42 protein-coding genes and 1 tRNA gene (2 of these 43 cut by a window edge) are annotated in these 57,671 nt (G+C 64.6%); 31 read left to right on the top strand and 12 right to left on the bottom strand.

Annotation, left to right across the window (positions count from 1 at the left end):
- Both ahcY and AC5RWX_RS11900 read left to right on the top strand, forming a co-directional pair.
- Nucleotides 1-269: the final stretch of an adenosylhomocysteinase gene (gene ahcY, locus AC5RWX_RS11895; protein WP_493940883.1), read on the top strand. It extends 1,225 nt beyond the left edge of the window; only the last 269 of its 1,494 coding nucleotides appear in the window; its start codon lies off the left edge, out of view; its stop codon occupies nucleotides 267-269.
- A gap of 196 nt (nucleotides 270-465) precedes the next feature.
- Nucleotides 466-1,710 (top strand): L,D-transpeptidase, encoded by a 1,245-nt coding sequence (locus AC5RWX_RS11900; RefSeq protein WP_494078191.1) that lies wholly within the window; start codon nucleotides 466-468, stop codon nucleotides 1,708-1,710.
- A 69-nt stretch (nucleotides 1,711-1,779) separates the two neighbouring features.
- Here AC5RWX_RS11900 and AC5RWX_RS11905 read toward each other — a convergent pair whose 3' ends face one another.
- A complete protein-coding gene (locus AC5RWX_RS11905) occupies nucleotides 1,780-2,583 on the bottom strand; it encodes an RDD family protein (RefSeq protein WP_493940885.1) in 804 nt (267 codons plus the stop codon).
- A gap of 112 nt (nucleotides 2,584-2,695) precedes the next feature.
- Between AC5RWX_RS11905 and AC5RWX_RS11910 the strand changes: the two genes are divergently transcribed.
- Nucleotides 2,696-3,688 (top strand): stage II sporulation protein M, encoded by a 993-nt coding sequence (locus tag AC5RWX_RS11910; protein WP_494078190.1) that lies wholly within the window; start codon nucleotides 2,696-2,698, stop codon nucleotides 3,686-3,688.
- Nucleotides 3,689-3,789: 101 nt separating this feature from the next.
- Nucleotides 3,790-5,184 carry a TIGR01906 family membrane protein gene (locus tag AC5RWX_RS11915; protein ID WP_494078189.1) on the top strand — a complete coding sequence of 465 codons (1,395 nt, stop codon included), beginning with the start codon at nucleotides 3,790-3,792 and terminating at the stop codon, nucleotides 5,182-5,184.
- A gap of 228 nt (nucleotides 5,185-5,412) precedes the next feature.
- Here the strand turns inward: AC5RWX_RS11915 and AC5RWX_RS11920 are convergent, their stop codons facing one another.
- Nucleotides 5,413-7,224 carry an AMP-dependent synthetase/ligase gene (locus tag AC5RWX_RS11920; RefSeq protein WP_494078188.1) on the bottom strand — a complete coding sequence of 604 codons (1,812 nt, stop codon included), beginning with the start codon at nucleotides 7,222-7,224 and terminating at the stop codon, nucleotides 5,413-5,415.
- A gap of 42 nt (nucleotides 7,225-7,266) precedes the next feature.
- Entirely contained in the window at nucleotides 7,267-8,910 is a 1,644-nt protein-coding gene (locus tag AC5RWX_RS11925) for a dolichyl-phosphate-mannose--protein mannosyltransferase (protein WP_494078187.1), read from the bottom strand.
- Nucleotides 8,911-9,146: 236 nt separating this feature from the next.
- Between AC5RWX_RS11925 and rsmI the strand changes: the two genes are divergently transcribed.
- Together rsmI and AC5RWX_RS11935 are read left to right on the top strand one after the other, a co-directional pair.
- Nucleotides 9,147-10,031 (top strand): 16S rRNA (cytidine(1402)-2'-O)-methyltransferase, encoded by an 885-nt coding sequence (rsmI, locus tag AC5RWX_RS11930; RefSeq protein WP_494078186.1) that lies wholly within the window; start codon nucleotides 9,147-9,149, stop codon nucleotides 10,029-10,031.
- Nucleotides 10,032-10,247: 216 nt separating this feature from the next.
- Nucleotides 10,248-11,729: an NAD-dependent succinate-semialdehyde dehydrogenase gene (locus tag AC5RWX_RS11935; RefSeq protein ID WP_493940891.1), complete on the top strand. Its 1,482-nt coding sequence runs from the start codon at nucleotides 10,248-10,250 to the stop codon at nucleotides 11,727-11,729.
- On the opposite strand, the gene AC5RWX_RS11940 is transcribed toward AC5RWX_RS11935, so the two are convergent.
- From AC5RWX_RS11940 to AC5RWX_RS11950, 3 genes are read right to left on the bottom strand one after another with little or no spacing between them, the layout of a single operon-like run.
- Nucleotides 11,717-14,092 (bottom strand): transglutaminase TgpA family protein, encoded by a 2,376-nt coding sequence (locus AC5RWX_RS11940; RefSeq protein ID WP_494078236.1) that lies wholly within the window; start codon nucleotides 14,090-14,092, stop codon nucleotides 11,717-11,719. The two genes, AC5RWX_RS11935 and AC5RWX_RS11940, sit on opposite strands and share 13 nt — an antisense overlap.
- 5 nt (nucleotides 14,093-14,097) lie before the next feature.
- Entirely contained in the window at nucleotides 14,098-15,471 is a 1,374-nt protein-coding gene (locus tag AC5RWX_RS11945) for a DUF58 domain-containing protein (RefSeq protein WP_494078185.1), read from the bottom strand.
- A gap of 5 nt (nucleotides 15,472-15,476) precedes the next feature.
- The gene (locus AC5RWX_RS11950) at nucleotides 15,477-16,514 is read right to left on the bottom strand and encodes an AAA family ATPase (RefSeq protein ID WP_494078184.1); all 1,038 of its coding nucleotides are present in this window, start codon (nucleotides 16,512-16,514) and stop codon (nucleotides 15,477-15,479) included.
- Between the two features lie 140 nt (nucleotides 16,515-16,654).
- Here AC5RWX_RS11950 and AC5RWX_RS11955 point away from each other — a divergent pair, with 140 nt between their 5' ends.
- The 5 genes from AC5RWX_RS11955 (at nucleotide 16,655) to AC5RWX_RS11975 (ending at nucleotide 22,957) form a co-directional block, all read left to right on the top strand.
- Nucleotides 16,655-17,608, top strand: coding sequence for a TatD family hydrolase (locus tag AC5RWX_RS11955; RefSeq protein WP_494078183.1), 954 nt, complete (start codon nucleotides 16,655-16,657; stop codon nucleotides 17,606-17,608).
- A gap of 329 nt (nucleotides 17,609-17,937) precedes the next feature.
- Nucleotides 17,938-19,050, top strand: coding sequence for a resuscitation-promoting factor (locus tag AC5RWX_RS11960; protein WP_494078182.1), 1,113 nt, complete (start codon nucleotides 17,938-17,940; stop codon nucleotides 19,048-19,050).
- A 135-nt stretch (nucleotides 19,051-19,185) separates the two neighbouring features.
- Nucleotides 19,186-20,106, top strand: coding sequence for a 16S rRNA (adenine(1518)-N(6)/adenine(1519)-N(6))-dimethyltransferase RsmA (gene rsmA, locus AC5RWX_RS11965; RefSeq protein WP_494078181.1), 921 nt, complete (start codon nucleotides 19,186-19,188; stop codon nucleotides 20,104-20,106).
- A 12-nt stretch (nucleotides 20,107-20,118) separates the two neighbouring features.
- Nucleotides 20,119-21,054, top strand: a complete 936-nt coding sequence (locus AC5RWX_RS11970; RefSeq protein ID WP_494078180.1) for a 4-(cytidine 5'-diphospho)-2-C-methyl-D-erythritol kinase — start codon at nucleotides 20,119-20,121, stop codon at nucleotides 21,052-21,054.
- A 70-nt stretch (nucleotides 21,055-21,124) separates the two neighbouring features.
- On the top strand, nucleotides 21,125-22,957 hold the full coding sequence (locus AC5RWX_RS11975; RefSeq protein WP_494097471.1) for an ABC-F family ATP-binding cassette domain-containing protein: 1,833 nt from the start codon (nucleotides 21,125-21,127) through the stop codon (nucleotides 22,955-22,957).
- Between the two features lie 10 nt (nucleotides 22,958-22,967).
- On the opposite strand, the gene AC5RWX_RS11980 is transcribed toward AC5RWX_RS11975, so the two are convergent.
- Nucleotides 22,968-23,459, bottom strand: coding sequence for a MarR family winged helix-turn-helix transcriptional regulator (locus AC5RWX_RS11980; protein ID WP_493940899.1), 492 nt, complete (start codon nucleotides 23,457-23,459; stop codon nucleotides 22,968-22,970).
- Between the two features lie 127 nt (nucleotides 23,460-23,586).
- Here AC5RWX_RS11980 and AC5RWX_RS11985 point away from each other — a divergent pair, with 127 nt between their 5' ends.
- Entirely contained in the window at nucleotides 23,587-24,162 is a 576-nt protein-coding gene (locus AC5RWX_RS11985) for an NADPH-dependent FMN reductase (protein WP_493940900.1), read from the top strand.
- A 185-nt stretch (nucleotides 24,163-24,347) separates the two neighbouring features.
- Nucleotides 24,348-25,496: a cell division protein ZapE gene (gene zapE, locus AC5RWX_RS11990; RefSeq protein ID WP_493940901.1), complete on the top strand. Its 1,149-nt coding sequence runs from the start codon at nucleotides 24,348-24,350 to the stop codon at nucleotides 25,494-25,496.
- Here zapE and AC5RWX_RS11995 read toward each other — a convergent pair.
- A complete protein-coding gene (locus tag AC5RWX_RS11995) occupies nucleotides 25,416-26,399 on the bottom strand; it encodes a DMT family transporter (protein ID WP_493940902.1) in 984 nt (327 codons plus the stop codon). The two genes, zapE and AC5RWX_RS11995, sit on opposite strands and share 81 nt — an antisense overlap.
- A 315-nt stretch (nucleotides 26,400-26,714) precedes the next feature.
- Between AC5RWX_RS11995 and AC5RWX_RS12000 the strand changes: the two genes are divergently transcribed.
- Entirely contained in the window at nucleotides 26,715-28,439 is a 1,725-nt protein-coding gene (locus AC5RWX_RS12000; protein ID WP_494097472.1) for a sensor histidine kinase, read from the top strand.
- 84 nt (nucleotides 28,440-28,523) lie between these two features.
- Here AC5RWX_RS12000 and AC5RWX_RS12005 read toward each other — a convergent pair whose 3' ends face one another.
- Nucleotides 28,524-28,688, bottom strand: a complete 165-nt coding sequence (locus AC5RWX_RS12005; RefSeq protein ID WP_493942538.1) for a hypothetical protein — start codon at nucleotides 28,686-28,688, stop codon at nucleotides 28,524-28,526.
- Nucleotides 28,689-29,047: 359 nt separating this feature from the next.
- Between AC5RWX_RS12005 and AC5RWX_RS12010 the strand changes: the two genes are divergently transcribed.
- The 13 genes from AC5RWX_RS12010 to pth all read left to right on the top strand — a co-directional run bounded on the left by AC5RWX_RS12010 (nucleotide 29,048) and on the right by pth (nucleotide 47,591).
- Nucleotides 29,048-29,932 carry a hypothetical protein gene (locus AC5RWX_RS12010; protein ID WP_493942537.1) on the top strand — a complete coding sequence of 295 codons (885 nt, stop codon included), beginning with the start codon at nucleotides 29,048-29,050 and terminating at the stop codon, nucleotides 29,930-29,932.
- A gap of 224 nt (nucleotides 29,933-30,156) precedes the next feature.
- Nucleotides 30,157-30,543 carry a SpoIIAA family protein gene (locus AC5RWX_RS12015; protein ID WP_493957218.1) on the top strand — a complete coding sequence of 129 codons (387 nt, stop codon included), beginning with the start codon at nucleotides 30,157-30,159 and terminating at the stop codon, nucleotides 30,541-30,543.
- Nucleotides 30,533-32,122 (top strand): bifunctional diguanylate cyclase/phosphodiesterase, encoded by a 1,590-nt coding sequence (locus AC5RWX_RS12020; RefSeq protein ID WP_494097473.1) that lies wholly within the window; start codon nucleotides 30,533-30,535, stop codon nucleotides 32,120-32,122. The genes AC5RWX_RS12015 and AC5RWX_RS12020 overlap by 11 nt, the downstream gene beginning before the upstream one ends.
- 175 nt (nucleotides 32,123-32,297) lie before the next feature.
- Nucleotides 32,298-32,369: transfer RNA gene (locus AC5RWX_RS12025), tRNA-Gln, on the top strand.
- A 56-nt stretch (nucleotides 32,370-32,425) separates the two neighbouring features.
- Nucleotides 32,426-33,964: a bifunctional UDP-N-acetylglucosamine diphosphorylase/glucosamine-1-phosphate N-acetyltransferase GlmU gene (glmU, locus tag AC5RWX_RS12030; protein ID WP_494097474.1), complete on the top strand. Its 1,539-nt coding sequence runs from the start codon at nucleotides 32,426-32,428 to the stop codon at nucleotides 33,962-33,964.
- Nucleotides 33,961-34,941: a ribose-phosphate diphosphokinase gene (locus tag AC5RWX_RS12035; RefSeq protein ID WP_493944364.1), complete on the top strand. Its 981-nt coding sequence runs from the start codon at nucleotides 33,961-33,963 to the stop codon at nucleotides 34,939-34,941. Before glmU ends, AC5RWX_RS12035 begins: the two co-directional genes overlap by 4 nt.
- Nucleotides 34,942-35,986: 1,045 nt before the next feature.
- Complete coding sequence (gene ectB, locus AC5RWX_RS12040; protein WP_493940853.1) at nucleotides 35,987-37,315, top strand: diaminobutyrate--2-oxoglutarate transaminase; 1,329 nt, start codon at nucleotides 35,987-35,989, stop codon at nucleotides 37,313-37,315.
- 133 nt (nucleotides 37,316-37,448) lie between these two features.
- A complete protein-coding gene (locus tag AC5RWX_RS12045; protein WP_493940854.1) occupies nucleotides 37,449-38,927 on the top strand; it encodes an aspartate kinase in 1,479 nt (492 codons plus the stop codon).
- Nucleotides 38,928-39,130: 203 nt separating this feature from the next.
- Nucleotides 39,131-43,342, top strand: a complete 4,212-nt coding sequence (locus AC5RWX_RS12050) for a Pls/PosA family non-ribosomal peptide synthetase (RefSeq protein ID WP_494097475.1) — start codon at nucleotides 39,131-39,133, stop codon at nucleotides 43,340-43,342.
- A 21-nt stretch (nucleotides 43,343-43,363) separates the two neighbouring features.
- Nucleotides 43,364-44,611, top strand: coding sequence for a heparan-alpha-glucosaminide N-acetyltransferase domain-containing protein (locus tag AC5RWX_RS12055; RefSeq protein ID WP_494097476.1), 1,248 nt, complete (start codon nucleotides 43,364-43,366; stop codon nucleotides 44,609-44,611).
- 340 nt (nucleotides 44,612-44,951) lie between these two features.
- Complete coding sequence (locus tag AC5RWX_RS12060; RefSeq protein ID WP_494097477.1) at nucleotides 44,952-45,992, top strand: M20/M25/M40 family metallo-hydrolase; 1,041 nt, start codon at nucleotides 44,952-44,954, stop codon at nucleotides 45,990-45,992.
- A 296-nt stretch (nucleotides 45,993-46,288) separates the two neighbouring features.
- Nucleotides 46,289-46,885, top strand: a complete 597-nt coding sequence (locus tag AC5RWX_RS12065; protein WP_493940858.1) for a 50S ribosomal protein L25/general stress protein Ctc — start codon at nucleotides 46,289-46,291, stop codon at nucleotides 46,883-46,885.
- Nucleotides 46,886-46,997: 112 nt separating this feature from the next.
- Entirely contained in the window at nucleotides 46,998-47,591 is a 594-nt protein-coding gene (gene pth / locus AC5RWX_RS12070) for an aminoacyl-tRNA hydrolase (RefSeq protein WP_494097478.1), read from the top strand.
- A 356-nt stretch (nucleotides 47,592-47,947) separates the two neighbouring features.
- Here the strand turns inward: pth and AC5RWX_RS12075 are convergent, their stop codons facing one another.
- Nucleotides 47,948-49,591: a RecQ family ATP-dependent DNA helicase gene (locus AC5RWX_RS12075; RefSeq protein WP_494097479.1), complete on the bottom strand. Its 1,644-nt coding sequence runs from the start codon at nucleotides 49,589-49,591 to the stop codon at nucleotides 47,948-47,950.
- Nucleotides 49,592-50,167: 576 nt separating this feature from the next.
- On the opposite strand from AC5RWX_RS12075, the gene AC5RWX_RS12080 reads away from it, so the two are divergent.
- The 4 genes from AC5RWX_RS12080 to sufU all read left to right on the top strand — a co-directional run bounded on the left by AC5RWX_RS12080 (nucleotide 50,168) and on the right by sufU (nucleotide 57,087).
- Complete coding sequence (locus AC5RWX_RS12080) at nucleotides 50,168-52,474, top strand: LuxR C-terminal-related transcriptional regulator (protein ID WP_494097480.1); 2,307 nt, start codon at nucleotides 50,168-50,170, stop codon at nucleotides 52,472-52,474.
- Entirely contained in the window at nucleotides 52,471-55,038 is a 2,568-nt protein-coding gene (locus AC5RWX_RS12085; RefSeq protein ID WP_494097481.1) for a LuxR C-terminal-related transcriptional regulator, read from the top strand. Before AC5RWX_RS12080 ends, AC5RWX_RS12085 begins: the two co-directional genes overlap by 4 nt.
- Nucleotides 55,039-55,307: 269 nt before the next feature.
- Nucleotides 55,308-56,624 carry a cysteine desulfurase gene (locus AC5RWX_RS12090; protein WP_493944354.1) on the top strand — a complete coding sequence of 439 codons (1,317 nt, stop codon included), beginning with the start codon at nucleotides 55,308-55,310 and terminating at the stop codon, nucleotides 56,622-56,624.
- Between the two features lies 1 nt (nucleotide 56,625).
- The gene (sufU, locus tag AC5RWX_RS12095; protein WP_493944353.1) at nucleotides 56,626-57,087 is read left to right on the top strand and encodes a Fe-S cluster assembly sulfur transfer protein SufU; all 462 of its coding nucleotides are present in this window, start codon (nucleotides 56,626-56,628) and stop codon (nucleotides 57,085-57,087) included.
- Nucleotides 57,088-57,149: 62 nt separating this feature from the next.
- Here sufU and AC5RWX_RS12100 read toward each other — a convergent pair whose 3' ends face one another.
- Nucleotides 57,150-57,371: an SCO4848 family membrane protein gene (locus AC5RWX_RS12100; protein ID WP_493940864.1), complete on the bottom strand. Its 222-nt coding sequence runs from the start codon at nucleotides 57,369-57,371 to the stop codon at nucleotides 57,150-57,152.
- 16 nt (nucleotides 57,372-57,387) lie between these two features.
- Nucleotides 57,388-57,671, bottom strand: the 3' portion of a protein-coding gene (locus AC5RWX_RS12105; RefSeq protein ID WP_494097482.1) for a DUF2505 domain-containing protein. 217 nt of this gene lie beyond the right edge of the window; the window shows 284 of its 501 coding nt (coding positions 218-501); its start codon lies off the right edge, out of view; it ends in the stop codon at nucleotides 57,388-57,390.

The raw sequence follows: 57,671 nt of genomic DNA on the forward strand, positions 1-57,671 counted from the left end.
CCTTTGTTATGAGCAACTCCTTCGCCAACCAGACGATTGCACAGATTGAGCTGTTCACGAAGCACGGCAAGCCGGCTGAGGGATCGCCCACCGGGGAGCCCGAGTACGCGAACCAGGTCTACGTGCTGCCGAAGGTACTGGATGAGAAGGTCGCCCGGCTGCATCTAGACGCACTCGGCGTTGAACTCACCGAACTGAGCAAGGAACAGGCCGAGTACCTGGGCGTGGACGTGGCCGGCCCGTACAAGCCGGACCACTACCGCTACTGATCCCGCACTCACGACGACGGCGATGGGCACCTTGGGTGCCCATCGCCGCCGTCGTCTCCGGGATGGTTACCGATTTGTTGGACGGCCGCGCCGCGCAATGGCCGGGCGCGGGCCGCCTCGCGACCTACCATGGAAGCAGGGCCGCTGGGCCCGGGCGGCGCGCACCATGCCGTGAGGTCTCGAGTTTGGGTTGGGGATGACTGAGGAAAAAAAGAAGCGCAAGGGTTTGAAGATTGCGCTGCTGTGCATCATCGGCGTGCTGGTGGCTGCCGCGGCAGCCGTCACCGCAGCCACCGTGGCGTCGCCCACCTTTGCGTCGCAGCTCGGACGCATGCTGGCCGTTGCGCCCGCCGAACGCCCGGGATTCTCGGAACCGATCGCCAAGGCCATGTCGGTCGGTGTCTCCCCGAAGGACAAAGCCGTGGAGGTCAACCCGGCCACCGTCGCCACCATCACCGCCAAGAACGCCTCCATCAAAGACGTGCTGCTGGCACCTGCAAAGGGCGGGAAACCGGTTGCCGGCGAACTGTCCGCCGACGGCAGCGTCTGGAAAGCCACTGAACGGCTGGACTTTCTGACCAAGTACGACTTCAGCTACACGCTCGTGGACAGCGTTGGCGCCGAGACGGTCAAGCAACAGAGCTTCACGACGGTGCTGGCACCCAACCAGGCCGACGGCTGGATGTACCCGCTGGACGGACAGCACGTGGGCATCGCGCAGCCGCTGGAGTTCAACTTCAGCGAGCCCGTGCTGAACAAAAAGAACGTGGAGGAGGCCATCAAGATCACCACCTCCGCCGGACAAAAGGGCGAGTTCTACTGGTACTCGGACACCAAGGCCCGTTACCGGGCGGCAAAATACTGGGCACCCAACAGCACGGTCACCGTGGACATGAAGCTCTTCGGCGTGGAGTTCGGCAACAAGATGATCGGCATGAACGATGAGAAGATCACGGTCAACATCCTTGATGACCGCCGGGCCATCGTCGACAACAAGACCAAGACCATGAAGATCTATGTGGGCGGCCAGTTGACCCAGACTTTCCCGGTCACTCTGGGCGACCCCAATTGGCCGTCCAGCAAGGGAATCCACCCGATCATGGACATGCACAAGTCGCTGCCGTTCAACCCGCGCAGCATCGGGCTCAAGCCCGGTGACCCCGACTGGTACGAGCCGTTCAACGCCAAGTACGCCAGCAGGCTGAGCAACAGCGGCGAATTCGTCCACACCGCGCTGGACCCCTCGGCGCTGGGAGTCCGGAACATATCGCACGGCTGCGTGGGCATGTCCGAGGCCGGCGCACGGTACTTCTACGAAACGATGCGCACCGGCGACATCGTGGATATCCGCAACACCGACGGCGGATTCCTGGATCCGACGGACGGTTTCGGCGACTGGAACGTGGACTGGAAGACCTGGACTTCCCAGGACAAGAAGTAGCGGGTCCGGCGGTCCCGCGCCTGAGGGATGAGGCCGGCGTTTCTAGTCCGGGAGCGCTAATCCGGAGCGCTAGTCTTGGAACGGCAGCGCATGCAGCCGTTCGCCGCGCTGGACGGCCCGTTCGTGCTGCCGGGTCAGCCGGGAAAAGTCGCGTTCGCGCCGTTCGGCCATGACCGCCAGCAAGTAGAGTTCCGGCGGTGTCCCCGCCGGCGGCGGGGGAGAGACGTAGCCCGAGGCCTCATTGGCCAGGGCGGTGGCCAGCCTGGCGCGGGAGGCCGGGATCATCTTGGGCGCTTGGGACAGGAACTGCACGATCCTGCGGGCCAGCGGTTCCGGCAGCCGCCCCATATCCGCCAGCTTCACCCACGGCGCCAGCTGCGGAGGAATTTCCGGCAGGACCTTCGGCATCACCCCGACGCGCTCCCGCATGCTGTAGGTGCCGGCCAGGAGATCGCCCAGCCGTTTGGACCTGTCGTTGAACAGGGCCGCCATGAACGCCACCGAACCGAGCAGCAAGTACAGTTCGAAAACCGCCAGCAGCCCCCGGATGAACGCATGCCGGAAACGGATGGCGCCGCCGTCGTCACGGACAATGCGCAGCCCCATGACCCAGCGGCCGAGCGACTTGCCGCGGGTTAGCGTTTCGACCGCAATAGGGACGACCACCAGAAAGAACAACACCACCGTGATGCCCAGCGCTTGGGCGGCAGCGGCGTCGAAGCCGACATTCAGGGTTTCGGTCAGCAGCACAAGGGCGGCTATCAGCAGGACCACGTTGACCAGCACATCGATCATCGAACTCAGCGCCCGGACCCCGAATGACGCCGGCCGCAGCTCCAGCACTACCGCCTCGCCGGTGATGACGTTGCTCATCGGACCCCTTTCCCGGGCGGCCTGTGCCGCCTGGTTCCACTCTATCGATCCGGGCGCCGGCCGGCGGCCGTCCGGACCGCTGCCCCCGGGGCGCGCCGGATAGGCTATGGGTGTGGATATCGATGCCTTCACCGCGGTGCACCAGCACGACTGGAAGCGGCTGGACGAACTGAGCGCCAAGCGCAGGCTCACCGGCGCCGAGGCGGACGAACTGCTGGTGCTCTACCGGCGGACGTCGACCCACCTGTCGATGATCCGATCGGTGGCGGCTGAAGGCCAGCTGTCCGCGGCGCTCTCCACCCGGCTCTCCCGTGCCCGCACCCGCTTCACCGGGGCGCGCTCCCATTTCGCCCGGGACGTTGCCGAATTCTTTGTGCTGTCTTTGCCCGCCGCGTTCTACCGGCTGCGGTGGCTGACCGTGATCATCGGCGCCGTGTTCATTCTGGTCGCGTGGCTGTTCGGCGCCTGGGTCGCGGGGAACCCGGAGGTCATCAAGGCAATAGGTTCGGACGAGGACATCCGGAAGTACGTGGAAGAGGACTTCGTCAATTACTACTCGGAAAATCCCAATGCCTCCTTCACCGGGATGGTATGGACGAACAACGCCTGGATCGCTGCCCAGGCGGTGGCGTTCGGCGTCTCCGGGCTGTGGGTGCCGTACATCCTGTTCATGAACGCCCAGGGCGTCGGCATGGCCGGCGGCATGATGGCGGCCTACGATCGGTTGGACGTTTTCTTCGTCTACATCCTGCCCCACGGGTTGATGGAAATGACCGCGATCTTCATCGCCAGCGCGGCCGGCCTGCGGATCTTCTGGTCCTGGGTCTCGCCCGGGCGACTGACCCGCACGGCATCGCTGGCCCGGGAAGGCCGGTCGCTGATCACCGTTGCGCTGGGGCTGGTCCTGGTGCTCTTCATCTCCGGCCTGGTCGAGGGGTTTGTGACGCCGAGCCCGCTGCCGGACTGGCTGCGTCTGGGGATCGGCGTCCTGGTGCTGGCGGCTTACTGGGTTTACACGCTGGTGCTGGGCCGGCGGGCGTACCTGGCGGGGGAGCGCGGCGACCTCGGCCGGTTCGACGCCGGCGAGACCGCAGTCACCGCCTAGAAGCCGGGCAGGCCGCGCCCGGGGTGGCAACCGCGAAGCATCGCCGGCCAGCGGTAGTCTCATAATCAGAGAGGCCAGCGGTACAGAAAGAGGCGACGGACGTGGCAGTCGAACAGACGAATCCCGGCGGAGACGGACGCAGAGCCCGGACAGTGCCCGTGGAGGAAACCGGTGTTGAGCCGGAGCGGGCCCCCGCACCCCCGGTACCAGCTGCCAACGGCCGCTTTCGGGACGGAGCCAACCCCCTTCCCATGCGGCGGCCCAGCCGGCTGCCGGATCTGAGCGCCGTGCGGCAGGGCCGTGGGGCGGGGCCGGACGGCCCTGCTTCCGATACCGCCGCATCCGAACCAGCGCCGGTGGCTGCTGCGCAGCGCCCTGACCGAGGCGAACCGGATGCTACCCATGCCGACGGGGCGCCCAGCGGAGAGGCCCGGAGCTCTGGCTCAGACGCGGCAGGAATTGCGGCGGCCAGCGCAAGCGCGGCGGGTGCAGACACGGCCAGCCCAGGCACCACCACTATCAGCACCACCGGCACCGCCAGCCCGAACACCACGAATATCAGCACCACCGGCACGGCCAGCGAGGTGCCGGCCTCCCGGAAGCCGGTGCCGGCCGCACCACTGACGTCGCCCACCGAAGTGGCCTCGCCGGCCGGCGGCGAGGACGCGAACCCAGCGACCACCGCGCTCTCCGTCCGTCCGCCCCGTTCGGAAGTCATGCGCCGCACGACGGCACGCGAGGAGGCAGTGAACGCCAAGCCCGTGGCGGGGCGCATCCTGCAGGTGGTGCTCGCCGTGCTGTTTCCGTTGCTGTTGATCATCGGGGCCATCCGGCTGGTGGCCACGCCGCTCTTCCTCTGGGTCGAATACCACCGGCCCGGCTTCCCCGCCGACAGCTTCGGGTTCAGCACCGATGACCGGATGACGTACGGTTCCTATGCGGTGGACTACCTGCTCAACTTCGCCGGCCCGCGGTATCTGGGCGACTTGGCTGGTCCGAATGGCGGCAGCCTCTTCCTGGACTCTGAGGTCAGCCATATGGCCGACGTCAAAGGCGTCTTCCTTGCGACCATGATGGCCGGAGCGGCCATGCTGATCCTGGCCGTGGTGTGCGTGGTCTACTTGGCCCGCCGCTACCACGGCGGCGTCCGGCGCGGCTTGTTCGCCGGTTCGGCCGCAACGCTGATCCTGATCCTGGTGCTGGGCATCCTGGGAGCGCTCAACTGGCAGCAATTCTTCACTGACTTCCACCGGATCTTTTTCGCCGACGGTACCTGGACCTTCTACGTGGACGATACGCTGATCCGTCTCTTCCCCGCGCAGTTCTGGATGGACTCCGGAATCGTCATTGCCTTGCTGGTACTGATGGTCTCCTCGCTGGTGCTCGCACTGACCTGGCCCACGCGCGGACGCCGGAACCGCAGCGCGGCCGCTGTAGAAGAGCAGCGCCGCAGGCACGAGTTGCTGCTCGCCCGGGAGAAGGACCAGACGGCGTAAGGCTGCGGGCCCGGCCCCAGGCGGTCGCCCGGCACCACCAAGGCGGGGGTTTCCTTCGGGCAGCGTCCACGGAGGCTGCCCTCGAAGAGCTACCCCGCCCTCGCGAGCAAAGCACCGGACGGCAGGGCAACCAGCGGCACCAGGCTGGCCGGGGGCCCGGCAGGCCGGCGGCCCGGCGGCCCGGCAGGCCGGCGGCCCGGCAGGCCGGCGGCCCGGCAGGCCCGCCGGCTAGCTGTAGAGCCCGTCGATCTGCCCGGCGAAGTCCTCCAGCACCGTCATGCGCTTGAGCTTAAGCGACGGCGTCAGGTGTCCGGAAGCTTCGGTCAGGTCCTGCCGCAGCACGTCGAACTTCCGGATTTGTTCCGCCCGCGAGACTAGCCGATTGGCGTGGTTCACGGCCTGTTGCAGCTCGGCCCGCACAGCCGGATCCTCCGCAGCAGCAGCAAGGTCCATGGGGCTGCGGCCAGCCGCAGCAAGCCAGCCGGCGAGTCCCTCTTCGTCCAGGGAGACCAGCGCCCCGATGAAGGGACGGCCTTCCCCGACCACCACCGCCTGGGAGACCAGCAAGTGCTCGCGCAACGCGTCCTCCAGCGGACCCGGGGCCACATTCTTGCCGCCGGCTGTCACCAACAGGTCTTTCTTCCGCCCGGTGATGGTGAGGTAGCCGTCGTCGTCCAGAATGCCGAGGTCGCCCGTGCAGAAGAAGCCGTCGCGGAAGAATTCCGCATTGGCAGCCTCGTTGTTGTGGTATCCGCGGGTGATGCCGATTCCCTTGATCAGGACTTCGCCGTCGTCCGCAATCCTGATGGTGGTGCCAGGCAGCGGCAGGCCCACGGTGCCGATCCGGTTGGCTCGCGGCAGGTTGACCGCCGCCGGCGCGGTGGACTCGGTTAACCCGTAGCCTTCCAGCACCGGCACGCCGATGCCGGTGAAGAAATGTGCCAGCCTCGGATTCAGCGCCGAGGCCCCGGAGACGGTGTACTCCACCTGGCCGCCGAAGGCCGCCCGGAGCTTGCCGTAGACCAGTTTGTCGAACAGCGCGCGCTTGGCCTTCAGCGCCAGGCCGGGGCCGGGACCGGTGCCGCGGGCCTGCGCATCCCGTGCTTGGGAGTAGGCAACCGCCGCCTGCGCTGCCGCGTCGAAGATCCGGCCTTTGCCGCCGTCGTGAGCCTTCTGCCGGGCGGTGGCGTAGACCTTTTCGAAAACGCGGGGAACCACCAGCAAGAAGGTGGGCTGGTAGCTGGCCAGGTCCTCGATCAGCTCGGCCATGCTGGAGGTGTGGCCCATCTTCACTCCGCCGGCCAGGCAGATCACCTGCACCGCCCGGGCCAGGACGTGGGCCAGCGGCAGGAACATCAGCGACTTGGCATCCGGACGCTTCAGGATGTCCGGCAGGAACTCCACTGCGTTCACCGCCAGTTCGGCGAAGTTGCCGTGGGTGATGATGCAGCCGCGCGGCCGTCCGGTGGTGCCTGAGGTGTAGACCAACGAGGCCGCGTCCTGCATGCCGCGGGAGGTCCGGCGCAGCTCGAGTTCTTCGTCGGTGACTGCGGTTCCGGCTGCCTTCAGTTGGTCCAGTCCATCGGCGTTCCCATCCAGCTGCCAAACCGGCAGTTCGGCGGGCAGCCCGGACATGGCCTGCTGCACAACGGCCGCCTTGGCAGCATCCTCGGCGAACACCATTTTGGCCGCGGAATCCTGCAGTATCCACTGGACCTGGAGCGGGGAGGACGTCTCATAGATGGGGACGACGACGGCGCCGGCGAACCAGCCCGCCAGATCCACCAGCGTCCACTCGAAGCGGGTCTTTGACATCACCGCAATCGTGTCGCCGGCGTCAATGCCGGACGCCATGAGGCCCTTGGCCAGCGTTGTCACCTGGCCGAGGAGCTCGGCTGCCGAGACATCGGACCATGCGCCGTTGCGCTTGACGGCGTAGAGCGCCCGTTGCGGATCGCGCTGGTGCTGCGCCACCAGGATGTCCGTGATGTTTGACCCCGCCGGCATGGCTGCCAGGAGTTCCGTTACCGCTTCGCGCACGTCGTGCCCACTTTCTGCTTCCGTGAAATTGTTGTGCCTGCATCAAATCCAGCTTGGCATCCACATCCGCCAGCGCCACTGGCTGTAATCGATCAGCTCTGCGGTCCAAACCGGCAGAAAGAAGGCCGATACCAGGAGCGCTGCCGCCACAAAGAGCCCGACCACCAGCACACCCTGGCGCCGGCGCCAAGGCGGGTCCGTCGGCCTGCCCAGGGCCAACCCGAGCGAGTAGGTCAGCGCCAGCACCAGGAACGGCTGGAACGAGATGGCGTAGAAAAAGAAGGTAGTCCGCTCCGGGTAGAGGAACCACGGCAGGTAGCCGGCCGCGACTCCCGCGAGGATGGCACCCGCACGCCAGTCACGCCGGCCCGCCCAACAGAAGAGCAGCACCAGCAGCGAGGCCGCCGCGGCCCACCAGATCAGCGGATTGCCGACCACCGTGACGGCCTCCGAACAGCCGCCGGCCGCATGGCAAGCACCTTGACCGTTTTCTACGGAATGGTAGTAGAACGACGTCGGACGGCCCATGAAGAGCCAGGTCCAGGCGTTGGATTCGTACGGGTGCTCAGAATGCAACCCGTTGTGGAAGGTGTAGGCGCTGCGGTGGTACTCGGCCAGGGAGCGCAGCCAGTCCGGCAACCAGCCCCAGCGTTCGGAAGGGTTCGACGCCGCCCAGTTCCGGTCGTAGGCATTGTCCGAGCGCAGCCAGCCGGTCCAGGACACCAGGTACGTCAACGCCGCAACCGGGATCATGGTGAAGAACGCCGGGATGCCGTCGCGGATCACGCCGGCCGAGAACCATTCCTTGACGCCAGCGGTCCGACGCGCGCTGAGGTCCCAGAACACGCACATAAGACCGAACGCCGCGACGAACGCCAGCGCAGACCACTTTGTCCCCACAGCCAGGCCCAGGCAGACACCGGCGGCCAGCCGCCACGGCCGCCAGAGTACCCATGGGCCGTACAGCAGCCGCGAAGGGGGCGGCACCCCGGCGGGACCGGCGAGCCGAGCGATCTTCGCTGCCAGCCGGCGTCGTCCGTCGCTGCGGTCCAGCAGCAAGCAGCCGAACGCAGCGACCACCCAGAACATCAGGAAGATATCCAACAGCGATGTCCGGGAGTGGACCAGATGGTGGCCGTCAATGGCGGTCAGCAAGCCGGCGATGCCGCCCAGCGCCGTCGACTTGAACAGTGCCTGCGCGATCAGGGCGATGAGCAGGATCGACAAGGTTCCCGTCAGCGCGGCGCCGAACCGCCAGCCGAAGGCGTTGTCGGATCCAAAGAGCCACATTCCCGCCGCGATCATCCACTTTCCCACGGGCGGGTGCACCACATACTCGGGGGTATCCAACAGGACGTCCGGCTTGCCGGCGTTAAAGGAATCGTTGGCGTTGTCGGGCCAATCGCGTTCATAGCCGGACTGCAGGTAGGAGTAGGCGTCCTTGACGTAGTACGTTTCGTCGAACACCAGTGAACCTGGTTCGCCCAGACGGTAGAAGCGGAGCACGCCGCCAAGGACGGCGATGAGCAGGGGGAGCAGCCAGGCCCAGATGCCAAACTGTGCCGGAGCACCCAGCAGCCGGCGACTCAGCACTGCCTCGCTGAAGGCTCGGCTGGGCGATTCCAGCCAACGTCCGCGGCGGGCATCCGCAGCAGGTCCGGGCGTGGCTTGAGTCACCGCCCTCATGTTACCGGCCAGTAAGTCAATGGGTGCGCGGCGCCACCGTGAGGCTTGCCGGCCGCCCCAGAGCGGCCCTCGCTGCGGTGGGGCACATACCGACTCTATATAACCAGTCGGCTAAACAGGCCATGGGTGCCGGTGAACGAGAGACCGAACGGCTAGGCGGCACGGGTAGGGCCGATCGGCTCGCCCCGGTGCCCTTCTGGATTCCCGGCCGCCGGGCTGCGGGTAGGGTTGTCCATGTGAATGAGCGGGAGGCTGGCGGTCCGGCATCGGGACAGCCAGGGCAGATTGTGTTGGCGGGGACGCCGATCGGCAATGTTGGCGACGCGTCGCCGCGGCTGGTTGAACTGCTCCAGACCGCCGACGTGGTCGCAGCCGAAGACACACGCAGGCTGCATAAACTGCTGCAGCTCTTGGGCATCACCACAAGCGGCAGAATCATCAGCTACCACGAACACAATGAGGCCAGCCGCACTGCCGACCTGCTGGAACTGGTCCTGGCCGGCAGCACGCTGGTGATGGTGACCGACGCCGGTATGCCGGCCGTCTCCGATCCCGGCTTCCGTTTGGTCGAGGCTGCCGTGGAATCGGGGGTCCTGGTTACCGCGGTGCCCGGCCCCTCGGCTGTGCTCACGGCGCTGGCGCTGTCGGGCCTTCCCACCGACCGCTTCACCTTCGAAGGATTCCTGCCCCGGAAACAGGGGGAGCGCGCGGCGCGGCTGGCGGAGCTGGCAGGCGAACGCCGGACCATGGTGTTTTTCGAGGCGCCGCACCGGTTGGCGGCAATGCTGCGCGCCCTCGATGCCGGGTTCGGCCCGGAACGACGGGCAGCCGTCTGCAGGGAACTGACCAAGCTGCATGAAGAAGTGCTGCGCGGTCCAGTCCGCGAACTGCTCGAGTGGGCAGAAACAGAGGAAGTGCGCGGCGAGATCGCCGTCGTGGTGGCCGGAGCTCCGGAGGCAGCACCCGAACGGCCCGAAGACCACGTGCAGGATGTCAACGCCTTGGTCGCCCAAGGCGCCCGGCTAAAGGAGGCCGTAGCCGCGGTGGCCGCCGATGCCCGGATCAGCAAGCGGGAACTGTACTCAGCGGTGCTCGCGGCTCGCTCCGATACCGTCAGCTGAGCGCCCGCGGCAAGGGATGCCGCCGCCGTCATATAACGCCCCGGCGCTCGTTCGATGCAGGCGGTGCGGGGCAGCCATTGATATTGTCGATCTGCACAGTAGGGACCGTGGAACGTAGTGCACCTTCGCATTTACACCCGTGCAGCGGAAACCTACTGTGAAGGAAACCGGGCACTGCGCCCACGGACTCAATCCTGAACACTTGGAGGCACCGCCATGGCTGAAACCGCAGCCCGCGAAGCAGAACTGCTCGCCAAAGTACCCACCGGCCTGCTGATCAACGGCGAATGGCGCGACGCCTCCGACGGCGGCACCTTTGAGGTGGCGGATCCGGCCACCGGCAAGGTGCTGGCTACCCTGGCCTCCGCCACCAGCGAGGACGCGCTCGCCGCCCTCGACGCCGCCGACAAGGTGCAGGCTTCCTGGGCCCGCACCGCACCACGTGAGCGCGCCGAGATCCTGCGCCGCGGCTTCGAACTGGTGACCGAGCGGGCCGAGGACTTCGCCCTGCTAATGACCATGGAAATGGGCAAGCCGCTGGCCGAATCCCGCGGCGAAGTAGTTTACGGCGCCGAATTCCTTCGCTGGTTCTCCGAAGAGGCCGTCCGCGACTACGGCCGCTACCTGACCACGCCCGAAGGCAAGAACAAGATCCTGGTGCAGCGCAAGCCGGTCGGACCGTGCCTGCTGATTACGCCGTGGAACTTCCCGCTGGCCATGGCTACCCGCAAGGTCGGACCGGCCATCGCCGCCGGCTGCACGATGGTGCTGAAGCCGGCCAAGCTCACCCCGCTGACCAGCCAGCTCTTCGCCCAGACCATGATCGAAGCGGGCCTTCCGGCCGGTGTGCTGAACGTGGTTTCGTCGAAGAGCGCGTCCGGGATTTCCGGGCCGCTGATGCAGGACTCCCGCCTCCGCAAGGTTTCTTTCACAGGTTCCACTCCGGTTGGCAAGCAGCTGCTCAAGGACGCGGCCAACAACGTGCTGCGTACCTCCATGGAGCTTGGCGGCAACGCCCCGTTCATCGTGTTCGAGGATGCAGATTTGGACAAGGCCGTCGAGGGAGCCATGGCTGCCAAGATGCGCAACATGGGCGAGGCCTGCACCGCGGCCAACCGCTTCCTGGTCCAGGCTTCCGTGGCGGAGGAATTCACCACCAAGTTCGCCGACGCCATGAAGGCACTCAAGACGGGACGCGGCACCGAGGCTGACACCACGGTAGGCCCGCTGATCGACGGCGGCGCCCGCGACGACGTGCACGCCTTGGTCACCGCAGCAGTGGAAGCCGGCGCGTCCGTCAGCACCGGCGGCGCACCCGTGGAAGGCGACGGCTACTTCTACCAGCCGACCGTGCTGGCCAACGTTCCGAACGACGCCGAGATCCTGCGCAGCGAGATCTTCGGCCCGGTCGCCCCGGTGACCACGTTCGAAACCGAGGAGCAGGCCATCGCTCTGGCCAACGCCAGCGAGTACGGCCTGGCCTCCTACATCTACTCGCGCGACGTGAACCGCCTGTTCCGTGTCTCCGAGCAGATCGAATTCGGCCTGGTCGGCTACAACGCCGGCGTGATCTCCAACGCCGCCGCCCCGTTCGGCGGGGTGAAGCAGTCCGGCATGGGTCGTGAAGGCGGCGCCGAAGGTCTGGATGAGTACACCACCGTCCAGTACATCGGCATCGCGGATCCCTACGCCAAGTAGTTTCGGTCCAGCCGCCGGCCGTCCGCTCCGGACAGCCGGCGGCTGAACAGCGAGGCTGGCCAGAACAGTCCGGCCAGACGCCGCCGCCAACCGGCAAGCTCTTGCAGCCGTCCCTTGACGGTTTGCACATCCGCCCAGTGGGCCGCGTTGTCGCCGTCCGGCGACGGGGTCTCCGGAGCTGCGTACGCCGCCCGCTCGTAGCCCGCCCGCAGCCGGGTCAGGGCGGCGGAAGACGGGCCGGCGACCACCCCGTCGTCGTCAAGGCGCTGTTGGAAAGCCCGCGGAGTCTCCGTGGCCGAGGCCGGCCAGCCGAGGTCCTCCGCGCTATCCACGGCTTCAGCCCACGCGGCGGCGGCGGCCCTGCGCCCGGTTCCGCCGGCCGCCAGCGCCTCCCTGCGCCGAGTGGTACGACGGCGCCGCAGCACCAGCGGAGCCAGCAGGAAACCCAGCACCACCGCCGCGGCTGCCGACGACCACAGCTGGCGGGACCACACGTCGTCGTCCGCCGGAGCAGGCGAACTCGATTCGGCCGGCTCTTCAGCGGCGCCGGTGGCCGGCCGAGCCTGGTCTGTGGGCCGGAGAACGTCGTCCGCCGGTGCGGCCGAGCCAGGGGAGAATTCGGCCTGCGCATAGGCCGGCAGCACGCCGCGTGACGGAGTCGGTTCGAAAGAGACCCAGCCGATGCCGCTGAAGAAGAGCTCCGGCCATGCGTGGGCGTCCCGGGAGTCGATTTCGAACTCCTTGAGGTCCGCACCTGGGCCATCCTCGATAACCGTTCCGGTGGGGCGCCCGGGTGCGTAGCCGACCGCCATCCGGCTGGGGATGCCGGCGATCCGGGCCATGATGGCCATGGTTGCCGCGTAGTGGATGCAGTAGCCGGACTTCTCTTTCAAGAACGCCGCCACCACGTCAAATCCGCTCTGGTCGTAGCCGCCGTCGACGGGCGCCTGTTCCGAGTACACGAAGCCCGAGCCGCGCAGATACGTCTGGATGGCCATGGCCTGCTCGTACGGACTGTCCAGTCCGTCCAGCACCGTCGCGGTCGTCTTGGTAATGATGTCCGGCATGTTGCCGGGGAGCTCGGAGAAGACCGGATCAACGGCCCCGCTTCCGGCCGGCTCGGCGGCGCGCAGCACCTCCCGGGTTAGCCGCGGTCTGACGCTGCGCACTTCATAGTCCTGGTTCGCGGTGGTGGTGCCGGATTCTCCGCGGATGTTCAGCGTGTTGGCATCCCAGCTCCACTGGCCGCGGGCGCCGGTGACTTGCACCGGAGCATAGGGGGCCAGTAGCCACGGGCTGGTGAAGGATGCCGTGCTGATCAGCGTGGTGGTTACCTCGTCGGATGACATGAGGTCCTGCACGCCGGGCACGTCCAGTTCGTCGATGCCCGTTCGCTTGTTGCCCCCGAACGCGCTGGGGCTCCAGCGCGCACCGGTCAGGTTCTCCAGCGTGACCGAGCGCAGGTAAAGCGGCTCCTCCGCATCGGTGGCATAGGTCATCCGTCCGAAGGCGCCGGGCCGCCGGAGGTTGTCGCCCAGGCTGACCACCGGATTCAGTCCGGTCGGCGAACCCCAATTAAGCCGCGACCCCTCCGGAAACAGCCCGGACGAGAAGCCTGGGACGGCCAGCGGGAGCACCATCGCGGCCGCCAGCCCGGCGGCTGCGATGCCGGAGGCGCGGCGGAGCTGCTCCGACCGTGCCAGACGGCCCCTGCCCCCGCCATCGGCGGCCAACCACTGGGCGCATCCCAGCAGCAGCAGATACCCGGCGGCGGCAGCCAGGAAACCTGCCGCACCAATGCTGTTCGGTTTGATCATTGCCGGAACGGAGGCCAAACCGAGCAGGCCCAGACCGCTGATGGCAGGCATCTGCAGCGGGACGGCAAGGGTGTCCACCAGCAGGGCAATCAGTCCGACTCCCACGCAGGCCGCCAAGGCAATGCCGGGGTTGACCAGCACCGGAGCCACTTGCGAGACCACGGTGTCCCGGGCTTCCTCCAGCATGGGATCCAGGGCCGCGAAGGTGCCGGGTCCCGGGATGACGCCCAGGATGCTGGACGGCGCCAGGAACATGGCGTTCACCGACATCACCAACGCGGCCAGGCCCAGCAGCGCCCCGGTCAGCGGGGGCCAGTCCATCCGGCGGGCCAGGCCGGTGGCAGCCTCGGTGGAACATACGGTCACGGCGACCTGGAACAGCCAGCTCCAGCCGTCGAGGACACCGTGCAGGTTGGCGGCGGTGAGCAGGACTGCCACGGCGACGGCGGCGCTCATCAACCACGGCGCGAAGCCGGGGGAGGGGGGCCTGCTGCCACTGCGAGCGGATGGTCCGTGGCTGCGGCGGTCGGTGGGCCGGTCCAGCATGACGGTCACGGCGCCGCTCCTGTTCCCATTGGTTCGATGCGGTCGCGCAGGTCGAAGTGCGCCCAGGCGGCCGACACCGAAGCTTTGGGGCTGACCGCCACGGTCCGCCAGCCCCCGGCGCGCAGCAGGTCCATGGGCGCCCTCGCGTGTTGTGGCCGGTCGGTAACAATCAGGGCGAAGGCATGCGAGCCGAATTCGGCAGCAGGTGCCAGCAGGCGCGCTTCGTCGCTGCTGATCTCGCCGAGCACGGCGACGAGCGGTCCCTTGTATTTGTGCGCCGCCAGCTTGTCCATCAGCCGGTCCCCGAAGGCGGGCGCCGTTGGATGCCGCTCGGACTTGCGGTGGTCTTCAGCCAGGCCCAGCGCGGCCAGCCCTTCGGCCAAGTCCTGATAGCCCGCGGGTCCGTCGAATTCTTCCTGATTCGGCAACGGCGCGGACGGCGAGTCCAGGACGGCCGCCGCGGCGTGGATGTCGAGGAGCCGGACCGTGTAGTTGCGCTGCAGGAAGTCGTTGGCGGCCGAGGCGACAGCGGTGACTGCCCACTCAAAGGCCGGCGAGGTGTGCAGCAGGTCGCCGTGATGGCCGCCGCCATCGCCGAAGGAGGGCAGCAGGCCGTTGCCGAAGGCCGAAGCCCGCCGGTCCAGCACGATCGTCGCCTGCGGCGTGGTCACTGATTCTTCCTGGCGGACCATCAGCTCGCCGTGCCGGGCCGTCGCTGCCCAGTGGACCCGGCGCAGCGGATCGCCATAGCGGTATTCGCGGGTCATCACGTCGTCGTCGCTGGGATTGGCTTGCCGCCGGGTGCTTGCCGTGCCGTCGGAACCGCGTGCTCCGGTCAGCGCGGTGGCGGGCAGTTGCACCGGGGCCGGAGTGACCACCAAGGGACTGGTTTCGCCTAGATGGTGCCGGTGATTGGCCAGCCCGAAGGGATCGGTAAAATCGGCCGTGACAGGTCCGATGGCGAACAACCCGCGCTGGTTGGAGCGGATTTTGTATTCATAGATGCTGGCCCCGGATCGGGACGGGTGCCGCGCCGGGAACCGGAAAGACGGTGCTTTGCCGAAACGCAGCGGCAGCTGCTCCTCCATGTACACCAGTCCGGCCAACCCCCCGCTGCGCCGCACGGTCAACTCGATCTGCGCCACCACGCCGGTTTCGACGGAGGCGGGCCGGAACTTCCGCTCCACGGTGAACTGTGGTTTGAGCAGCACCATCGCCGCCGCCGCCAGCAGCGGCAGGCCGACCAGGAACACCCCGAGCGTGAGCAGGTCGCGGCGCCCCAGCACCTGCGCCAGCAGCAGCGCCAGCGTTCCGGCCGCCAAAAATCCCCAACCGCGCAGCGTGATGTACCGGGTGGGCAGCCAGCCGAAGGCGCCCATGGCCGTCAGGGGGATACGCGGCGGGATTCGCCGCCTACCGGGATTTTGGCGACCACCGATGCCACCACGCTGGCAGCGTCTTCGCCGGCCGTCACGGCTTTGCGGTCAAGGATCAGCCGGTGGGCCAGCACGGCTTCGGCGACGCTGGCCACATCATCGGGAAGGACGAAGTCGCGGCCGTTCAGGGCCGCCGTCGCCTTGGCCGCACGCAGCAACTGGAGCATGGCGCGCGGGCTTGCCCCCAGCCGCAAATGCGGATGCTCGCGGGTGGCCCGGCCGATGCCGACCGTGTATTCCTTCACTGCGGGCGAGACGTAGACATCGCGGACCGTGGCGACCATGCTGCGCACCTCGTCGACGGTGACGACGGGACGGACAGCCACCAGCGGTGAGACCGACTGATGCGTCTCCAACATGTCCATTTCCGCGCGCAGGTCCGGGTAGCCCATGGAAATCCGGGCCATGAACCGGTCGCGTTGGGCTTCCGGCAGCGGGTAGGTGCCTTCCATCTCGATCGGGTTCTGCGTGGCGATCACCATGAACGGCGTGTCCAACGGGTAGGAGGTTCCATCCACCGTGACTTGGTATTCCTCCATGCACTCAAGCAGCGCCGACTGTGTTTTGGCCGAGGCGCGGTTGATCTCGTCGCCGATGACGATGTTGGCGAATACAGGTCCCGGCCGGAATTCGAACCGGTGCTTGTCCTGGTTGTAGACCGAGACACCGGTGACGTCGGAGGGCAACAGGTCCGGCGTGAACTGGATCCGGTGCACGCTGCAGTCGATGGTCTTGGCCAGCGTTTTCGCCAGCATGGTCTTGCCGACGCCGGGCACGTCCTCCAGGAGCAGATGACCCTGGGCCAGCAGGACAGTCAACGCCAGCCGGGCCGCTTCGGACTTGCCGTCGATGACGGTCTCGATCGCAGCCCTGATCCGTCCGCAGGCGGCATGGAATTCGGCCAGCGCGAGCCCTTCACTCTGTCCCAGCCCAGCGCTGCCGGGGCGGATAGTCCCGGCCTCTGCTATGTCCTGCTGCGTATCCATCAAGTGCCTTCCGGTGTGACGGGGCCGGTTGTCTCAACCCTACTGGCTGCCTGTGTGATGCGGTAGACAATTGAAACGTTTGTTTGATACGCCTGTTGGGGGCAACGGGGCCGCAGCCCGGGCTTCAGTAGGCTGGCAGTATGGCCAATTTTCCAGCCGCCGTTGCCGGCGAAACGCCCCCCGCTTACACAGTAGACAGCTCAACGGCCCAGACGTCTGAGGTGCGCAGCCCCACCGAGGGCGACGGCCGTCGTCGAAATCTGAGCTATCCGCCGGCGCCTGAGCCGCTGCCGGTGCCGGTGATGGACAACCACACCCACCTGGACTTTCGCGACGGGCTGGTGTCGGTCACGATCGGGCAGGCGATGGACGCCGCCGAGGCGGTCGGCGTCGCGGGCGCGGTCCAAGTCGGCTGTGATCTGGAGTCGGCGCGCTTCACGCTGCAAGCTGTTCAGGCCGAGCCCCGGCTACTGGGCGCGGTGGCCATCCATCCCAATGACGTGCCCCCGCTGGCCGAAGCAGGCACCCTGGAGCAGGCCTTGGCGGAAATCGAGGAAATAGCCAGGCATCCGCGCATTCGGGCTATCGGAGAGACCGGCCTGGACTACTACCGGACGGAAGCCGGAGGCCGGGGAGCACAGCAGGAATCGTTCCGCCGCCACATCGACATGGCCAAACGGCTGGGCCTGGCCCTGCAGATCCACGACCGCGACGCACACGAGGACGTGGTGCGGGTGCTGCGCGAAGAGGGTGCACCGGAGAAGGTGGTGTTCCACTGCTTTTCCGGCGATGCAGCGCTGGCCCGAATCTGTAATGACAACGGTTGGCATATGTCCTTCGCCGGCACGGTCAGCTTCAAGAACGCCGACGGCCTGCGCCAGGCGCTGGCCACGGCCGAACCAGCGCTGGTGCTGGCCGAAACCGATGCGCCGTTCCTGACCCCGCACCCGTACCGCGGGCGTCCCAACGCCAGCTATCTGGTGCCCTACACGGTGCGCTCGATGGCGCGGGTGCTGGACAAGGACCTGGCGGCGTTATGCACGGAGGTGGCGCAAAACACGCAGCACGTCTATGGCTCGTGGCAAAGCGAATGACACGGCGGTATTTTTCCTAGCCAGCCCCGGGAAATGGGAAACAGCGGCCTCCGGCACCGGGGTCCGCGGCCCGGTGCCCCGGCTACCGCCAGGTAACCGGGCTTGTCGCCATGTCACGTTTCGATTACGGTAAGTAGCTAATGGCCGGGGTCGGGGAAGGCATCCGGACATTGCCACACCGGTAGCGGTTGCAGTTGGACGTTCCGTTCGTACGCCCAAACAGCCGCTGCAGGTGCTGCCTGCACTCGCATCGTGCCGTGGGAATCGGCGCGCTCTTGGCGTGTGTCTTCATGTCCCCGTGCCCGGAAGCTGCAACAGATTCGGGAACCGTGACAAACGCGCTGAAGAACCGCTGGGTGAAGATCGCCGGCCAGGTCGTCGTCATGACCGCACTGGTCCTTGGGCTGGTTGCTTTCGTGGGCAACAATAAGTCCGTGACCCTGACAGTGGACGGGCAGGCGAGCACCGTCTCCACGTTCGGCTCCACGGTGGCGGATGTACTCGCCGAATCCGAGGTCGTGGTGGGTGAACGCGACGACGTCTCACCGGCGGTCGGCGAGGAAATCTCGGACGGCGCCAACATCGAGGTAGTCACCGCCAAGCCGGTCAACGTGAACGTGGATGGCGACAGTTCCACGATCCACACGACGGCCGCAACCGTCCGGGAACTGCTGGACGAACTGGAAGTAACCGACGAGTCCGCCCTGTCGGCGCCGCTGACCGCCGAACTGGCCTCGGTGGGTGCGGTGACCATCTCAACCCCGAAGAATGTCACGATTGCCGTCGACGGCAAGACCCGCAAGGAAGTCACCACCGCGACGACGGTCGGCGACCTGCTGCGGGAACACAAGATCAAGGTCCGCAAGGACGACAAGCTCTCCGTGGCTGCCAAGGAGCCGGTCGAGGAGGGCACCAAGGTCAAGGTGACCCGGATTGACCGCGAGCGGGTCGAGGAGGCCGAGTCCATTCCGTTCGGTACGGAAGAGACGACCAACTCCTCGATGTTCGATGACGAAGAAAAGGTCACCCGGGACGGCAAGGCCGGCGAACGGGTGAAGGTCTACGAGATTGTGCTGACCGATGGCAACGAAACCAGCCGGAAGCTGGTCGGGGAAAAGGTCACCCGGGAGCCGGTCAGCCAGAAGATCACCGTCGGCACGAAGAAGCGCCCGGCCAAGGTCAACAACGCCAACGTAGGCGGCACCTGGCAGGCGCTGGCAGAATGCGAGTCCGGGGGCAACTGGTCCATCAACACGGGCAACGGCTACTCCGGAGGCCTGCAGTTCAGCGCCAGTTCCTGGCTGGGCGCCGGCGGCGGCAAGTATGCGCCCTACGCCTACATGGCCACTCCGTCGGAGCAGATCGCGACCGCCGAAGTGCTGCGCGGCAACGGCGGGTGGGGCCACTGGCCTGCCTGCGCCGCCAAGCTGGGACTGCTCTAAGCATCCCGTCAGTTATTCCGCCCACTTCGGGCCCGGGCACCACTGCCCGGGCCCGAGGTGCGTTAACCACGGGGTACGGCAAGCGGGCGGGGCGGGCCGCCGCGGCAGCGGGCGCCGGCCCGATACGATGGCACAGTGACAGAACCACATTCCGCCCCCGGCACAAGCTCCCGGCAAAACGACAGGGAAACCGCGGCCGTACCGCCCAGGCCGTTGCTCGGGGCTGCCGACATCCGCAGGCTCGCGGCCGAACTGGACGTGCGTCCGACCAAGACCCTCGGACAGAACTTCGTCATCGACGGCAACACCATCCGCAGGATCGTGGCCACCGCCGAGGTGGTACCCGGCGAGACCGTGCTGGAGGTCGGTCCCGGTCTCGGCTCGCTCACGCTTGGGCTGCTGGATGCGGCGGGGCATGTGGTCGCCGTCGAAATCGACCCCAAGCTTGCCGCCCGCCTGGAGCAGACCGCATCCGAATGGCGTCCCGATGCCGCCGGCCGGCTGGACGTGGTGCTGGCGGACGCGCTGCAGGTCACCGAGCTGCCGAAGGCGCCGGACGCGCTGGTCGCGAACCTGCCCTACAACGTTGCCGTGCCGGTGGTCCTGCACCTGCTGGAGCACTTCCCGTCGCTGCGGCACGGCTTGGTGATGGTCCAGGACGAGGTGGCCGACCGGCTTGCAGCCAAACCCGGCTCCAAAATCTATGGCGTGCCCAGCGTCAAGGCAGCGTGGTACGGCAGCATGCGCAAGGCAGGCGTGATTGGCATGAACGTGTTCTGGCCGGCACCCAAGATCGCCTCCGGCCTGGTGGAGTTCACCCGCGGCGAGCCGCCGGTGACCCGCGCCCCGCGCCGCGAGGTGTTTGCCGTCATCGACGCCGCCTTCGCACAGCGCCGCAAGACGCTGCGGGCGGCCTTGGCCGGTTGGGCCGGCAGTGCGGCGCGGGCGGAGGAAGCGCTGCGCCACGCCAATGTGGATCCCAGCGCCCGCGGGGAAGTGCTGGACATCGCCGCCTTTGCCCGGATCGCGGAGTTCAACCATCCGCTCGTCGGCTAGGAGGATGGTGGCATGAGTAGAACACGTCCGGTCCGCGTGATGGCGCCGGGAAAGATCAACGTTTCCTTCCGGGTGGGCGGGCCCCGGCCGGATGGCTATCACTCGGTGGCCAGCGTTTATTTGGCGCTCTCGCTGTATGAGGAAGTCACTGCTACCGCGCGCGACGACGAGGCCATCACGGTCAGTGTGCGCAATGGGGCTGGACTGGACTTCGACCTGAATGGCATTCCGCTGGACGCTTCCAACTTGGCGGTGCAGGCCGCAGAACTCATCCGCGAAACCTCCGGCCACCCACAGGGTGTGCACCTGGACATCACCAAGCGGGTCCCGATAGCGGGCGGGATGGGCGGTGGCTCGGCCGACGCCGCTGCCGCCCTGGTGGCCTGCAGCGCGCTCTGGAACACCGGCTACTCGCGCGATGAACTGATCGGGCTGGCCGGCGGACTCGGTGCGGACGTGCCGTTCGCGCTGCACGGCGGAGTTGCCGTCGGGCTCGGGGTCGGCGACCGGCTGACGCCGGCGCTGGCGCGCAGCGAAATGCACTGGGTGCTGGTGCCGGCCTCGTTCGGTCTGTCGACGCCCAAGGTCTATGCGGTGGCCGACGACCTGCGGGCCCGCCGCGGCCATGTGCCGGCCGAACCGGAGCAGGTGGAGCCGGCGATCCTGCAGGCCATGCAGTCCGGCGACGTCCACCAACTGGCTAGTTGTTTGCACAATGATCTGCAGGAGGCCGCCATCGAACTGGCGCCCGAGCTTGCCGATATCCTTGAACTGGGTCGGGCCGAAGGCGCGCTGGCCGGCCTGGTTTCCGGTTCCGGCCCAACCGTGGCCTTTCTCACCGCAGGACGGCAGGAAGCGGCAGAACTGGCTCAGCGGCTCTCGGACGTCGCCGGCGTGGTTGCCCTGCCGGTCCGCGGACCGGTGCACGGCGCCCGCATCATGGCCTGACGGCCCGGTCCTACCCGGCCACTACCGGCCCGACAAAAGCACTACGTCAAAGCAACAGAAAGCAGCATCCTTGGTCCACTTGCTCGGCGCAGAAAACGTCAGCGTCTCCTTTGCCACCCGCACCATCTTGGATTCGGTGTCCCTCGGCCTGAACGAGGGCGATCGGATTGGCATGGTGGGGCGCAACGGCGATGGCAAGTCCACCTTGATGCGGCTGCTGTCGCAGCGCAGCACGCCGGACGCCGGCCGGGTCACCAAACGCGGCGACGTTAACGTCGGCTACCTGGACCAGCAGGACGTGCTCAACGGGGACCTGCCGGTCGGCGTGGCGATCGTCGGCGAGGCCGCCGAGCATGAGTGGGCCTCGAATCCGCGGATCCGCGAGATCATGGAAGGCCTGGTGGGCGATGTCGACTGGCATGCCACGGTGTCGTCGTTGTCCGGCGGGCAGCGGCGCCGGGTTGCGCTCGCCAAGCTGCTGATCGAGCCGCACGACGTGATCATGCTGGACGAGCCGACCAACCACCTTGACGTCGAGGGTGTGGCCTGGCTTGCCCGGCACCTCAAGACGCGGTGGCGCCCGAATGAGGGAGCCTTCCTGGTGGTCACCCACGACCGCTGGTTCCTGGACGAAGTGTGCACCCGCACGTGGGAAGTCCACGACGGCGTTGTGGACCCGTTCGACGGCGGATACGCCGCCTACGTCCTGGCCCGTGCCGAACGCAACCGCACGGCCGCCGTCGTCGAAGGAAAACGGCAGCAGCTGGTCAAGAAGGAGCTGGCCTGGCTGCGCCGCGGGGCACCGGCCCGGACCGCGAAGCCGAAGTTCAGGATCGAAGCAGCCAACGAACTGATCGCCGATGTGCCCGAGCCGCGGGACGCGGTGGCGCTGAACAAGATGGCCACGGCTCGGCTCGGCAAGGACGTGCTGGACCTTGAGCACGTGTCCTACACCCCGCCGCCCCGGCCCTCTGACAGCGACGGCGGATCCGGCCCGCTCTTCGACAACATCACCCTGCGGCTGGCGCCCGGCGAACGGCTGGGCCTGGTGGGCGTCAATGGGGCGGGCAAGACCACTCTGCTGCGGCTGCTGAACGGCGAGATCCAGCCCACCGCCGGCAAGGTCAAGCGCGGCAAGACGGTGCAGACCGCCATGCTGACCCAGGAAGTCCGCGAACTCGACGACGTCATGGACCTGCGCGTGGTGGAAGTGATCCAGCGCGAACGCCAGGTCTTCAACATCGGCGGACGCGAGGTTTCAGCCAGCCAACTGGTGGAACAGCTCGGCTTCTCCAAAGAGAAGCAGTGGACGCCGGTTCGTGATCTCTCCGGCGGCGAGCGGCGGCGGCTGCAGCTGCTGCGGCTGTTGGTCGGCGAGCCAAACGTGCTGATGCTGGATGAGCCCACCAACGACCTGGACACGGACACGCTGGCCGCGGTGGAGGACGTGCTGGACGGATGGCAGGGCACACTGGTGGTGGTCTCGCACGACCGCTACCTGCTGGAACGGGTGACCGACCACCAAATGGCGCTGCTGGGCGACGGCAAGCTCCGCGGGCTGCCCGGGGGAGTGGACCAGTACCTTGAGCTGCGCGAAGCATCGCTGACCGGCGGGGCCGCGCCGGCTCCGGCCGGCGGCGGCGCCGCCCAAACGGCTTCCGGCACCGAGCACAGCGAAGCCGACAAACGCCAGGCCAAGAAGGATCTCAACCGGATTGAACGCCAGCTGGGCAAGCTGGGTCAGCAGGAGGACAAGCTCAAGGAGCAGATGCACGCGGCCGGCGCCAAGGCCGACGTCGATTTTTCCGGGCTGGCGGAGATGAACCGCAAGCTCCAGGAGATCGCCGAGGAGAAGGAAGGCCTGGAAATGGAGTGGCTGGAAGTCTCCGAAATACTGGAGTGACCCCTGCCGCTCAGGACGACTTGCCGGTGTTCCCCCAAAGGCCCGAGTCGCGGATTGACTGCTGGATCTTGGCGCTTGCCGAGAACAGTGCCTCGCGTTCCGCGGCCGAGAGCGGATCGAAGACGTTCTCCCGCACAAAGGTCACGTGCCCGGGCGCAGCCTGCCGAAGGACGTCCCAGCCCGCGGCGGTCATCGAAACATTGAAACCGCGTGCGTCCGTGGGGCAGGCCACCCGCTCCACCAGTCCGCGGGCTTCCATGCGCTTGAGCAAGTGGGACAGCCGGCTGCGTTCCCAGTCCAGTCGCTGGGCGATGTCCCGAGCCCGCAGGACGCCCTGGTCAGCCTCGGAGAGGGAGGCCAGGACCGAATACTCCACGCCGGAAAGGTCGGAGTCCCGCAGCAGTTGGCGGTCCATCGCCGATTCAAAGCCCCACAGTAGTTCGCGGAAGGCACGCCAGATTTCCTGCTCGTGGTCGTTCAGCCAACGGGGGTCGGAGTTCACAGTGGTGCCTTTCTCGCCGTTAGTTGACAATTCAAGTTTGCGTCCTGCATCATTGACGTGTCAACAAAACCATGACGTGTCAACAACGTCGGCACGTTGGGAAACAGACCTCGAAGGGGTTCATTACATGACCAAGATCGCTATCGTCACCGGCAGCACCCGTCCGGGTCGAGTCAACAAGCAGGTTGCCGACTGGGTACTCGCCCAGGCCGCCGGCCGCACCGACGCCGAGTTCGAGGTTGTCGACATCGCCGACTTCAACCTGCCCCTGCTGGACGAAGCTTACCCGGCCGCGTACCAGAACTACCAGAACGACCACACCAAGACCTGGTCGGCCAAGATCAGCGAGTTCGACGGCTTCATCTTCGTCACCGGCGAGTACAACCACACCGTTACCCCGGCCCTGACCAACGCCCTGTCCTACCTGAACGTCGAGTTCAACAACAAGGCCGCCGGCATCGTTTCCTACGGTTCCATGGGTGGCGCCCGTGCCGCCGAGCACCTGCGCAACATCCTGTCCGAACTGCAGATCGCCCACGTGCGCAACCAGGTCATGTTCTCGCTGTTCACCGATTTCGAGAACTTCGCCGACTTCAAGCCGACCGAGCAGAACGCCGGCACCCTGGCCCCGATGATCGACCAGCTCATCCCGTGGACCAAGGCCATGGAGTCCGTCCGCGCCGCCGCCGTCGCTGCGAACTAACCTCTCGGAACCGGCGGCCTGTGGCCGCTGAACGCTCCGCGCAGCAGGGCGCTCTGATCTTCCCGAAGGGGGAGGCCGGGGCGCCCTGCCGCCGTTAACACCCTGCCGGCTGTTAATCTGTTCCCGGCCCAAGCTGACTGACGGCCAGTGGCCAAGTCGTGGGGACCGGGAGAAGGAGGGCCTGCGTGGATGCAGGAAACACGGCAGCCGGCCGGCAGGGCAAGGCCCGCACCCGCCAGCGGCTGCTTGACCATTTTGAACAGGCCGCCTCAACCGCCGGCTTCCGCCTTGACGGCGACCAGCAGGAGGCGGCGCAGCTGCTGGCCGACGCCGGCGCCGGGCTGGCGGCGACCGCACTCCCGCTACCGGGCAAGCGGCCGGGGCTCTATCTGTGGGGGCCGGTGGGGCGGGGCAAGAGTTGGCTGGCCCGGCAGTTTTTCGAAGCACTCGACCTGCCGGAGAAAAAGCGCTGGCACTTCCACGACCTGTTCCGCCAACTCCACGCCCACCGACGGGAAGCGCAGGACCCGGCCGCCCGGCCGCCGGGAACCAGCGCCGTCGACATGGCCATAGCGGCGCTGCTGCAGGACTGCACGCTGCTGGTCGTGGACGAATTCCATGTCCATGATCCCGGCGACGCCCAATTGCTGGCGCGGTTGCTGCGCGAGATACACCGCCGCGGCATCACGTTGGTAGCCACCTCCAACTATCCGCCCGAGCGACTGATGCCCAACGAGGATTTCCACTCCCTGTTCGAGTCGACGATCGCATTAATCCGCCGCACCATGCACGTTGCCTCCATCGCCGGACCGGTGGATTACCGCACGCTGTCTGCCGGCCGGCCCAGCGGCCAAAATAACGACGGCGGCGTCCGCCTCGAGCGGTTCAGCGACGGTGCCATGGTGCTCGCCCCACACGGACCGACCGACCCACGGGTGCGCGAGGCCGGACTGGAGTGGCCGTCCGCGGCCGAGGCACGCGAACTTCGGCCGGCGAGCCGGCCGCTTCCAGTCCTCCGGTGCACCGCGGCTGAAGTGTGGTTCGATTTCCAAGACCTGTGCGAAGGCCCCACCGCCGCGGCTGATTATTTGGCTCTGCTGCCGCACTCTGCACACTGGGTCATTTCCGGCGTGCCGGGCCGCGGCGATATCAGCATGAACGGCTGGCAGCGCCTGAGCAATATCGTGGACATCCTCTATGACGCCGATGTGCCGCTGACCCTCATCTGTGCCGAGCCGCTGGACCTGGGGCCGTCAGCCAGCCCGTCGGCGGTGGACGTCTCCCGCATCGCCAGCCGGCTGCGCACCCTCGGCAGCGTGGGCGTCGGCGCCTGACTGCTTCGCCTGCCGGCCACGCCGGCGGGAGAGCCCCACGCCCAGCAGGCAGACCGTGCCGCCGACAATGGCCAGCAGCGTGGGTGTTTCGCCCAGGAACAGCCACCCGAGCAGGATGGCGACCGGCGGCACCAAGTAGGACGAAACGCTCAGTTGTCCGGCCGGCATCCGGGCCAGCGCATAGGCCCACGTGCTGAAGGCCAGCGCCGTGGGGACAATGCCCAGATAGACCACGCCCAGGGTCGCCGCCGCCGGCGCGCTGCCCAGGTCAGCCACGAGTTCGCCGGCGAAGGGGAGTGACGAGATGGCACCAACGGTGCAGGCCAGCCAGGTGACCTGGCCCGCGGGAACGCTGCCCAGCGCGGGTTTCTGCAGCAACACACCGGCCGAGTAGGTCACCGCCGCCGCCAGCGCCCACAGCAGCCCGGTCCCTCCGGCGGCGCCCCCGCCGGTACCGAAGCCGATCAGCACCACGCCCAGGAAGGCAATGCCGGCACCGATCGCCAGCCAGGTGGGGATGCCTTCCCGCAGGAACAGCCCGGCGCCCAAGGCAGTCAGTATCGGGGCGAAATTGACGATCATGGCGGTGGTCCCGCCATCGAGCGTCTGTTCGGCGGTGTTGAGGGCGAAGTTGTAGACGCCGAACCACATGAGGCCGCAGCCGATGATCAGCAGCCAGGCCCGACGGTTCGGCCTCACCCAGGGCCGCCCAATCAGCAGCAGTGCCAAGGCGGCGGAGCCGATAACGAGCCGCAGCAGGCTGAGCGGGCCTGGTCCGAAATGCGGCAGCACGCCGCGGATCACGATGAACGCGCTGGCCCAGGCCAGGACGGTCACTGCGATGGCCGCGAGGACCAGCGGCGGGATAGCACCGATCTGCCGTACGGCGGGTGGGCTGCTCATAATCGCCACGTTAGACCATGCGTTCCGGCATCGGACAGCCTGGCGACCGGCGGGTTCGTCCCTGCCTCACATCGCCTAGAGGAGTGGGGAGTCGATGCCATGGCGGATTCATTGTGGACAGGAGCGGTCCTTGAACGCGTAGGGAATACCCCCTGCCTCAAGGAGTGTCCGCTGGCCGAGGTCCGGTGAGGTTTGGGTGGCATGGAAGCCTGGCCGTAACCTGCGATTTCCGGCCCAAGGGCACTGCTAGTCTTCATTCATAATGTCAGGGGGCCGGGACGACGCCGGGCCGCGTTCAACGCAGGAGGAGTCGCCGTGCGGACCGATGCAGGTGAGCCTGGGACAGCAGTTCGCCCAACGGTACTGATCGGCGCCACCGATGCCGCAAGCCGGGAGTTCCTGTGCACAGTCCTAGAAGCTGCCGGAATGACCGTGACTGCCTTTGCCACCGCTGGGCAGGTTCTAGACGAGCTGCAGCGCAATCCACCGGATATCCTCCTGGTGGACGCCGGCGACATGTCGCTGGCAGGGATGGAAGCCGTTCGACGGCTGTCGGACCGCCAGACCGGGGCGCAATGGCGAGTGATGCTGATTGCTACCGAAGCCGAACTGCCGCTGGTTGAACGCGGTTATGAAATGGGCGTCTCGGACTATCTGATCAAGCCGCTTTCAGCATCCAGTGTGGTCAACCGCGTGCGCGTGACGCTCGCCAGATCGGAACACCGCCGCCGTGAGCGCAACGGCGTGGCTGTCCTCCGCGACCGCATCCGGCGCGTATCCGAGGGCATCCGCAGCACCAACGATCCGGACGAGATGATTACTCTTGCTCTACGGGGGATCGGCGCGGCCTTCGAAGCGGATCAAGTCTGGATCCGCACCCTGGACGATGAAAGGGTTCCGCACACCGCCGCCCAGTGGGCCAGCGAACAGGACGTCATGGCGATGCCGCATCGAACCGAGGAGCAGGTGCTGCAGTTGGCCTCCGCTCTCTGGACCAAGGGCAGCGTCCTAACGTCGGCTGATGACGGAAGCATCGACTTTGCAGAACATGCCCACCTGACCGAATGGTTTGCCAGCGCGCGGGGCAAGGCGTCAGTGCTGGCGCCTTTGGGACAGGGCTCGAAAGCGTTCGGACTGATGTGCCTGATCCGGCACGGGCAGCCGCAGTCGTGGTCGCCCGCTGAGCTTTCGCTGCTGCAACATGTGGCCGGGAACCTGGCCCATGGGCTGATCCAGGGGCACTTGATCACGGCGCAGCAAGAAGTCGTGGAAAAGCTCCGCGAACTGGACCAAGCCAAGTCGAACTTCGTGGCAACGGTCAACCACGAGCTCCGGACCCCGCTGACCTCTATCACCGGCTACTTGGAATTGGTGCTGGATGGAGACGCCGGCGAAATCCCGGATTCGGTGGCCCGGATGCTCAAGGTGGTGGGGCGGAATGCCACTCGCCTGCGTGAGCTGATCGAAGACATGCTGACGCTGTCCCGGATGGACTTCCAGAGCAGCGGTTTGAAGACGGAACCGGTGGACCTGCCGCGGCTGCTGCGCATGGTGTCCACCGCACTGGCGCCGGCCGCCCAAGCCAAAAACGTCAAGCTCGTTGGGGAGGGGCTGGACACCCGGCTCGCCGCAGACGGCGATGCCAAGATGCTTGAACAGGTCTTCGCCAACATCATGTCCAACGCCGTGAAGTTCACACCTCAGGATGGGACAGTGCGTGTCACCGTTGGCACCGGCACTCAAAACGACGACGGTGTTCCCTGCGCCATAGTGACGGTCGCCGACAGCGGGATCGGCATCCCGGAAGACGATCTGCCGCAACTGTTTTCCCGTTTTTACCGCGCGTCCAACGCGCACGCCATTCAAGGCACCGGTCTGGGCCTGGCGATCGTGAAGGGAATGGTGGACCAGCACCGCGGCAGCGTTTCCGTCGAGTCCACCATCGGAGTCGGCACCACATTCACCATCACCCTGCCACTGTCAGCCGACGACGGTCAGCGCCACGCCGCCGAAAACACGGACGCTGTCACCGCTTCCTAAAAGCACAAAGGCCGTGACACGCATCCGAAGATGCATGCCACGGCCTTAGCCGGTAGGCGGAAATATATTCCGCCCCTAAACAACTTAGTGCGGCCAGTTGCCTGCATTGGTGGTGAGACCGCCACTGAAGGTCTTGCTTTGCACAACAGTGCTGGACAAATCGGAGGAATCTGCTGCAGCGGCAGGCGCAGCTGCACCGGCGACCGCAAGGACTGCTGCAACCAAAAGGGTTGCGGAAAACTTCTTCATAGAGACTCCCTCATTCACTTGTTATGCACGGATCCGCAAATCCATACAGGACGTGCCGACATTGCAAGTGTACAGAGCAATGAGCTGCCGAGCTAGAGGTGAAACGACACATTTAGCTGCTCCCCAATGCAGCCCACTTAGCGAATATGATCAACTTGAGAGTCGTCTGATCTGCTCGGGTGGCAAAACATTGGAGGGGAATGCACATGGTGATAGCAGCTGGTGCAGGCGACGGCATATTGCTTGAGCTGAGGGCGCGAGATGCGTTTGCCAAGCGTGACTTTCTAGAGGCGCGAAATATTGCCAGACAGCGCGCAGCGCGGGCTACTTCTGACGGTGACCAAGGGACTTGGTGGCACATGACTTTTCTCGAAGCTGAATGCTTCCGAGATTTGGGCCGCTTCTATGACTGCATTAGCACCGCAGAGACGCTAGAGACCCACACATTGACAGCCAACTCCCCTGAACTCCTTAGCCGGGTGTTGACGATTAAATCAGTTGCTTCTCAGGGAGCGGGTGAACTGGCTGACGCGCTTAAGTTCGCGACCTCGTCTGTGGCACTGAGCGAATCAGCTGAATTGCCCAGCGAGATCAGAGTCTCAGCCCTGACCGCGCTTGTCGCAGCCCTGGCAGAAAACGACCTAATGGACGATGCGTGGCAACAATGCCAGTGTCTCATCCCACTGCTGCAGGCATCCAACGACGCCCAAATGGCTGGGAAGGGTTACTGGGCGATTGGGAACGTGGCTTTCCTCCGACAAGACCCACGCGAGGGAGTGCGCTATCACCAACTGGCAGCGGAACACCTTTCCCCGTCTAACGATCTATCTCTTTGGGCCTGGTTCAATAGGGCTTCAGCAGCCATGAGATTCGCCGCCGGAATCGCCGACACGGAAGCAGAAGACTGCATGGACCGTGCCGAATTGGCGGCGTCCATCATCGGCCTGACGGATGACGTCCGTCGCATGAACCAATTAAACCGGGCCCACTGGCACTTTCAGCGAGGCGAGATTGATGAAGCTGCGCAACTGCTTGTGCCGATCTGTGTGGAGTCGCCGTCCATGGCTCATCAAACGGCAGGCGAGGCCAACTTGCTTCTCAGCAAGACGCTCCGCGTGAAAGGTGATAGTGCTGCGGCCCTGCGCCATTTGAAAGAAAGTCGGGCCTATTTCGACCAGTCGGGCGCTACGGACCGTGCGGCTCAGGTAGCTGCGGAAATCGCAGGGTTCCCGCAAGCTTCGTGATTGTATTATTCGTCGTGTCATTGCGCGTGTCGTGAACGCCGTTCGTTTACGCTGTGAACAAATGGCAGACAGTCGTTGTGGCAGTAGGTAATGAAGCAGTAAGTTCTGGATTTGTTGGTCGGGAGCGCATGCTCCCTTCGAATCGTTGGGGAGCGGATGCACGTGTTAGGTCATGGCTGGTCCGAAAGGGTTACAGGAGCGGTATCTAACGACGACACGGCCGTATGGGCCGCGTAGTCGGTGCGGCCGACGCCGCTGCTGCCGACATCAGCCGTTCTGGAGACGGAATCATTAGCGTTGACCTGCCGAGGGGCGCGGCTTTCACCGACGAAGTCGCCGTCAGCACTTCGTCACAGCTTCAGGTACTTTCCGGCGGCCGGCCCTGCCGCGTACTCATGCGGTTGAAGGGCGTGGCTTCGATCTCGCGAATGGCACGCTCAATGCTTGGCCGGCAGACGAATGCGTCCGCGATTGCCTTGGTCGGCGAATCACCTGTGGACCGGGTGATTGCTAATTTCGTGCTGGGAACTGAACCTTCAGATTGCCCCGTCCGCTATTTTGACTCCGAACCGCAGGCCCGTGAGTGGCTGGAACGGGATAATGCCGCATAATCCCGACCCGCGGCTCCAACGACTGGTCGACGGCATGGTCAGTCTAGCCGGCGGCGACCTGACCACAAGGGTTGAACCGTCGGCTGCACGGGACGAAATTGACGCAGTGATAACCGGGGTTAATCTCCTGGCTGAGGAACTGCAGTTGAGCTACTCGGAGCTGGAACGGCGTGTTGAAACCCGCACCGCGGAGCTGCGACAGGCTCATCGGGACATGAGCAGGATGGCCATGACCGATGCACTGACCGGTCTTGCCAACCGAACCGCCTTGGCAAACGCGATGGCCGCTGCCTTGGAGGACGCACGCTCTGGCCAGCGGGCTCCCGCGCTGCTGCTGCTGGATCTGGATTCCTTCAAGCAGGTCAACGACAGTTTTGGACACGACGCCGGGGACCGCGTACTGACGGTGGTGGGGAACCGTCTTCGGTCGATCGTGCGCGAAGTGGACACCGTGGCGCGGCTGGGCGGAGATGAATTCGCCATTCTGCTGCCTCGTGCCACAACTGATCTTGCGCTTCAGGTTGCCCACCGGATTCTGGGGGTCTTGAACGACGATATTCGGCTCGACGAACTGACAGTGTGGGCGCAAGCCAGCATCGGCGTGCGAGTGGCAGATGCCGGGCAGAGCGCGCAAAGCTTGTTACTCGACGCGGATACAGCCATGTATGAAGCGAAAAAGGATCCACAGAACCGCATTAAGGTCTTCCAGTCCCACATGCTGCAGGCGCGGCAGTTGCACAACCAAATGGCGTCCGAACTCCGCGGGGCCATAGCAACCGGGGGTTTTGACCTGGAGTACCAGCCGGTGGTGGATCTGTGCACCGGGCGCCTGCTGGGAGTGGAAGCACTGGTGAGGTGGAACCATCCGGTACGAGGCCGCGTCATGCCCAACGACTTTATTCCGATGGCTGAGCAGACCGGCCTGATTATTGACTTGGGCCGTTGGACTCTTTCCGCCGCTGCGCATCAGTTTGCCGAGTGGTCGGCCGACATGGATTTGGACCCTGGGTTCCAGATCCGGGTCAATCTCTCCGTCGCCGAGCTGCAGCGGATCGACTTGGTGGACTATGTCCGTGGCGTTTTGAGGGATTCCGGAATAGCCGCTGAGTCACTGGTCCTGGAAATCACTGAAACCGGCTTGGTCACCGGCGGCGAAGTGGAGACATACTCCTTGCTCGCCCTGCGCAAGCTCGGCATTGGTATTGAAATCGATGACTTCGGCACCGGCTACTCCTCGATCAGCTACCTGCGCGAGCTGCCCGTCGACTTGGTCAAAGTCGACCGCTCCATCATTGCTACGCATTCTGCCGACGGGTCGCAGCAGGATTTCATCGCGGCGGTGTTGCAGCTCATTCGTGCGGCGGGCTTGGATGCGATTTTCGAAGGAATCGAGACGCGGGAACAGGCCGAACAGTTGCGTGATCTGGGCTGTGCCGGCGGCCAAGGATTCTACTTCAGCAAACCCGTGTCGGCGGAGCGGATCGCCGAACTACTGCACAGCGGAGCACGGCTCCCCGCTGCTGCCGATGTAGCAGACACCGACCCCATCGGCATGACATCTTCGGCGCTTGCCGAATAGCGCCCACTGGTTGTGGACCTGCGGGCCAGGCGGGCAACAAACCCAGCCCGCCACCGGCCGATAGGCGCAGGTGGGTCTGACCAAAGGACACGGGTCCGACGCCAAGTCGCATCGGCGTCGGAAATCATGGCAAAATGGACACTTGTGCCGAGGAGGCAATCCTGCTCCCGCACATTCCGCCCTGGTGTAATGGCAGCACCCCAGCCTTTGGAGCTGTGGAGTATAGGTTCGAATCCTATGGGCGGAACGATCACCGGCCGGTGAACGTGCGGTGTTGTGGCAGCTAGGATGCCGTCAACCCCTATGCTCCGGCTACACCGGAATCAGCGCAGCGAGGAGTGCCACTTAGTGAGCCCCCAGGACGTCCAAGAAAAAAACGTCAAATCAGCTTTAACTCCTGCAGCGGTCATTGTCTTGGCCGCGGGGGCGGGCACCCGAATGAAGTCCAAGAAGCCGAAGATTCTGCATGAGATCGGCGGCATTTCCATGGTGGGCCATGCGCTCGCCGCCGCCCGCGGTCTGGCACCCACGGTCCTGGCCGCCGTCGTGCGTCACGAGCGGGACCGGGTGGCGGAACATATTGCCGCGCTCGACCCGGACGTCCTGATTGTTGACCAAGACGAAATTCCCGGCACGGGCCGGGCGGTGGAGGTGGCGCTGGAAGCCCTCCCGGCCGGGCTGGATGGGACCGTGGTGGTCACCTATGGAGACGTTCCGCTCCTGACCAGCGAATTGCTCCGCGACCTGGTCTCCGAGCATGCCTCCAGCGGCAACGCTGTCACCGTGCTGACCGCGGTCCTTGATGATGCGGGTGGGTACGGCCGGATCATCCGGGCCGCGGACGGCAGTGTGCAGGGGATTGTGGAACACAAGGATGCTACGGAAGAGCAGCGCGCCATCCGCGAAGTCAATTCCGGCATTTATGCCTTCGACGCGACGGTGCTTCGCGGTGCACTGTCCAAAATCACCACCGACAACGTTCAGGGCGAGAAGTACCTCACCGATGTGCTGTCGCTGGCCCGAGCCGACGGCGGGCGGGTGGCCGCCGTCGTCACTGCCGACCGGTGGCAGGTGGAGGGCGCCAATGACCGGGTGCAGTTGGCAGCACTGGGCGCGGAGCACAACCGGCGGATCCTGGCCGCTGCCATGCGCTCCGGCGTCAGCATTGTGGATCCGGCGACCACGTGGATCGATTCGACGGTGACGTTCGGGACCGATGTGACGCTCTTGCCGGGAACCCAACTGCACGGTTCCACGCATGTTGCCGCGGATGCGGTAGTGGGGCCGGACACGACGCTGAGGAACGTGACCGTCGGCGAGGGTGCTTCCGTGGTCAGGACGCACGGCTCCGACTCCGAGATCGGACCCCGCGCCACGGTTGGTCCCTTTACCTACCTGCGCCCCGGCACCGTGCTGGGCGAGAAGGGCAAGATCGGCGCCTTCTACGAAACCAAGAATGTGACCATCGGCAAGGGCGCGAAGCTGTCCCATCTTGGCTACGCCGGGGATGCCGAAATCGGCGACAACGCCAACATCGGCTGCGGCAACATCACCGCCAATTACGACGGCGAAAAGAAGCACCGCACCGTCATCGGCTCCAACGTGCGCACCGGCTCCAACACTGTTTTCGTTGCCCCCGTGCAGGTTGGTGATGGCGCCTATTCGGGTGCCGGCGCCGTTATCCGCAAGGATGTTCCGGCCGGTGCGCTCGCCGTCAACGTTGCGCCTCAGCGGAATCTGGAAGGGTGGGTACAGAAGAACCGTCCCGGCAGTTCCTCCGCGGAAGCTGCCTCACAAACCTCCTCCACGCAATCTCCAACTGTAGAAAGTGATCCTTCATGAGCGGAATCAAGGCACAGGGCGAAAAGAGGCTGGTACTGGCTTCCGGACGCGCCCATCCTGAGCTGGCGCAGCAGATCGCCAAAGAACTGGACATCGAACTGCTGCCGTCGTCGGCCTACGACTTCGCAAACGGCGAGATCTACGTGCGGTTCGAGGAAAGCGTCCGCGGCACCGACGCCTTCGTCCTCCAGGCCCATCCTGCCCCAATCAACGAATGGCTGATGGAGCACCTGATCATGGTGGACACCCTCAAGCGGGCCTCGGCGAAGCGGATCACCGTCGTCGCGCCGTTTTACCCGTATGCCCGCCAGGACAAAAAGCATCGCGGCCGCGAGCCGATCTCCGCACGCCTGGTGGCGGATATGTACAAGACAGCCGGCGCCGACCGGTTGATCTCCGTGGACCTGCACACCGCGCAGATCCAGGGCTTCTTCGACGGACCGGTCGACCACCTGATGGCCATTCCGCTGCTGGCCGACTACGTCCGCACCCGGGTGGATCTGGACAACGTGACGGTGGTTTCCCCCGACACCGGCCGGGTGCGCGTCGCCGAACAGTGGGCCGAGCGCCTGGGTGGGGCACCGCTGGCCTTTGTGCATAAGTCCCGCGACGTCAACATGCCGAACCAAGCGGTGTCCAAGCAGGTCGTGGGTCTGGTTGAGGGCCGCACCTGCGTACTGATCGACGACATGATCGACACCGGCGGAACCATTTCCGGTGCCGTCCAGGTCCTGATGAACGCCGGCGCCAAGGACGTGATCATCGCGGCCACTCACGCAGTCTTCTCCGATCCTGCCGCCCGCAGGCTGTCCGAGAGCGGAGCCAGGGAAGTGGTGGTCACCAACACGTTGCCGATCCCGCCGGAGAAGAACTTCAAGGAACTGACCGTCCTGTCGATTGCCCCGTTGATCGCCCGCGCGGTCCGGGAAGTCTTCGAAGACGGTTCGGTGACCAGCCTGTTCGACGGCAAGGCCTGACGAGGGACGTCCTGGCCGGCTGAGTTGCGCCCGGCCACCAAGAATCCCTGAGAGGGGCCGACGACACAGTCGGCCCCTCTTCCCGTGTGTGTCAGGGCTGGGTAGCGCAACGTCAAGACGCCTCGCATCCCGCTGCGCGGCGTGGTAACGCAATGCCCGCGGCCCGGCGGGACCGGCGCAGCACGGCTGATGCCGCCCCTGGACACGGCCATGTCGTTGGTCTTCTGCGGCACGTGCGATCGGAAGGCACCCTTCGGCGCTGTGCACAGCATCCCTCTGTCCCGGCCTGACAGAGGCCGCTCGACTAGGCCCAGCATGGCGAGTCTTCAACAAATGACCGAGCGTGCCTATGGGGGTGGACCGGCGTTTACTCCGCGGGAGCAACAGCTTGTCTTCCCGTTATGCGCAGACTCTTCCAACAAGCAGATCGAGAAGTCCTTGACGCGCTCTCCCCGGGCGGTCGTGGGGCACCCTGTTTAAAACTCGGGCTGAGAACCGCAAAAATCTCGATCTGAGGGCCAACAGCAAGTATCTGAACGCGCGGTTTCAAGTAGCGTTCGAGCACCGGCAAGTAGGCACTCGAGCAGGCCGAGCGCGAATCAGCGGAATCGGCGGCCCAAGTCGAGTGTCGGCTACTTGGGCAAATAACGTAGCCGCTTCCTAAGCTAAAAGCGTCGAAACATCGGAAAAGCACTGGGGTTTCGACGGCTTTTGGTTCCGGGTCACAGCGCCGGCATGCGCCGGCGGGCTGTGACATCCATCCCGGCAACCGCATTTGGGACACGACGCCGCACCTGCGACACGGGCGGCATCGCGCGCGATAAACCGCAGTAGCACAGCGCGCGGTTGGTCGTGCGCCGAATCCGTCTGGTTGCACGGATTCGGGTCCAAAGGGAACAGATTGGGGGCGGGGAATGGTCATGATCGACAAGCTCGGGTTCACCATCTGCACGGACCCACATACGACGGACCGGCACCGTCCGAGACAGCAGGATGGGCCCGAGAAGGTATGCCCGGGGCAGTCCGCGACAGCTAAGGCAGACAAATGACAGATATTTTTGCATCTTTGGAGTCGGAGGTCCGCAGTTACTGCCGGACCTGGGATACCGTGTTCGACCACGCCGCCGGCGACAAGTTGTATAGCGAGGACGGCAGAGAGTATCTGGATTTCTTTTCCGGCGCAGGAGCACTCAACTATGGGCACAATCACCCGCTCCTGCTGGAGCCGCTGATCGCTTACTTACGTTCCGGTTCGGTAATCCATGCACTCGATATGAAGACGACGGCGAAGCGGCGATTCTTAGAGACGTTCCAGGAACTTATCCTGATCCCGCGGGGGCTGGACTATAAGGTTATGTTCACCGGTCCCACCGGAACGAACACCGTCGAAGCGGCTTTAAAGCTGGCGCGCAAGGTTACTGGTCGACACCTGATACTGAGCTTCACCAATGCGTTTCACGGCATGACACTCGGGGCACTGGCGGTAACGGGGAATTCATTCAAACGCCAAGGCGCAGGAGTTCCGCTCAATAACGCCGCAAGTATTCCCTACGATGGTTACTTCGACCAGCCGATGGAAGATCTTCTTTGGCTGCAGCACGCGTTGGAGGACAGCGGGTCCGGAGTGGATAAACCGGCCGCTGTCATAGTGGAGACTGTTCAGGGCGAAGGAGGGCTCAGAGCGGCCCGTGGCAGGTGGTTGCGCCGGCTCTCCAATCTCTGTCACCAGCACGGTGTGCTGCTTATTGTTGACGATGTCCAAGCCGGGTGCGGGCGTACCGGCACTTTCTTCAGTTTTGAGGAAGCAGGCATCTACCCCGATATTGTCTGCCTGTCCAAATCGATTTCCGGTTTCGGACTGCCGCTTGCCCTCATGCTGTTAAAGCCCGAATTAGATATCTGGAAGCCTGGGGAGCACAACGGTACCTTCCGCGGCCATAACCCGGCCTTCGTCACCGGGACCGCTGCGCTGGAACACTTCTGGAACGGCCGCGGATTCGAACGAGAAATCGCAGCTCGGGCCGCGCAGCTGCACACATCTCTGGCGACGATGGCAGCCGACATCGAAGGCGCCCGTGTCCGCGGCCGGGGGCTTTTGGCCGGCCTGTATTTTCCAGACCGGACAGTGGCACGGAAAGTTGCCGACGAATCCTTCGCTCGAGGCTTGTTGGTAGAAACCTCCGGCCCGGAGGGAGAAGTGGTCAAAGCCATGCCAGCGCTGACTATCAGCGCGGAAAACATGACCCGCGGGCTTGACCTTCTTGCAGAGGCGGTCCGATCGGTTACCGGGGAGCTGCAGGACGCAGTACCAAGCAACCGTGGGGGAAGTCCTGAGGCCACGAGCGTACGGCTCGGTTCTGCGGCAGGCAATTAGCACGCCGGGTCGAGCACACCGGCAATGAGGCGGATGCGATCCTGCCGCGCGAGCAGGGCATGCCGGAGTTGGGGGGGGTGGGCAGCGCGACGCACTGAGGTGCAGATGCAGTTCACGAAGATTGGGGGTCAGGGTGACAAACGTCAAGGGTATTGATGAAACTGCTGTGCGCATGACGAAGGACTCATTCGTCCTACCGCGCGACGACTGGACGAGTGGTGGGCCGCTGCCGTCGGGCGGACTGCCGGTGGCGGTGGACGCAGCGGGACGATCGACGAACGTCGTAGTGCAGAAGTATGGTGGCTCGTCTCTGGCCGATGCCGCAGGCATTCGACGCGCTGCTCAGCGGGTGGCTGAGACCCAGGCGTCTGGATATCAAGTAGTTGCCGTGGTGTCCGCTATGGGCGACACCACCGACGAGTTGTTGGATCTCGCGGCCGGTGTCTCGCCTCATCCCCCTGCCCGCGAAATGGACACGTTGTTGATGACCGGCGAACTCGTTTCCGCAGCCTTGCTGGCGATCGCGTTGGCGGATCTCGGAGTTGAGGCTCGGACTTTCACAGGCGGCGAGGCGGGCCTCATCACCGACGACAGCCATGGCAAAGCGCACCTTATCGATGTTGATCCGGGCGGAATCCGTTCCTGTCTGAAGAACGGCCAGAGCGCCGTCGTGGCAGGATTCCAGGGTAAAAGCCGCAAAGGGGAGGCGGTCACCACGCTGGGCAGGGGAGGTTCGGACCTGACCGCCGTCGCGCTCGCCGCAGCATTGGGTGCAAGCGTCTGTGAGATCTACACGGATGTCGAGGGCATATACACGGCGGATCCCCGAATCGTTCCCAATGCCCGCAAGATCGATGTGCTCGCCAGCGAGGAAATGCTTGAGTTCGCTGCTGCGGGAGCAAAGGTTCTCCACCTCCGATGCATCGAATACGCGCGCCGCTTCGGTGTTCCGATTCATGTCCGGTCCTCGTTCGTGCAAAAGACGGGCACCCTGATCCTGCCCAGTCTCGACAAGCCGCTTTCGAATGCGACCGCAGGCGAACGGACTCTGGTGTCGGGCGTGGCGAGCGCGAACTCTGCAGCACAAGTCACCGTCGCAGGCATCCCGGCCTGCTCAAGTGTCGCCGCACGGCTCCTTCAGGAACTCGCCGCATCCGGGCTGAATATCGAAATGATTGCCCAGCATCCGCGGGACGCCGGCGCCGAAATCGCCGATATCGCCTTCACCGTTCCATCGTCGGAGGCGCCGGCAGCCATTGCGGTTCTGGAGGCGGCTCAGAGCCGCATCGGATTCGAAGCCCTTTATCACTCTGACGAAGTGGGCAAGGTTTCGCTCACGGGACTCGGAATGCGCTCCTCACCCACAACTCTTAGCACTTTCTTCACAGCGCTATCGAACGCCGGAATCAGTCCTGCAATGATTTCGATTTCCGAGCTGCGCATCGCGGCTGTAGCGCGTACCGATGAGCTTGCCGATGCCGTCACCGCTCTCCGGACCGCCTTTGGTTTGTCACCGCTGGAAAAGGAGGCGGTAGACGACCTTACGCAAGACAATCTTCCGCCGTTCGTCGTTCAGGCGGTCGCCTCTGCGGGACCAGGATCCTCCGGGTGAAATCAGGCTGGGACGGCGCGACGGCAGGACACTCCGCCGAGCCAGCCTGAGGGCGTTTGCTTTGCCCACGTGAGTAGCACCTCAGTGACCCAATACACCGAAAGAACCGTCGATACGGGGAGGTACCAATGGCTCGAGGCGAGGACTCGTACCGTGGATCAGAGGACGCCGATTCGGGAGAAGATGCCCAAAAGTATGCTGCGATGGACACCCTCGGCTGGCCTCGGGATCACCACGGTGGAGATATCCTCCGCGCCGATCATGAAGGCCGGGTTTTTGTCGGCCGGGCAGACGAGCATACCGAAGCCGCCGGACGGAGAGTCGAACTCAGCGAGTCGGAGCTTAGCTCAGCGCGCTACGAGGTGCGCTTGGAAGATTCGGCGCGCGCGGCTGACGTAGCTGATGAGGGGACTGCAGCTACTTCGCTCCCGTTGCTGTTGACGTCCTCGCACCGCCAGAGTGTGCGGTGGTCCCCGGGGGAGCGCTTGGAAGCGCTCTTCGAGAGCCGGTGTGACTCGCTGCGCCGCGAAGGCCGAGCAGGCCAGTTGGCGGTCGACTCTGGGGACTCGTTGACCTACGATCAGCTGGACGCGCGAGCCAACCAGTTGGCCCGTCACCTACTGGCCGACGGAGCACGGGCCGGCGACCGCATTGCGCTGCTTTTCGACGATGCGGTGTGGTCCTACGTCTCGATGCTGGCAGTGCTCAAGATTCAGGCGGCCTATGTGCCGCTGGACGCCGGGTTTCCTCCGGACCGGATGGGCTACATCATGGAGGACTCCGCGGCCAGCCGGGTGCTGACCCTGAGCCACCTGACCACTCTCTTGCCGGAAGTACGCTGCCGCGCCTTGAGCTTGGACGCGGCTGCCATTGCGGGCTTGCCTAGCTCCCGACTAACGGACATCGAGAAGCCCGACCCGGTTGAGGACTTGGCCTACGTCATCTATACCTCGGGGTCAACCGGCCGTCCCAAAGGGGTGGGCATCGAGCACTCCAGCATCTGCAACTTCGTCCGTGTCGCCGCCGAGGTCTACGGATATCAGAGCGACGACCGTGTTTATCAGGGCCTGACGATCGCCTTTGACTTCTCCGTCGAGGAAATCTGGGTGCCGTGGATGGTCGGGGCGACTTTGGTGCCCAAGCCGAGTTCAAAGAGCCTGCTCGGAGTCGAACTGGAAGGGTTTCTCAACGACAACGGCATTACCGCGATGTGTTGTGTGCCAACCTTGCTGGCCACGCTGGAGGGTGAGCTCCCCGACCTGCGTTTCCTACTCGTCTCAGGTGAGGCCTGCCCGCGCGATCTGGCCGAACGCTGGCATCGGCCGGGACGGCGATTCCTCAATGTCTACGGACCTACCGAAGCGACCGTGACCGCGACATGGGACGTGATGCACCCCGACAAGCCGATCACCCTGGGGCAGCCCTTGCCGACCTACACGATCATGATCCTGGATCCCGACGAGTCACGGGCGCTGCCGCCGGGCGAGATGGGGGAGATCGGCATCGCTGGAATCGGACTTGCAGCTGGGTATTTGAACCAACCCGACAAGACGAAGGCGGCTTTCATTCCCGATTTCATCGGCATCCCGAACAACCCCTCCGGGCGAATTTACCGCAGCGGAGACCTTGGCCGCATCACCGACGACGGGTTGATCGAGTACCACGGCCGAATCGACACCCAGGTCAAGATCCGCGGATACCGGATCGAACTGTCCGAGATTGAATCGGTGCTTCTGCAAGTCCCGGGGATAGCTCAGGCGGTGGTCGAGACACATGAATCAGCACCGGGATTGACAGAGCTCGCCGCGTTCTATACGTTGCGATCTGACGTCTCCGATCTGGCGCCTGAAATGATCAGGGAGGAGCTCCGCGACCGGCTGCCGAGCTATATGATCCCGGCCTTCTACGAACAGCTTGAAACCATGCCGATGCTCCCCAGCGACAAGGCCGACCGGAAGAACCTGCCGACGCCCAGCCACCGCGTCAGCGCTTCGGATGACTCAGAGTTTTGTGAGCCGGCGACGGACGCCGAGGCGGCCTTGGCCGAGCAGCTTGCTGCCGTGCTCGGAGTGGAACGCGTCTCCGTTGCGGCTCACATCTTCGACAACCTGGGGGCCAACTCCCTGCTGATTGCGCGGTTCTCCGCTGCGCTGCGCACCAACACCGACCTGCCGCCGGTCGGTGTGCAGCTTATTTACGAGCATCCGACAATTCGCGGGCTGGCTGGGGCGGTCGCTGCTCCGACAGCTGCCCAGGCGTGGGCCGGACAGGACTCAGGACCTGATCAAGGGCGAGCCAGCACCTTCGATTTCGTTCTCTGTGGAGCCCTGCAGGCCGTGTTCGCCATCGGCTACTCTTATGCCTTCATCGCCGCGATGGTGGCCGGCTACACCTGGGTCGCTGACGGGGCCGGTCTCCTGGAAGTCTGGGGGCGTGCGGTTATCTTCGGGGTTGGCATCTCCTTCGCTCTCGCCATCGTCCCGATCCTGCTCAAATGGATGATCGTTGGGCGTTGGAAAGAACAGAACATCCGCATTTGGAGCCGGGCATATGTCCGATTCTGGTTCGTTAGGGTCCTGCTCAGGATCAACCCGATGGTCCTCCTTGTCGGCACTCCCATCTTTCCGTTCTATCTGCGTTTGCTGGGAGCCAAAATCGGTCCCAACGTCACGATCCTGACTCCCACTATTCCGGTCTGCACCGATTTGTTGACGATTGGTGAGGGAACGGTGATCAACAAGGACACTCGGTACCTGTGCTATCGCGCCGTTAACGGATGGATTCAAACCGGACGGGTTACGCTCGGCCAGGGCGTCCTGGTGAGCGAAAAGTGTGTACTGGATATCGACTCGGCGATGGGGGACGGGGCGCAACTTGGACACTCGTCGTCCCTGCAGCGACTGCAGTCTGTACCCCCGGGCGAAAGCTGGCACGGATCACCTGCCGTGCCGACCGACGTGAACTACCGGGTGGTGGAGCCGCTGGGGAGCAGCCGGCTTCGGCGGGCCGTCTACAGTGCCTTCGTCCTGATTAACAATACGGTGCTGTTCAGCCCACTGGGTCTGCTTGCCATCGCGGAGTTCGTGCCGGCCTATTTGGCAACCGGGCATCTGAACTATGCGAACCTGGGGTTCTACACCGACCTGGCGCTGGTCTCGTTGGTCTTGCTATTCGGTGGCCTGCTTATCGCTTTGGTCGGCGTGCTGACGATTCCTCGGCTGCTCAACCTGTTGATCAAACCGGGGCGGACCTATCCTCTGTATGGCCTGCACTATGCAGTTCACAGGGCGATTTTCCGGATGACCAATGTCTTCCAATTCATGCACATCACCGCGGACAGCTCCTTGGTCGTGCACTACCTCCGCCTATTGGGCTACAAACAACCTAACCTGGAGCAGACCGGATCGAACTTTGGTCCCGAACTCACCCATGAGAATCCATACTTGACCACCGTGGGATCCGGGACCATGGTCTCAGACGGTTTGTCGATCATGAACGCCGAGTACTCGGGTACGTCCTTCCGCGTGTCCGAGGTGAAAATCGGGGCGAAAAATTTCTTTGGCAATGACGTTCCGTATCCGGCCATGGCCCGCGCCGGCGATAACATTCTCTTTGGCACTAAAGCCATGGTCCCCATACACGGCAAGGTGCGCCGCGATGTCGGTCTGCTGGGTTCACCGGCATTCGAGATTCCACGAACGGTCGATCGAGACGCAGCGTTCCTCAAGGTCGACAGCCGGGAGGAGATCGCCCGCAGGCTGCCGGACAAGAACCGGCACAACGCAGTGACGATTGGTTTGTACCTGGTCAGCCGGTGGGCCCTCGTCCTCGCCGGTCTGCTGTCGGCCTCGCTCGCCCTTACTTTGATCCCGGAAGTCGAGGGTCTCGGGCTCTATGTGGGAACTGTCAGTTTCTACGTCTTCATGATCGCCTTCTTTATCGTGCTTGAGCGGGCCACCCAGGGGTTCAAACCGATGAAGCCGACGATGTGTTCGATCTATGACGTGAAGTTTTGGCGGCACGAACGGTTCTGGAAGTTCATCACGTATCCGCTGCCTTTCTTTGATGGGACCCCGTTCAAGCCTCTGTTCTGGCGCCTGCAGGGTGTGCGGATGGGCAGACGGGTCTTCGACGACGGCTGCACCATTCCCGAGAAGACTCTGGTCACTATCGGCGACGACACGACGCTCAACGCCCATAGCATCGTGCAGTGCCACTCGATGGAGGACGGTGTTTTCAAGCTGGACGCCATCACCATCGGCCGCGGAGTCACAGTGGGCATCGGCATCTACCTGCACTACGACGTCGTCATGGGCGATGGTTCGGTGCTGGAGGCCGACTCCTTCCTGATGAAGGGGACCCAAGTGCCGGAAAGTGCCCGGTACGGCGGCAACCCCGCACAGGAGATCATCTAAACACCCGAAAGTAGGACAACGATGGGCTCAGTTCAAGACAAGAGAGGACGCGACGATGGCCCTGCAGACGTGACGTCGGCGCAGAGCCGGAAGCGGCTGATCGGCCTCGACTCGGCACGCGGTCTCGCCTTGATCGGGTTGATCGCTGTTCACATCTTCCCTTCCGCGAACGAGAACGGCGACCCGACCCTGGCGTGGGACCTGTTCTCGGGCGACTCTGCCGCGCTGTTCGCCCTGTTAGCGGGCGTGGGCCTGGCACTGTCCTCCGGTGGGAAGCGCCCACACAGCGGGCGGAGGATGGCGGGCGATCGCCTGGGACTGGTGGCGCGCGCCTTCCTGGTCGGAGTCGTGGCCTTGGTGGTCGCGGCGTTCATGCCGTCCGATCCGCCTGCCTTTGGCATTTTGCTCTACTACTCCATGTTCTTCCTGCTCGCCATTCCGTTCCTACACCTGCGACCCAGGACGTTGTTCCTCAGTGCAGCCGTCTTCGGCATCGTTTCACCTATCCTGCTGCAGAAGCTGGGGTCGATGCTGCCCGAGACGTCGGAATTTAACCACACGTTGATGACACTCATTACCGAGCCGGCCGGCGTGGCTTCGGAGCTGCTGTTGACCGGCTCCTACCCCGCGTTGACGTACATGTGCTACATCCTGACCGGAATAGGAATCGGACGACTGGACCTGCGGAAGCCCGCGGTCCAGGCGTGCCTCGCCGCTTCCGGTGCGGCACTGGCCATCTTGGCCAATGTGGCATCAACCGTTCTGCTGTATTCCATGGGAGGCTATGAGCAGCTGCTGGACACACCGGGCATGAGCGTGGACTCTCTGGACAAGGCCCTCCTTTATGGGCCCGCCGTCGTTCCGGACACCTCCGTTTGGTGGTTAACGATCGCTACGCCGCACACAAATATGCCGCTGGCAATCGCCAGCAGTCTCGGCCTCGGTCTGTTGGTGACCGGCCTTTTCCTCCTGATCGAGCGGGCAGTCACACGCTGGCTGAGGCCTCTGGCGGCGATGGGCACAATGACCCTCACCCTCTACTCTGCGCATCTCCTCGCGCTCACCCTAGAGGTTCACTATGAGGAACCCGTCCTGTGGTTCATCGTGCATCTGGCGGCCGCCGTGGCGTTCGGCATGTTCTGGAGCCGGTGGCTGGGGCAAGGCCCACTGGAGAGGCCGGTCACCGCGGCCGCCAAAAATTTCCGACAGATCGTAGACGACGAATCAGTAGGCACTTCCGCCGCGCCCTCCGGAACGGTTCCCCGTTGAGGGGGAGATGCCCTTTCTTTCCCCGGATGATTCCGCCGAGGGAATGCTTCGGCGACATTGTGCCGGATGCTTTTTTCTTCCGGACAGGTGGAGTCCATCAGGACTCTGACTGCTGCATGACGGCAGCAGTTGTGCAGGTGCCACCTTGCTCGCCGCGTGCACTGCAGGGCCCGCCCCGGAAGGTTTGGACGATACGAGATCCGTTCGCTGATGGCGGGGCCAGCCAATGATCCCTGACCCGGCCCTCAGTCGTCAGCAGAATGATCAGGAACCAACACACGCGCTGATCAACTGTCCGGACGCTAAAATGCTGCTGTGATGTTGCACTCATGAGGTTGACATGAAACTGCACTGGCACCGAAGCCGGCACAGGGGACCAATCGGCGGCATCGCGGCGCTCGGACTGGTAGTTTTCCTTGTCGCGCTTGTCCTGGCCGCTGTACGGGCGGACGATTTCGAGCCGCAGGCGCGGGCATCCAAGGCGTACGAGCATCTGGAAGAGTTTCAAGCAATTGCCAATGAGCACGGCGATCGAGCTGCCGGGACCTCCGGATACGAGGCAGCGGCTCAATACGTCGAACAGCAACTCGAGAACGCTGGTTATCACAGCAGGCGCCAGTACTTTACCTTCAAAAGTCGTGGCCAAAGCTATGAGTCTTTCAACATCATTGCCGAGACGGATGGCGGCAGCGACGACAACGTGATCATGCTCGGGGCACACCTCGACGGGGTGCGGAACAGTCCTGCGATCAATGACAACGCTTCCGGCGCGGCGGCTCTGCTGGAGGCTGCGCGAGAACTTAGTCAACGGAATGAACCCAACAATAAAGTCCGCTTCGCATGGTGGGGAGCGGAAGAGTTTCCCGAGTCGGTTGGTTCCAGGCACTATGTCGAGGAATTGGCAGAAAATGACAGCGGCCAACTCGACAACATCGTCGCTTACCTGAACGTCGACATGGTCGCCTCACCCAACTATGTCATCGCGGTCTACGACCCGCGGGAAACCGATAGCAACTCCCGGCGGGACGTGTCCGACGGTTCGCTGGAGATCATGACGTTCCTCACGGACTACTTCGACTCCCGTTCCCAGCCCTGGGTGTCTACGGGATGGAACTTCGATTCCGATCAAGTGGCTTTCATTGAGAATGGTGTTGCAGTGGGCGGCCTCTTCACCGGCAGCGACGAGACAAAGTCGGCTAGGGAAGGCATCCTCTTCGGCGGCGTTCCAGGACAGCCACGCGATCCTAACTACCACAAGCCTGGCGATGACATTAGCAACCTCGATCTGGAGGCCCTAGACATCATGACTGACGCGATCACCCATGCCGTCACCAGCTTGGCTGAGGACAGCAGCGTCCTGGAAAAAGCGGCGACTGATTAATTGACTCGCTCGGAAGCGTGGCTGCGACCAGCATCGGGAAGTCGCTTATTTCTGGACTCCGGTACACGAGGAGGAGTTGGATCCGAAGTTGGGCATACGAAGCCGCGACCTCCTCACGGGGCATGATTCGGGCCAGCGGCATGACCCTGATAAACTTCAGTCATTGCCTAGGCGAGGGAGAGCCCGACTCTCCGTTATCGACGGTGGCTAGCAGCTTCGCTTCTCTGCACTGGTACCGGTGCGGCGGGTCGGTCTCTAGGCACCCGCCCTGAACCAACCAGCACAAGGAGAACCTCATGTCCGAGCAGAAGCTCGCAGCTGAAGTCCGCAACGAATTCGGCAAGGGCGCAGCACGTCGCGCCCGCCGCAACGCACAGATCCCCGCCGTCATCTACGGCCACGGCGCCGAGCCGCTGCACGTGCTGTTGCCGCAGAAGGCCACCACGCTGGCGCTGCGTACCGCCAACGCCCTGCTGACCTTGGACGTTGACGGCGAAGAGCACTTGGCCCTGGCCAAGGACATCCAGCGCGATCCGATCGCCCAGATCATCGAGCATGTTGACCTGCTGACCGTGCGCAAGGGCGAGAAGGTGCACGTCGACGTCAACATTCACGTTGCCGGCGAAGTTGCAGCCGGCGCCGTCTTCGATCTGGAAGAGTTCACCGTTCTGGTGGAAGCCGATGCCACCGCACTGCCGGAGACGCTGACCATCAACGTCGAGGGCCGCGAGATCGGCGAGCACGTCCACGCCACCGACATCGAGCTGCCGTCCGGTGTCAGCCTGCTGATTCCTGAGGACACCGTGATTGCCACCGTTTCCGCACCGGCAGTGGCCGAGCCCGAGGCCGAGACGGCCGAAGCCGCACCGACCGCCGAAACTCCGGCTGAGTAGTAACTTCCGGTCAGAGCCCCCGGCGACTGCTTTCCGCATTCGCCGGGGGCTTTGGTCTTTCCCAGGATGTTCCTGGGTCCCTGCAGCTACCATCCAAGGAGCACCTGTCTACATGAGCAGCGACACCTGGCTGATGATTGGCCTGGGCAATCCAGGCCCTGGATACAGCGGCAATCGGCACAACGTCGGCCAGATGGCCCTCGACGAGCTGGCCAATCGAGTTGGCGGATCTTTTAAATCGCACAAGACCCACGCCCAGATCTTGGAAGGCCGCTTGGGAATCGGCGGCCCCCGGGTGGTGCTTGCCAAGCCGCTGACGTTCATGAATCTTTCAGGAGGGCCGACGGCGGCGCTGTGCAATTTCTTCTCGATCGCACCAGACCATGTGGTTGCCCTGCATGACGAGATCGACATCCCGTTCAACACGATCAAACTCAAGATCGGCGGAGGAGAAGGCGGGCACAACGGCCTCCGCGACATGTCCAAAGCACTGGGTACCAAGGACTATTACCGGGTCCGTATTGGAGTGGGTCGGCCGCCGGGTCGGATGGATACAGCTGACCATGTGCTGCGTGATTTTTCCACTGCGGAAAAGAAAGATTTGCCATTCCTCGTAGACGACGCCGCCGATGCTGCAGAGCTCCTGCTGCGCGAAGGGCTGGTGGCTGCGCAGCAGAAATACCATGGCACGGCCAAGCAGGACTAAGCCACAGCGTCACAAAGACGTCGATTGGCTCGTTTAACCGCGGAAGACTAGAATCGACCTAGCCACAGTGGCTCCCTAGCGGGGGCCGACGATGGGCGGCTTATGAGACTGAGCCACCCCCATCCCATCGTCGGCCCCTTTCCAATGCCCCGTCCCGCGCCGGCGGCCAAGTAGCGCCAGATAACGCTTGTAGAGCTCGTCAAACGCACGTTGATTTCACGCGTGTCTGCAGTATCGAGTTTGCCTAGATTGAAGGCGGTGGGTCGGGAACGAGCTCGCCAGCTGCTCTTGGCCGGAGTTCGTGGCGCTGCCCCCAGGCCGGGGCTTCAGGAGCAGATCGCCTCCTCGTGAGTCGCTTACTTCAACAAACCTTCATCCGCCTCGATGGCGGAAATCGCGATGTCCTTGTAGCCGACCGACTCAAACAGGATCGTGATGCGGTCGGGCTGGGTCCCCATGACAATGCCCGGTCCCCATTCACGGTGCTTCACCGGCCGCTGGATCTCATACCCCTCCGGCATCTCAGCCTCCCGGGCTTCAGCCACGGCCTCCGACCCGGCCTCACAATTGTCGCAGTTGCCGCAATAGCCGTCGGTTTCTTCGCCGAAATAGTTCAGCAGCCAGTCGCGGCGGCAATGGTCTGTCTCGGCGTAGCCGCGGGCCATCTCGATCCGGGATTCGTCGATCCGGTGCCGCGAATCCGCTTCCGCCACTGCCTTGTCCGCGGCCAAGGAGGGCTCCACCCCGCCGACCGCCCGGTAACCTTTGCGGTTAATGGAAACGCTGCCGCTGTCTTCCAAAAGGTTGAGCAAACGGGCTTGTTTCCGCTGCGAGATGCCGGTGTGTTCGCGCAGCGCCGCCGGACGAAGCGGGCCGTGCTCCCGGAGGGCGCCGAAGACCGCGGCGAGCTCCTCCGGATCGGGGGCACCGCCAGCAAAGAAGCGCTGCAGACCCAGATCCTCGGACCGGTAGTGCAAAATGGCCTGCGCCGGCTCACCGTCCCGGCCGCCGCGGCCAATCTCCTGGTAGTAGCTGTCCAGCGAGTCGGGGATGTCCGCGTGCACCACAAACCGGACGTCAGGCTTGTCGATGCCCATGCCGAACGCGGAAGTCGCCACCACCACGTCCACCCCGCCCTCAAGGAACCGCTCGTGGATCGCCTCGCGATCGGCGGCCTTCTGCCCGGCGTGATAGGCGTCCGTCCGCAAGCCACGCTCGGCTAGTTCGGCAGCGTATCGCTCCGTGTCCTTGCGGGTCGCCGTGTACAGCAGCCCCGGCCCGCCAAGGTTGGCTACCTGGTCAACCACGGCCCGCCGCTTGCCGCGGTCCTCGTGGTGCCGCAGCACCTGGAGGTTGAGGTTTGGCCGGTCGAAGCTCTGCACCGTGGTGAAGGGCTCCCGCATGCCCAGCCGGTCGACGATCTCCGTGCGGGTGTGCGGCGATGCCGTAGCCGTCAGCGCCACCACGGGCGGGTGCTGCAACCTTTTCACTACCGGAGTGAGGGTCAGATAATCGGGCCGGAAATCGTGGCCCCAGGACGAGATACAGTGTGCCTCGTCCACCACGAACAGCGAGATGTCCAGCTCCGCCAGCCGTTGCAGGGTTTCTTCACTGGCCAGTTGTTCCGGAGCCAGGAACAGGAACTTTGCCTCGCCGCTTGCCGCGGCGTCCCAGGCAGCGCGCACGGCGGCGGCCTTCTGCTGCGAATTGATGGCGAAGGCCCGCCGGGCGCCCAGATCTTCGTTAATGGCATCCACCTGGTCGTACTGCAGCGCAATCAGCGGAGAAATAACGACGGCGGTGCCCGGCAGGGCGATGGCCGGAACCTGATAGACGGCGGACTTCCCATGTCCCGAAGGCATCACGGCTAGGACGTCCTCGCCGCGGGCGGCCGCGGCCATCGCGTCCAGTTGCCCCTCACGGAGGACTTCCCAGCCAAACGATTCCTCGGCTATGCGGCGCAATTCCCCGCGATCGGTCGGCTGGTAACGGTTTTCCATCTGGCTCCTGGTTTTGGGGCAATACTACTTACTCGTTCATTCCTAGCGAGTGCTCCAGACTTTGTACAGGGCAGAGTCAGCCAGCGTCACGTCGCCAGCGCCGGGGATAAAGACGTCTGCTGCTCTGTTTGATCCACACAGCCCCGCGCCAGCCGGGGGCACGCCCGGCGGCAATGCCTTTCCCATCCCCGCGTTTCCCGTTATGCTGACCCTAATTCCAACGCTTGGGGGCTTTGGAGGGCAAAAAAGTCACGGGCAACTGGGGGAACTCGTGTACACGGAGTGTGATGCGCCGCGCACACGCGCGGGACCGGGAAACGTCTGACGCGGTCGTGGGACGGAGCTGATTAGTAGCAGACCGGCCGCGGAAGCGAGAGCGCTGCCTATTGCTGTGGCCAGATTCGCCAAACAGTCTTGGCGCAGCAGGCGCCCTGGGGTTGTAAGGGAAACTTTCCTGGGCATGCCGGGCCGCAGGCGCGGCAGCTAGCGTGTATGACGACTTCCACCTGTCTGTGCGGACTGCGACCCGACCGGGGCGGGATATTGGGGTATGGGGAAAGAAAGCTGGGGCTTTTCATGACTGCTGCACATCCGGAAGGACCGCGTCCGGCCGCCGCTCCGGAAATGGGTTCCATGTTGGTCGGACGGCAGGAGATTGCCGCGAAGCTAGCGAACGCGCTGACTGAGGCGGATTCGGCTGGAGCTGTGTTAGTTGCGCCTGCTGGCATGGGGAAGACGGCCCTCGTCCGGCACGTGCTCGGCCAGTTGGAAGACCAGGTTCTTGCAGTTCAGTTGCGCGGAACTGCCTATGCCCGCGGCCGGTCGTACGGTGCGCTGACCTTTATGCTGGCGGAGCTGGGGGATGCGGACCTGCAGCATCCCTTGCTGGTGCTCGATGCTCTGGCGCGCCTGTTGCGCACACAGGCATCTGGCAGGAGCGTGGTCTTGGTGGTGGATAACGTTGAGGATTTCGACGGCGACTCGGCCACATTACTCAGGCAGTTGACCCTGCGCGGCGATGTCCGGGTCGCGCTCCTAGCGAGGGATTTTTCCGCTGCGCCTCCAGCTTTCTTGCAGCTGTTGCAAGAGGTCTGTTTGCAGCGGTTTGAAGTGCCGCCGCTGGCGCAGCAGGACACGGCCGAATTGGCCGCGGCTGAACTGGCCGCTCCAGTATCTCGGCGAGCAGGACGCGTGCTGCACCGGCACTGTGCTGGAAACCCACGGTTCCTCCAGATGCTTTGCCGCGACTACGTTGCTTCGGGAGCCTTGCGGCAGCGCGGCGGAACATGGGTTTCTACCGGCAAATCTTGCCCTCTGGGCCCGATGACGCTTGCGGCCGTGAGCAGCAGGCTGCATGGTCTGGACCACACGGCAATGGATTTGGCTCGGTTTTTGGTAGCCGCCGGGCCGTTGCCCTTGGGCCGCATCCAGGATCTGGGCAGGGGGCCCGCGCTTGACCAACTGCAGGAAGGCGGTGTGGCAATTATCCGGCACTGCCCTTTGCCCGTTGTCACCATCGCCGACCGACTCACGGCCGAAGCGCTACGTAGTCCACAAATCTCGGATGAATATCGTTTCGGCAACCAAGGTGATGATGACTCGCACACCGATGGTGCCTGCCCAGAGGGACACGAGAACGACCCACAGGAGCATGAGGGCGTGGCAAGCGACGTGGAAGCCGCCCGCCGGTTGATTTTCCTCGGCCAATACGTTGAGGCGGCGGTGTTGCTGGAGGGCTGCGTCGCTGCCGCTCGTACCGCCAACATCCGGTTTCTTGCACGGGCGCTCTTGTGCGAGGCCAAGGCGATGATCTGCTCCGGCGACGATGTACTGGCTCCCTTGGAGGAGCTTCGCCCGGACCTAGCGAAGCTACCAGATAGGCTCCAGGAAGAAGCAGAGTGGCATGTGGCGGCCGCCTGTCTGGTAACGGGGGCTTGGCAGGACACCGCGGGCAGGATCCGTCAGTTCGCCAATAACTCCGATCCAGGGGGGACCCGGCAGGAATTGGCTGATGGCGTCCTGCTGGCCTTGGCGGGGCGGCCCGTTGAGGCAATTCCGCTGTTGCAATCGGTCCAGGCTCAGCTGCATGAAGCGGATCCGGATAACCTTCGGGCGATGGTTGCGGCTGCCATCTCATATTGTCGGGCTGTGTCCGACGAAGCGCAGCTGCCGACAGCAGCACCAACGTCGCCGCTGGTGCATCCCAGCAGCCGCCGAAGGCCGTGGTTAGTGCAGTGGTTGGAGCGGCATTTCGCCGCCTTGTCCCTGGCCGTCAGCGATGGCAGAAGGGCGGGAGAGCTGTTGCGGCGTCAAGCGGAGGAAGCGCGGGCGCTTGGCAACAACGCCGCCGAACTCATGGCGCTGGCTGCTAGTGCCCCGCTGGCCTCGGAGTCCGTCACCGATCGGATGTTGGAACTGTCAGCGCAGTCTCCGGCCCCTTTCGCCCAACTGTGTCAGTTGTATGCCAAGGGGCTGGCCGCGGCCGACACTGGGGTGCTTCTGCAAGCGGCCGAGCTGGCAATGCGGCTCGGGCACGTCGGCCTGGCCAGCGACATGGCACAACGGGCAGAAGTCATAGCCGCCCAGGCCGGCAGTACGGAGGCGCTCAGAAGAGTTCGCCGTGAGGCCCGGGGTGTACTGCGTGGAATGCCGGCAGCGCCGGTTCCTGAGGGGCAGCGCCTGTCCCAACTGACTGCGCGTGAGAGGGACGTAGCATGGCTGGTGGCCCAAGGACGTACTAACCGGGCGGTCGCGGAAGAGTTGCGTGTTTCCACGCGCACCGTCGAGGGCCATCTATACCAAATATTCGCCAAGCTCTTGGTCAGAAACCGAGCCGAGCTGACAGGGTTGCTGGGCCGCGGGGCTATGGACTCGGCGGTATGAGTGCTGGAAACGGACGCTGGGCACTGGTCGAGTCGCTGACCAATGCCATACTGGCGCCAAATGTTTTCGGGGTTGTCCTCTACGCTGACGTCGGCATGGGCAAGTCCACAGTGGCGGATCAGATAGCCCGTGCAGCGCCGCGCAGGTTCCGCGTGCACAGGATCCGGGCGGAGCAGTCGCTGACGGCTGTTCCCTATGGCGCGCTGTTCCACTTCCTGACCGAACTCAGGGCAATCGATTTTGAGTCTCCTTTGGCGGTTATGCGGGCCGTCCGGAATGCCCTGGAAGACAATGACGACGACGATGCCGCCCTGCCTCTGTTGCTCATCGTTGACGACCTTCACCATCTGGACGACTCCAGCAGCTACTTGCTGGGGCAGCTCGTCATGGCGGGTGCCGCCAAGATCATGGCGCTATGCCCAACCCGGGAGTCCCAGCCGCAGCAATTCCTCGCCCTGTGCCAGGACGGGGTGCTGCAGGCTGTCGAACTCCCGCCCCTGACAGATGATGAAGTCCGCGGCCAGGTGGAGAACATGCTCGGCGGTGTGGTCGCTGGTGGGACCGTCCGGCTGCTGATGCAGCAGACACTCGGCAACCCGCAGCTGCTGTCCTCACTCGTTAGACATGCTGTGGGTGCGGGGGACATGGTCCAGAGCAACGGGATCTGGCTGATGCTGCGCGAGCCAAGCACCATCGATCCGGCGGTGGCGGACATCGTCAAGGGCATGATTAAGGGGCTGGACGGCCCGCAGCGTCGAGCGCTGGAGATGGTTGCCCTGTGCGATGGGCTGCCGGAGGCATTGGCCCGGCGCCTCCTGGACGCTGCCACCGTGCAACCAACGCAACAGCTTGGATTGCTCGCCCCCTGGGATACCAGCTGCCACACGCTCAGATTACGCTTTCCATGCTACGCAGCAGTGACCCGCAGCATGGTTCCCGCCGGACGCAGCCTAGAACTTCTGGCAGAGGCCCGGGCCGCGGTTGATCAAATGCAGCCGGAGGATCGGGCCAACCTTGCCGTACGCTTCGCAGTCTGGGGACTTGATGCTGGCCGCCCGCCCTCAGCCTATGACCTCTTGGGGGCGGCACGGACAGCCAACGACGAGTGCGATTATTCTACGGCGCTGCGGCTGGCAACAGCATCAGATGCATCCGATGCGGGCGCCGCTGCACGGGCTGAGCTCGCCTGGGCGTGCCTGGGGCTGGCCGACCTTCCGGCCGCTGCGGACGCGTTGCAAAACATCACTGGTGACGAGGATCCGCAGACGGCTTTAGCCGCTACCTGGGTGCGCGTGCTGGTCGGGCAGCGTGCCGAGGACTGGCGCGACCAACTTGGCCGGATCGCGGATGAATGGCCGACCGCCGCAGGGGGCGGAAAACTGGCCGCTTACCGCCGAATTCTGGATGGCGATTACCATTCAGCTCTTGCCGAGCTTCGGCTACCAAACTCAGGAGGCGCGGCGGCTATAGTCCTCGCCGCCGCGCTGGAAGCCTTTTGCCTCGCTGAGATCGGACAGCCCCAGGCTGCGGTCGAGGTTGCTGCTGAAGCGCTGGAAAAGGCCGTATCCGTCCCCTCCCTGCGAAGGTTCTATCCGTTGGTTTTTGCCTGGTCCGTGGAAGCTTTTTTGACCGCGGGACGCTACTCCGAGGCTGAACGCGCGCTGCGTGTCTATCAGGAAACAGCCCCTGTCCGCCACTTGTGGTTCTCGGGAATGGAACCGGCGTTGGCCGGCCTGCTCCTGTTCAGGCAGGGCAGGATGAAAACTGCCCTACAGCGGCTTGCGGAGGCGGCCGAGTTGCTGCGACGCGAAGACCACGCCCTTCTGATGCCCACCGTCTTGGGCAGCGCGGCAGCTGCCGCCGTCTTCCTGGGCGACGCTGCGGCGGCCACTTTCTACCGCCGCGAACTGGCTGCACTGCGCTATGGGGCGAAGGCTGCGCGGCTCGTTGCGCAGGCGTTGGCCAGCACTGATGCCCAGGTGCTAGCCGACCTGGCCGAGACAGCACGTTCCGCCGGCCTGGTCAGCGCAGAACGGGACATTCAGGAACGCCGGCTCTTACTCGGCGATCTCTCCGAATGTCGCCGTTTGGCAGAACTTACCAAGGTCATGGACGCGCCGGACGCTCGATCACTGCACATGCTCGCTGCGGCACTTGAAGGCCCTGATGCTGAGCAGTTGGAGGCAGCCGCCGTGCAAGCTGCTGCCGCTGGGAAGCACATGCTAGCCGCCACCGCGATGGCATATGCCGCACAACGGCTCCAAAACCTCGGCCTGCGGCGGCAGCACAAAGCGGTCCTGCACCGGCTACGCGAGACTATGCCACTGCTTCAAGGCGCCTTCACTCCGGCAATCGCCGTGGTCCGCAGCACAGCAACCGCCCTTACCACCCGCGAGCGGCAGATCGCGCAACTGGTGTGCCAGGGAGCCACCAACAAGCAGATCGCCCATGCCCTGACGCTTTCCCCACGGACAGTGGAGGGGCATCTCTACCGAATTTACCTAAAGCTGGGTATTACCAAGCGCGAAGACCTGCTCCAGAATCCGGGGCTACTTGATTATTGAGGCGCTGATTGTTCTCAATCTGCGGCCTGTAGGACACCAGAGTAGGAGACCCGGCAGGAATCAGGGTTCCCTCCAGGCGTCCTACCAGCGGGCTGGAGCGGTTCCGTCCGCAGGAACCGCGATCTAGAGGACTAAGGCGGGACTCACATGACCGTTGCGCTTTGAAGTGGGATGATTAGCGCAGACTTGTCTTGCGTAATGTCGGCTGATGCCACGTGCCGCGTGCGGGACAAACCGGTTTCAATCATCGATCCAAGGAGCACCCCAAGGTGTCTGTGGTTTCCACACCCGCAACGCTCAAGCATGCCGCCGGCATGATCGACGACGCCGAGGCCCGGCGCATCCGCAACGACTTCCCGATCCTCAACCAGCCGGTCAACGGCTCGCCGCTGGTCTACCTGGACTCCGGCGCCACCTCGCAGAACCCGGTGTGCGTGCTGGAGGCCGAGCAGGAGTTTTACGAACAGCGCAATGCTGCAGTGCACCGCGGCGCCCACACGCTGGCGGTCTCGGCCACGGATGCCTTCGAGAATGCGCGCGAAACCGTCGCCGGTTTCATCAATGCCGGCATCGACGAAGTGGTCTGGACGTCCAACGCCACCGAGGCCATCAATCTGGTTGCCTACGCCTTCTCCAACGCCAGCGCCGGGCGCGGCGGGGAGGCAGCATCGCGGTTCGTCCTGGGGCCGGGCGATGAGTTGGTGGTTACCGAGATGGAGCACCACGCCAACCTGATCCCGTGGCAGGAGCTTGCCTCCCGCACCGGCGCCACCTTGCGCTACATCCCGGTGGACGACACCGGTGCACTGCGCCTCGACGAGGCCGAACACATCATTGGCCCGCGCACCAAGGTAGTGGCGTTCACCCACGCCTCCAACGTGCTCGGGACCATCAACCCGGTTGACGCCTTGGTGCGGCTGGCGCGGAAGGCGGGCGCCGCCGTCGTGCTCGATGCGTGCCAATCGGTGCCGCACATGGGCGTGGACGTGAAGGCGCTGGACGTGGACTTCGCTGCCTTCTCCGGACACAAGATGCTCGGTCCCACCGGGATCGGCGTGCTGTACGGAAAGGCGGAGCTGCTAAATGCCATGCCGCCGTTCCTGACTGGCGGCTCCATGATTACCACCGTAACGATGGAAAAGGCCGACTATCTGCCGTCGCCGCAGCGCTTCGAAGCCGGGACGCAGCGGATCTCGCAGGCAGTGGCCTTGGCCGCGGCCGTGGACTATCTGCGGGAGACGGGCATGGATCGGATCCACGCGTGGGAAACGGAGCTGGGACAGCGGCTGGTAGCCGGGCTGGAGGCCATCGACGGTGTCCGCGTGCTCGGACCCGCCGCCGGCGCCGAGCGGATCGGGCTGGCAGCGTTCGATGTGGACGGCGTCCACGCCCACGATGTGGGGCAGTTTTTGGATGACAAGGGCATCGCGGTGCGCGTGGGCCACCATTGCGCGCAGCCGCTGCACCGGCGCCTGGGACTGGTAGCGACCACCCGGGCCAGCACCTACCTGTACAACACCACGGACGACGTCGACGCTTTCCTGAAGGCCGTCGCCGGGGTCCGCCCGTTCTTTGGAGCCAACTAACGTGAGCGCTGAACTGCAGCAGCTGTACCAGCAGATCATTTTGGAGCATGCCAAGAAACGGAACGGGTCACCGCTGGCCGATCCGCCGCCGGGGGACAAGTCCGGCGAGTCGCACATGCTCAATCCCACCTGCGGGGACGAAATCACGCTGCGGGCTGCCGTACACGACGACGGCGCTGCCGTCACGCTTTCTGCCATCAGCTGGGACGGCCAGGGCTGCTCCATCTCGATGGCCTCCGCGTCAGTGCTCAGCGATCTGGCCCAGGGCATGGACCGGGAAGAACTGCTCAAAGTGGTGGACAACTTCCGCGAACTAATGCGTTCCCGGGGCACCATCGAGGCCGACGAAGAAATTCTCGGTGACGCCGCCGCGCTCTCCGGCGTCTCCCGCTACCCCGCACGAGTCAAGTGCGCCATGCTGGCGTGGGTGGCGCTGGAGGAAGCGCTGCTGGCGGCGAACTGACCGAGGACAGAGCAAGAGCCGGGCAACACATCGTGCTGCCCGGCTCTGTATGTTCTGATTGCTTACCCGGCTAGCCCGCGGACGCCGATCACCAAGGTGGCAACACCAAGGATCATGGAGGTGGACGCCTTCATGAACTGCATGGTGAAGTAGCGGGTCATTGCCCCCTTCTCGTCTTTGGAGCGGGGATCCTTCCACACCCGGACAAGATGCGGCGCCCAGACAAGCAGGGCCCATATTCCGGCGAGGATCAGTACCCAGGCCAGGGCTGCTGGAATATTCACTTCTGCGGCTTCCGGATTAGGAGCGGCCGGACAGCCAGGCCTCAGCCTGCTGCGCCTGGATGTTCAGCGCCTTGCCCAGCATGGGTTCGGCGGCGGCGGCGATCTTGCCGCCCAGGAACGGGATGGAGGATTTCACGTCGCCGGTCAGGTCCACGCGGGTGGAGTCCCCGTCGGCCACCAGGTGCTGGACGGCGTTGACGTCCACCGGCGCTCCAGCCACCTTCATAGTGACGTCGGCTGTCCGCGAGCCGTCTGCTGCGGGCGCCTGCCACCGTTCCGTCTGGGTAACGGTGAGCGAGT

Source organism: Arthrobacter sp. SPT-J7 (assembly GCF_059089965.1).

Coding starts and splice junctions, on each gene's coding strand:
- AC5RWX_RS11900 (WP_494078191.1), top strand. CDS start 466: ATGACTGAGGAAAAAAAGAAGCGCAAGGGTTTGAAGATTGCGCTGCTG.
- AC5RWX_RS11905 (WP_493940885.1), bottom strand. CDS start 2,583: ATGAGCAACGTCATCACCGGCGAGGCGGTAGTGCTGGAGCTGCGGCCG.
- AC5RWX_RS11925 (WP_494078187.1), bottom strand. CDS start 8,910: ATGAGGGCGGTGACTCAAGCCACGCCCGGACCTGCTGCGGATGCCCGC.
- AC5RWX_RS11935 (WP_493940891.1), top strand. CDS start 10,248: ATGGCTGAAACCGCAGCCCGCGAAGCAGAACTGCTCGCCAAAGTACCC.
- AC5RWX_RS11940 (WP_494078236.1), bottom strand. CDS start 14,092: ATGCTGGACCGGCCCACCGACCGCCGCAGCCACGGACCATCCGCTCGC.
- AC5RWX_RS11945 (WP_494078185.1), bottom strand. CDS start 15,471: ATGGGCGCCTTCGGCTGGCTGCCCACCCGGTACATCACGCTGCGCGGT.
- AC5RWX_RS11950 (WP_494078184.1), bottom strand. CDS start 16,514: ATGGATACGCAGCAGGACATAGCAGAGGCCGGGACTATCCGCCCCGGC.
- AC5RWX_RS11955 (WP_494078183.1), top strand. CDS start 16,655: ATGGCCAATTTTCCAGCCGCCGTTGCCGGCGAAACGCCCCCCGCTTAC.
- AC5RWX_RS11970 (WP_494078180.1), top strand. CDS start 20,119: ATGAGTAGAACACGTCCGGTCCGCGTGATGGCGCCGGGAAAGATCAAC.
- AC5RWX_RS11985 (WP_493940900.1), top strand. CDS start 23,587: ATGACCAAGATCGCTATCGTCACCGGCAGCACCCGTCCGGGTCGAGTC.
- AC5RWX_RS11995 (WP_493940902.1), bottom strand. CDS start 26,399: ATGAGCAGCCCACCCGCCGTACGGCAGATCGGTGCTATCCCGCCGCTG.
- AC5RWX_RS12005 (WP_493942538.1), bottom strand. CDS start 28,688: ATGAAGAAGTTTTCCGCAACCCTTTTGGTTGCAGCAGTCCTTGCGGTC.
- AC5RWX_RS12010 (WP_493942537.1), top strand. CDS start 29,048: ATGACTTTTCTCGAAGCTGAATGCTTCCGAGATTTGGGCCGCTTCTAT.
- AC5RWX_RS12015 (WP_493957218.1), top strand. CDS start 30,157: ATGGGCCGCGTAGTCGGTGCGGCCGACGCCGCTGCTGCCGACATCAGC.
- AC5RWX_RS12020 (WP_494097473.1), top strand. CDS start 30,533: ATGCCGCATAATCCCGACCCGCGGCTCCAACGACTGGTCGACGGCATG.
- glmU (WP_494097474.1), top strand. CDS start 32,426: ATGCTCCGGCTACACCGGAATCAGCGCAGCGAGGAGTGCCACTTAGTG.
- AC5RWX_RS12035 (WP_493944364.1), top strand. CDS start 33,961: ATGAGCGGAATCAAGGCACAGGGCGAAAAGAGGCTGGTACTGGCTTCC.
- ectB (WP_493940853.1), top strand. CDS start 35,987: ATGACAGATATTTTTGCATCTTTGGAGTCGGAGGTCCGCAGTTACTGC.
- AC5RWX_RS12050 (WP_494097475.1), top strand. CDS start 39,131: ATGGACACCCTCGGCTGGCCTCGGGATCACCACGGTGGAGATATCCTC.
- AC5RWX_RS12055 (WP_494097476.1), top strand. CDS start 43,364: ATGGGCTCAGTTCAAGACAAGAGAGGACGCGACGATGGCCCTGCAGAC.
- AC5RWX_RS12060 (WP_494097477.1), top strand. CDS start 44,952: ATGAAACTGCACTGGCACCGAAGCCGGCACAGGGGACCAATCGGCGGC.
- AC5RWX_RS12065 (WP_493940858.1), top strand. CDS start 46,289: ATGTCCGAGCAGAAGCTCGCAGCTGAAGTCCGCAACGAATTCGGCAAG.
- pth (WP_494097478.1), top strand. CDS start 46,998: ATGAGCAGCGACACCTGGCTGATGATTGGCCTGGGCAATCCAGGCCCT.
- AC5RWX_RS12075 (WP_494097479.1), bottom strand. CDS start 49,591: ATGGAAAACCGTTACCAGCCGACCGATCGCGGGGAATTGCGCCGCATA.
- AC5RWX_RS12080 (WP_494097480.1), top strand. CDS start 50,168: ATGACTGCTGCACATCCGGAAGGACCGCGTCCGGCCGCCGCTCCGGAA.
- AC5RWX_RS12085 (WP_494097481.1), top strand. CDS start 52,471: ATGAGTGCTGGAAACGGACGCTGGGCACTGGTCGAGTCGCTGACCAAT.